Raw genomic sequence first — 57,671 nt, forward strand, 5'->3', positions numbered from 1 at the left:
CTGCCAGACCCAACGCGGCATGCTCGGGATCGGTGACACGCCCTAGACTAGGCGGATGCCCTCCCCCGCCGCCACGCTCCGCGTCGCCCTGCCCGTGCCGCTGCCGCAGGTGTTCGACTACCTGCCGCCGCCCGGGGGCACGGTCGCCGACGGCGACGTCGGCCGCCGGGTGCAGGTGCCGTTCGGCAACCGCGAACTGAGCGGGGTGGTGGCGGCGATCGGCCAGGTCGAGGACGCCGACGGCCTGCGCGCGGCGTTGGCCTGGCTGGACCCGGTGCCCCTTCTGCACGGCGAACTGGCCGAGTCGCTGCGCTGGCTGGCGCGCTACAGCCACGCGCCGCTGGGCGAGGTGCTGGCGACCGCCCTGCCGGTGCCGTTGCGCCGCGGCGAACCGCTGCCCGACACCCACGCCTGGGCCTGGCGCCTGACCGAGGCCGGCGCCAGCCACCGCGCCCGCGCCGGCACCCGCCCGCACCGCTTCGCCGCGCTGCTGGCGGACGGCGCCATGGACGAGGACCGGCTGGACCAGGCGATGGACGACTGGCGCAGCGCCGCGCGCGCGCTGGCCAAGCGCGGCCACGCCGAGCGCATCGCGGTGCCGGCCAGCGCTGCGGCGGCGCAGCCACAGCCCGGGCCGGTGCCCAACGCCGAGCAGCAGGCGGCCATCGACGCGGTGGTCGCCGCCGCCGGCTTCGCCCCGTTCCTGCTCGACGGTGTGACCGGCAGCGGCAAGACCGAGGTCTACCTGCAGGCGATCGCCGCCTGTCTGGCGCGCGGGCGCCAGGCGCTGGTGCTGGTGCCGGAGATCGGCCTGACCCCGCAGACCCTGGCCCGCTTCCGCGCCCGGCTGGGGGTGCCGGTGCACGCGCTGCATTCGGGGCTCAACGACAACGAACGCGCCCGGGTCTGGGCCGCCGCCTGGCGCGGCGAGGCGCGGGTGGTGGTCGGCACCCGCTCGGCGATATTCGTGCCGCTGCCGCGGGCAGGATTGATCGTGGTCGACGAGGAACACGACGGCAGCTACAAGCAGCAGGACGGCATCCGCTACCACGCCCGCGATTTCGCCCTGGTCCGCGGCAAGGCGCTGGACGTGCCGGTGCTGCTGGGCAGCGCGACGCCGTCGCTGGAGAGCCTGCACAACGCCACCGGCGGCCGCTACACACATCTGCGCCTGACCCGCCGCGCCGGCGACGCCAAGCCGCCGACGGTGCGCGTGCTCGACGTGCGCAAGCGCCCGCTGCAGGACGGGCTGTCGCCGGAGGTGCTGGCCGGGATCGGCACGGCACTGGCCGAAGGCGGCCAGGTGCTGGTGTTCAAGAACCGCCGCGGCTATGCGCCGGTGCTGCTGTGCCACGACTGCGGCTGGACCGCGCCGTGCCAGCGCTGCAGCACCCCGCTGCACGCCACGCCGATGACCGTGCACGCCGGCGGCCGGCGCCTGCAATGCCACCACTGCGGCGCGCGCCAGCCGGCGCCGCTGGCCTGCCCGGACTGCGGCAGCCTGGCCCTGCAGCCGCAGGGCATCGGCACCGAACGCCTGGAGGAGCGCCTGGTGCAGGCATTCCCGGACGTGCCGGTGCTGCGCATCGACCGCAGCACCACCCAGCGCCGCGATGCGCTGGAGACGCAGTTGGCCACGCTCGGCACTGCGCCCGGCATCCTGGTCGGCACCCAGATCCTGGCCAAGGGCCACGACCTGCCGCAATTGAGCCGGGTGGTGGTGGTGGGCATCGACGAAGGCCTGTTCTCGGCCGATTTCCGCGCCAGCGAGAAGCTTGCGCAGCAGCTGATCCAGGTCGCCGGGCGCGCCGGCCGCGCCGCGCGCCCGGGCGAGGTCTGGCTGCAGACCCACCACCCCGCGCATCCGCTGCTGCAGACCCTGGTGCACGGCGGCTACCACGCCTTCGCCGCCGCGGAACTGGAGCAACGCGAGGCCGCCGGCTTCCCGCCGTTCGCGCACCTGGCGCTGCTGCGCGCCGAGGCCAAGCAGGTCGAGCACGCCAACGCCTTCCTCGCCGCAGTGCGCGCGCTGCTGCCGGTGCAGGACGAGGTGCAGCGCTTCGGCCCGATGCCGGCGCCGATGCCGCGCCGCGCCGGTTTCCAGCGCACCCAGTTGCTGCTGTCGGCCAACACGCGGCGCGCGCTGCACGCGTTGCTGGACGCGGCGGTGCCGGCGATCCACGCGCTGCCGCAGGCACGGCGGGTGCGCTGGTCGCTGGATGTGGATCCGCAGGATCTGTACTGACACGGCGAGTGGTGGCAGCTCGGCAGAACCGACGCGCTGTCCAATGCCGTAGAAGCGGCTTCAGCCGCGATGAGGCGTTACCGGGAGTGCTTCGTCGCGGTTGAAGCCGCTGTTACGAGGCATGAGGCAATGGCGCGTATCGCGACACCACCCGTATTCCCCCCGGAGCCGCTCTAGAGGAACAGCGCATCCGCTTGACGCGTAGCGAGGCAGGCGGGCAACGCGCCAGCGGCCGTGACACCTCGTGCGTTGCTCAGCCCGCCAGACCCAAGGCGTCGATCACCTGCGCGCGCAGCGCGGCGCTGTCGCCGGCTTCCACGCAGCGCCACGCGCCAGCGTCCGCGGACAGGCCGCAGGCGGCGGTGGCGATCACCGGTTTGCCCAGCGCCATGGCCAGCAACAGGCCGCGCGGCTGTTGCTCGATCCACGCCGGCAGCAGCACCAGGCAAGCAGCGTGCACGCCTTCGGCCATCGACGCGACCCGCTGCACCGCGATGCCGCTCCAGAAGTCCGGCGTCTCCTGCGCACCGGGCGGCAGCAGCAACACCAGCGGCAAATCACGCACCGCCTCACGCAGTTCGTAGGCGCCCTTGCGCGCCAGCGCCGAGGCCGCCAGCAGTACCCGCGGTACGGCGTCCGCCGTGATGGCCGCATGCTCCGCCGCTGCTGCCGGGAGCGCCGGCCGTTGCCATGCCAGCACGAGGCCACGGCTGCCGGCCAGCGCCAGCAGTTCGCGGTGCGGGGTGATCCAGCGCCGCGCCTGCGCCAGTGCCGCACGCTCGGCGGCGACCAGCGCCGGATCGGCGCGGAAATCGCGCAGGGTGGGACTGTGCGGATGCCGCTGCGCGGCCACGTCCAGGCGCGCCTGCAGCAGATGCATCGGCAAGGCGGTCATGCACACGTCCCAGCGCCGGCCCTGCAACTCGCCGGCCAGCCACAGCTCCGGCAACAGGCTCTGCGGCACCACCAGGTCGACATCGCGCGCGCCCAGGCGCCGCCGCAGCGACTGCAGGCGGATGCGCTGCGCGCGCTGGCGCGCCTGCGGCAACGGCATGCCGCGCCACAACCACCAGCGCCGCAGCAGCGCCGCGCGCAAGGCCGCGACGCTGGTCCGCGGCAGCGCCAGCACGCGGTCGCCGGGTTGCTGCCGGCGTCGGCGGTCGGTGGCGAACTCCGGCCATTCCTCGTCGACCAGCCAGGTGCGGTGCAGCCCATCGGGCACCGCCGCCACATGCCGATGGCAGGCACTGCGGCCGCAGCGGGTGCAGTCGTTGGCGGCGTCGACACCGGCCGGCGCGGTGGGTCGCTGCAGCGGCGGCAACGGCAACGCCGCCGGCGCCACGGCACCGCCACGGATGCGCACGTGCAGCGCTTCGCCGTCCAGCCACACCTCCAGCCGCCACGGCGCGGCGGCGCGCAGGCGCAGGTCCACGTAGTTCCAGAACACCACCGCGTCGCGGTCGCGCTCGGCCAGGGAGCCGGCAATCACCTGGGTGTGGCGGTGCCGCTCGACGATCTCCAGGCCTTGCCGCAGCGCCGCGTCGTAGATCGCATTGGACACCTGGCACAGGCCACCGCCGATCGACGGCACCAGGCAGCCCTCGCGCAGTTCGCGGCCGGCGACGAAGCCGCGACGGCGGGTGGCGCGGCCGAGCTGGCGCCAGAAACCGAAGGTCGCCCCGGCCGGCACCTCCACGCCGTGCAGCGCACGCGCGGCCAGGCGCAGGTTGTGGATCTTGCCGGCCACCAGCTGCGGCGCGGTCTCCTCGCTGTCGGGCCACAGCGCGGTGACGGATTCGGCACAGCTGCCGTCGGCGATCGCCAGGCCGGCATCGCGGCGATGCCGGCGCGGACCGTCGCGCAGATCGTGCAGCGCGCGGCGCAGTTGCAGCGCACGGGTCTTGGCCCAGAACAGCAGGCTGCGCCAGCGCGACGGCAGCAGCGCCGGCGGCGGCGCCGATGCGCGCGGCTTCACTGTCGCTGGCATGAGCGTGCGTCCTCCATGTCGCTGACCGCGCTTGGCATCGCGCTACTATACGGACATGCAGGTCCGGCCCTCTACGAGCGCGCAGCGCCTTTTCGGCAGCGCGCGTTCCGGCGGATCGGTGCGCGCGCGACTGCGAGGCGACCGCCGCGCCGATACCGGACGCTCTCCTCTTTCTCCCGCTCCTGGAGTCCTGCATGAACGACACACCCGTGCCGCACCTGATCGTGGTCGGCGGTGGCTTCGCCGGCTTGTGGGCCACCCGCGCCCTGGCCAGGACGCCGCTGCGCATCACCCTGATCGACCGCCGCAACCATCACCTGTTCCAGCCGCTGCTGTACCAGGTCGCCACCGCCGGCTTGTCGGCGCCGGACATCGCCGCGCCGCTGCGGCAGATCCTGCGCCACCAGGACAACGTCGAAGTACGCCTGGGCGAAGTCGTCGACATCGACAAGCAGGCGCGGCAGGTGCGCCTGGCCGATGGGCAGACGCTGGACTACGACTACCTGCTGGTCGCCACCGGCGCCACCCACGCCTATTTCGGCCACGACGACTGGGCGACGCATGCGCCGGGCCTGAAGACCCTGGACGACGCGCTGCAACTGCGCCGGCACCTGCTGCTGGCGTTCGAGCGTGCCGAGGCGGAAACCGACCCGGCCGCGCGCGCGGCCTGGCTCAGCTTCGCCATCGTCGGCGGCGGCCCCACCGGGGTCGAGCTGGCCGGCACCCTGGCGGAGATCGCCCGGCACACGCTGAAGCACGAGTTCCGCCGCATCGACCCGGCCGAGGCGCGGGTGCGGCTGATCGAGGCCGGCCCGCGGGTGCTGTCCTCGTTCCCCGAACACCTCTCGGCCAAGGCGCAGAAACAGCTGGAGAAGCTCGGCGTGGACGTGCTGACCGGGGTCCCGGTCGCCGACATCGACGCCCATGGCTACCGCCTCGGCAGCACCTTCGTGCCGGCGCGCACCGTGGTCTGGGCCGCCGGCGTGGCCGCCTCGCCGCTGGCGAAGACCCTGCAGACGCCGCTGGACCGCAGCGGCCGCGTGCAGGTGCAGCCGGACCTGAGCGTGCCCGGCCATCCGGAGCTGTTCGTGGCCGGCGACCTGGCCGCGCTGCAGCAGGCCGACGGCCGCCCGGTTCCCGGGGTGGCGCCGGCCGCCAAGCAGATGGGCCGGCACGTCGCCGACACCCTGCGCCGGCGGCTGCGCGGCGACACCGCCAGCGTGCCGTTCCGCTATGCCGACTACGGCAACCTGGCCACCATCGGGCGCATGGCCGCGATCGTGCACCTGGGCCGGCTGCAGCTCTCCGGGGTGCTGGCCTGGTGGTTCTGGCTGGCCGCGCACGTGTTCTTCCTGATCGGCTTCCGCAACCGCGTGGTGGTGCTGCTCAACTGGGCCTGGGCGTACTGGAGCTACCAGCGCGCCGCGCGCATCATCCTCGGCGACCCGCCCGCGGCGGAGGACACGCAGGCGCAGCCCGCACCGCCCGTGGACAGGTGACACTGCAAGGCCGGGCTGCGATCCTAGCCGGCCTTTTTGCTGCAGCGCAGTGCCGTTTTGGCCACCTTCCTGTTCCTGCTCGACCTGCTGGGCACCTTCGTGTTCGCGATCAGCGGCGCCACCGTCGGCGTGCGCCATCGCCTGGACCTGTTCGGGGTGCTGGTGCTGTCGTGCGCGGCCGCGGTCTCCGGCGGCATCGCCCGCGACGTGCTGATCGGCGCCACCCCGCCGGCGGCGCTGGCCGACGTGCGCTATCTCGGCGTCGCCTGCCTGGCCGGGCTGCTGGCTTTCTACAGCCACCACACGGTCGAGCGCCTGCGCAATCCGGTGCAGATCTTCGACGCGATGGGTCTGGCGCTGTTCGCGGTCTACGGCACCAGCAAGGCGCTGGCGTTCGGCCTGGGTCCGCTCAGCGCGCCGCTGTTGGGCATGCTCAGCGGCATCGGCGGCGGCATCGTCCGCGACCTGCTGGTGGCGCGCACGCCGGTGGTGCTGCAGGCCGAGCTGTACGCGGTGGCGGCGCTGCTCGGCGGCGGCGTGGTGGCCGTGGCGCAGGTGCTGCACCTGCCGCAGCCCTGGGGCCTGGGGGTGGGTGCGGTGCTGTGCTTCGGCCTGCGCTTCATGGCGATCCGCTACGGCTGGCACCTGCCGGTGGCGCGTCCGCCGGAGTCGTGATCCAGCGCCGTGCGGACGGACTTCCGCAGCCGGCAGTCGCCAATCCGCGGGCAGCCCAGGACAAGAAAAAAGACCCGGCAATGCCGGGCCTTTTCGCGCGCTGCAATCGCTCGCCGCAGGCGACTCAGGCGACGAACAGCGCCTTCATCTTCTTCAGCGCGTTCGCCTCGATCTGGCGGATGCGCTCGGCCGACACGCCGTACTCGTCGGCCAGTTCCTGCAGGGTGATCTTGCTGTCGGCATCCAGCCAGCGGCGCTTGATGATGTCGCGCGAACGCGCATCCAGTTCCGCCAGGCCTTCGCGCAGCAGCTGCAGCTGGTTGTCCTCGCTGTCGGCGCGTTCGTAGGCCTGCGAGGGATCTTCCTCGTTGGCCATCAGATACGCGGCCGGCGACGGCGGCGCGTGGTCGTCGTCCTCGTCGGACGGCGCATCGAAACCGATGTCGCGACCGGACAGGCGCGACTCCATCTCCAGCACCTCGCGCTCGGACACGTTGAGGTCCTTGGCCACGGCGGTGACCTCGGCCGCGTTCATCCAGCCCAGGCGGGTCTTGGACTTGCGCAGGTTGAAGAACAGCTTGCGCTGCGCCTTGGTCGTGGCGACCTTGACGATGCGCCAGTTCTTCAGGATGTACTCGTGCATTTCGGCACGGATCCAGTGCACCGCGAAGCTGACCAGGCGCACGCCCATGTCCGGGTCGAAGCGCTTGACCGCCTTCATCAGGCCGATGTTGCCTTCCTGGACCAGGTCGCCCAGCGGCAGGCCGTAGCCGTTGTAGCCGCGGGCCACGTGGACCACGAAGCGCAGGTGGGAATGGACCAGTTCGCGGGCCGCGTCCAGGTCTTCCTGGTCGCGATATCGCACCGCCAGTGCACGTTCCTCGTCGGACGTCAGCACCGGGATCTGATGCACGGCGCCGATATAGGCATCCAGCGAACCGAGCGGACTGGGGATCGGGAGGTTGTTGGCAACCAATGCGTTGGAAGTAAGCGTCTGGCTCATAGGGCTCATCTTAGCAGTCTACTAATTGGACTGCTGGGTACAGTAAAAAGTTCCTGTGTTCTGTTTATGCAACATATGAATCAGGAATGACACTGCATCACAAGCCACTGAAACAATCGGGACGCATCGTCATCCCGTTCTCTGACCGCAAAAGTAGCAGCCGGTTCGCGAAAATGGCGTCCACGTCAGGCGACAGCGTCGCCCTGTCCAACCGCGGTTCAGGCGCCGCCCAGCGCCGCTTCCAGCTCTGCGCGCGGCGGCAGACTCCAGTCGATGGGGGCGGCGCCACGGCGCTTCAAGTACTCGTTGGCCGCGGAGAAATGCTTGCAACCGAGGAAGCCGCGGTGCGCCGACAGCGGCGAGGGGTGCGGGGCCTTGAGCACACGGTGGCGGCGGGTGTCGATGACCTTGCCCTTGGCCTGGGCGTAACTGCCCCAGAGCAGGAACACCAGGCCCTCGCGCTCGCGGTTGAGGGTCTCCACGACGTGGTCGGTGAAGCCCTCCCAGCCCTTGCCCTGGTGCGCGCCGGCGCGGCCTTCTTCCACCGTCAGCACCGCGTTGAGCAGCAGCACGCCGCGCTGCGCCCACGGCAGCAGGCAGCCGTGGTCCGGCCGGCGGATGCCCAGGTCGTCCTCGATCTCCTTGTAGATGTTCAGCAGCGACGGCGGCACCGGCACCCCCGGCAGCACCGAGAAGCACAGCCCGTGCGCCTGGCCGTCGCCGTGGTACGGGTCCTGGCCGAGGATCACCACCTCCACCTTTTCGAACGGGGTGGCGTCGAAGGCGGCGAAGATCTGCCGCCCCGGCGGGAACACCCGCGCACCGGCGGCCTTGCGCTGGCGCAGGAAGGTGGCCAACTCGCGCATCTCCGGACGCAGCAGCCAGTCGCCGACCTGCGCCTTCCACGACGGCTCCAGCTGGATCCGGCTTTCGTCTTCGTTGTTGCTCATCGCTTCCAGGCTCGGGACATCACATATCGGTCAGAAGGTCACCGCAATCTCGTCGAGCCGGGCCAGGCGCAACTGGAACAGCACCTTGGTGACCAGCAGGCGCTCTTCGATCGGTTTCTGCACCAGGTCATTGGCGCCGGCGCGCAGCAGCTCGGACTGGGTGTGCGGGTTGCTGTCGCCGGTCATCACCAGCACCGGCATGCGCCGCTTGCCGTAGGCGAAGTCGACGCGGATGCGCTGGACCACGTCGCGGCCGTTGAGCTCGCCTTTCAAGGTGACGTCGGTCAGCACCAGGTCGATGCGGCGGGTGGTGCGGCCCAGCGACTCGGCGGTCAGCAGGGCGAAGGCGTCTTCGGCGCTGAGCACGTGCACCACGTGCAGCTGCTGGCGCTCGAGCATGCGCTTGGTGGCTTCGGCCACCACCCGGCTGTCCTCGACGTAGAGCACGGTGGCGCCGGCCACCGGCTGCGGCTGCACGTAGCCACGAATGAAGGTGGCCAGCGCCTCGTGGCCGAGCGCCTTGTCGAAATAGTCGGTGACGTACTCGGTGAAGCGGCGCTCGACCAGGTGCTGCTGGGCGTCGCCGGAGACCACGATCACCGGCACGTAGGCCTGGCCGGCGGCCTCGCGCACGCTGCGGGCCAGGGTCAGGCCGTCGCCGTCGGGCAGCCCCAGCGAGGTGGTGACCAGGTCGACCGGGCCGGCCTCCAGCGCGGCGCGCGCCTCGGCGATGCTGGCGCAGCCGACCACGGTCACGTCGGGCAGTTCGCGGTGCAGCACGTCGGCGATCAGCTTGCGCACCAGCTTGGAGCCATCGACCACCATCACCCGGGGGGCGGCGCTGATCAGATGCTTGAGCTCGTGCCCGGCCATGTGCGCCTCAGGTGTCGGTGGGCCGCGTCTGGCGCAGGAAGTGGCCGGTCACCAGCCAGGCGCCGAGCCAGCCCAGCAGCAGGGTGCCGAGCAGGACGAAGCCGGCGTGCAACGCGTCCAGCCCGTGCAACACGAAGTGGCTACCGTAGCTGTCGGCCAGTGCCGCCAGCGGCTGGCCCAGGGCCATGCCGGAGGCGGCGAGCAGGCCCAGCGCCAGCACTCCGGCGCCGAAACCGTACCAGGCACCCAGGTACAGGAACGGGCGGCGGATGAAGCCGTCGCTGGCGCCCAGCAGTTGCAGCACGCCGATCTCCTCGCGCCGCGACTGGATGTCCAGGCGGACCGTGTTGCCGACCACCAGCACCGCGCCGGCGCCGAGCAGCAGCGATAGCACCTGCACCAGGCGTTCGCCGAAATGCAGCCAGCCGTCCAGGCGCTTGCGCCACAGCGCGTCGTGCTGGACCAGGTCGGCCTGCGGCAGCGCGGTCAGCGCGGTCGCCAGCGGGGTGTCGTCGGCCGCGGCGGGGGTGACGATCAGCAGCGTCGGCAGCGGGTTGTCCTGCAGCGCGTCCAGCGCTTCGCCGAGGCCGGCGCTGTCGCGCAGCTCGGCCATGCCCTCGGCCGGCGTGCGCAGCGTCACCGCGGCCACGTCGCCACGGCCGCGCAGGGTCTGCGCCAGCGCCTGCGCCGCGGCGGCGTCGACGTCGGTCTTCAGGAACACGTTGATGTCGCGCGACTGCTGCACGCTGCCGGCGAACTGCTTGAGGTTGTCCAGGGCGATCGACAGGCCCAGCGGCAGGGTCAGCGCCAGCGCCATCACCGCCATGGTCAGCAGCGTGGCCCACGGCTTGCGCATGGCGCGGCCGAGGCTGTAGACGATGCTGTGCAGGTGGTGGTCCCACCACACGCCCAGCCGCGAGGGCGCCGCGGCGCCGGCGTTGCGCGCGCTCATTCGGCCAAGTCCTGCGGCGAGATGTCGTCGACCAGGCGGCCGTGGTCCAGGATCAGCACGCGCTTGCGCATCTGCTTGAGCAGGGCCAGGTCGTGGCTGACCACCAGCACGCTGGTGCCACGCGCCGGCAGTTCGGCGAACAGCTGCATGATCTCCGCGGCCAGGGTCGGGTCGAGATTGCCGGTGGGTTCGTCGGCGACCAGCAGCCGCGGTTCGCCGACCATCGCCCGGGCGATGCCGACGCGCTGCTGCTCGCCGGCCGACAGCTGCGAGGGCAGCGCCTTCTCGCGATGGCCCAGGCCCATGCGCTCGAGCACCGAGCGCACGCGCTTGCCGATCTCGGCGCGACGGGTGCCGCGCAGGATCAGTGGCAGCGCGACGTTCTCGGCGATGCTGCGGTCGGTGAGCAAGCGGTGGTCCTGGTAGACCGCGCCGACCTCGCGCCGGTGCAGCGGCACGCGGCGGCCGCGTACCTTCAGCAGGTTGCGCTCGCCGAACAGCACGGCGCCGCGCGAGGGCCGCTCGCTCAGGTGGATCAGCTTGAGCAAGGTGCTCTTGCCGGCACCGGAATGGCCGGTGACGAACAGCATCTCGCCCTCCTCGACCTCGAAGCTGACGTCCACCAGCGCCGCGTGGCCGCCGGCGTACTGTTTGCTGACATTGTCGAACCGCAGAACGCTCATCCGGCGATTATGCCGGAGCGGCTGGGGTGTTCGTCCACCGCGCGCGTCGCACGCGGCGGACGGCCGGTCCGGCTCAGGAGCTGGACACCAGCGAGCGCAGCTTGCGGCCCAGGCGGGTCAGGAACGAATCGTTCTTCGCCGCCGCACCACGCTCGGCCTGGCGCGCGGCCTTGACCGGGGTGGCCACGACCTGCACCGGCTTGGCCGGGGCCGCGGCCGCCGGCGCGGCGCTGCCGTTGCCGGCCGGTGCACCCTCGGCACCTTCCAGCGGGCGCCCACCGCGACGGCGACGGCGCTTGCGCGGCGGACGCTCGCCTTCGACCGCGGGCGCTGCGCCCTCGGCCGACGCAGCGCGCGGCGGCTTGGGGGCAGGCGCCGGCGCGGCGGCAGCCGGCGCAGTGCCGTCGGCCGCAGCAGTGGTGGCATCGGCCGGACGCGGCGTGCGCGGACGCCGCGGCTTGCCGTCGGCGCTGCGCGACGATTCGCCACGGCCGCCCGGGCCGCTGCGGCCGCCGCCGGGCTTGCCGCGACCGCCGCCGCGACGCTGCTCGTCGGCCTCGCGCTGGGCGCGGGCCTCGCGGAAGATCTCGCCGATGCTCTCCTCGCCATCGGCCTCGGTGGCCTCGCCCTCCACCGGCGCGCGCGGGGTGCGCGGCAGCGCCACCAGCAGCTCGGCGGTGACCGGCTCGACCGGGATCTTCTGCTCGATGTAGGCCTCGATGTCCGGCAGGCTCATCGCGTAGCGCTCGCAGGCGAAGCTGATCGCGTCGCCCTCCTCGCCCAGCCGCGCGGTACGACCGATGCGGTGCACGTAGTCCTCGGCGTCGAACGGCAGGTCGTAGTTGTAGACGTACTTGACCCCGTCGATGTGCAGGCCGCGCGCGGCCACGTCGGTGGCCACCAGGATCTCCAGCTGGCCCTTCTGGAAGCGGTTGAGCAGGGTCTCGCGCTTCTTCTGCGGCACGTCGCCGGACAGCACGCCGACCCGGTAGCCGTTGCGCTCAAGCGCCCGCGCCACGCGCTCGACAAACGCCTTGGTGTTGACGAACACCATGGTGCGCGCGCCCTCGCTGCGCGACAGCAGACCCAGCAGCAGGGTCAGCTTCTCCTCGTCGGAGGGGAAGTAGATGCGCTGGCGCACGCGCGCGGCGGTGATGCTCTCGGTCTCGACGACGAGCTTTTCCGGCTCGTTCATGTGCTCGTAGGCCAGCTCCAGCACGCGGTGGCTGAGGGTGGCCGAGAACAGCAGGGTCTGGCGGGTACCGCGCTCGGGCATGCGCCGCAGCAGGAAGCGGATGTCCTTGATGAAGCCCAGGTCGAACATGCGATCGGCTTCGTCGAGCACGCAGATCTCGCAGGCGTGCAGCGACACCACCTTGTGCTGCTTGACGTAGTCGATCAGCCGGCCGGGGGTGGCGATGATCACGTCCACGCCCTGCTGCAGCAGTTCGCGCTGCTTGTCGTAGTCCACGCCGCCGTAGACCAGGGCGAAGCGCAGGCCCAGCTCGGAGCCGAACTTGACCGCGTCCTTGTGGATCTGGATCGCCAGTTCGCGGGTCGGGGCCAGGATCAGCGCGCGCGGATCCTCCGGCTTGCGATCGGCCAGCGCCGGGCGGCTGAGCAGGCGATTCATCACCGCCACCAGGAACGCCAGGGTCTTGCCGGTACCGGTCTGGGCCTGGCCGGCCACGTCGCGGCCGGGAAGGGCCACCGGCAGGGTCAGCGCCTGGATCGGGGTACAGCGGGTGAAGCCGGCGCTTTCGAGGCCTGCGAGCAGCGCGGGCTGCAGTTCGAACGCGGAAAAAGTCACATCGGTCAGCGGTTTGTCGCTCATCATTCCATCTTCGTGAGGCCACCCCGCCCGAAGCGTAAGGTCGCGGCTTGCATCGGTCCCGGCAGCGTCGCACACTGGCGTCTTCCATGCCGGGTCGCGCGACAGGGGGAATCCCTTGAGATCGCCGCGCAATGCCCCAGTTTACCGCAATGCGGCGGCCACCCGGTCCGGCCAGTCGCATTGGCCCAGGAGAACCCCCAAAGTGAGCGACAAGGTCCTTTACGTCGGCGACGCCGATTTCGATACCACGGTGCTGCAGTCCGACGAGCCGGTCCTGGTGGACTTCTGGGCCGAGTGGTGCGGCCCGTGCAAGATGATCGCGCCGGTGCTGGACGACCTCGCCGATGCCTACGACGGCCGCCTCAAGGTCGCCAAGGTCAACGTGGACGAGAACCGCGCCACCGCGATCAAGTACCACGTGCGCTCGATCCCGATGCTGCTGCTGTTCAAGAACGGCCAGATCCAGGCCACCCAGATCGGCGCGGTCGGCAAGGGTCAGCTGACCCAGATTATCGACAAGACCCTGGGCGGCAGCGCCGCCTGACGCCCGCTGCCGGCACCGCTCCGCAACCGGAGCGGCGCCGCGGCAGCCCGGCCGGCGCAGCATCGCCGGCGGCTGAATCGCCCACGAACGCCTGCTTGCCGTGCCTGCGTGGCGGTGATAGTGTCGATACATCCGGTGGCATTCGCACACCGCACCCCCTCTGGAAGATTCTCTCCCAGACCTCCTCCCAACCCCGTATGCCCCCACGCTGGGCGCTCGCACTCTTAGCGAGGAACACCACTTGTCCGATCACACCATGTCCGAACCCGGGAGCGCCGACGCCCCCGCCGAGAAGCGCGTGCGCAAGCCGCGCGTCAGCAAGGCCGCGAGCGGCGCGGAAGGCGCCGCCGAACACGGCGCGCCGGCACAGCCGACCCTGCCACTGAATCCCGCGCCCGCGCCTGCGCCCGTCCAGACCGAGGCGCCGCGCGCCGCGGCCCCGGAGTCGGCTCCGGCCCCGGCCTCAAGCGGCGGCCAGAGCCACGGCGGCGACGCGCCGGCCCAGCAGGGCGGCGGCCAGGCGTCCGAAGGCGGCGAGCCGCGCGAAGGCCGTGAGCCGCGCGACGGCGGCAACAACAACCGCTTCAACAATCAGAACCAGAACAACCAGAACAACCAGCAGGGCAACCGCCGCGACCGCTTCCGCAATCGCCGCGACCGCGACCGCAATCAGCGCGGCGGCGACCGCTTCCAGGACAACGGCCTGCCCAGCGACAACGGCGGCAACGAGCCGTTCGTGCCGCGCCCGCACGCCAGCGTGCCGGAAGGCTTCCCGATCTACTCGCTGAGCGATCTGAAGAAGATGCCGGCGCAGAAGCTGCTGGACATCGCCGAGCAGCTCAACATCCAGGACGGCGTGGCCCGCGCGCGCAAGCAGGACGTGATCTTCGCCCTGCTGAAGGTGCTGACCCGCCACGGCGAAGGCGTCGCCGCCGACGGCGTGCTGGAAATCCTGCCGGACGGCTTCGGCTTCCTGCGCGCGGCCGAGGCCAGCTACCTGGCCGGCCCGGACGACACCTATATCTCGCCCAGCCAGATCCGCCGCTTCAACCTGCGCACCGGCGACCACCTGTCCGGCCGCATCCGCTTCCCGAAGGACGGCGAGCGCTACTTCGCGCTGTCGATCGTCGACACCATCAACGGCGAACCGCTGGAAGCGAGCAAGAACAAGGTCCTGTTCGAGAACCTGACCGCGCTGTTCCCGCGCAAGCGCTTCACCCTGGAGCGCGGCAACGGTTCCTCGGAAGACATCTCCGGCCGCATCCTCGACCTGATGGCGCCGCAGGGCAAGGGTCAGCGCGCGCTGATCGTGTCCCCGCCGAAGGCCGGCAAGACCATGCTGATGCAGCAGGTGGCCACGGCGATCACCACCAACCACCCGGACGTGCACCTGATCGTGCTGCTGATCGACGAGCGCCCGGAAGAAGTGACCGAAATGCAGCGCACCGTGCGCGGCGAGGTCATCTCCTCGACCTTCGACGAGCCGGCCGCGCGCCACGTGCAGGTCGCCGAAATGGTGATCGAGCGCGCCAAGCGCCTGGTCGAACACAAGAAGGACGTGGTGATCCTGCTCGACTCGATCACCCGCCTGGCCCGCGCGTACAACAACGTGGTGCCGTCCTCCGGCAAGGTGCTCAGCGGCGGCGTCGACGCCAACGCCCTGCACCGCCCGAAGCGCTTCTTCGGCGCGGCGCGCAACGTCGAGGAAGGCGGCTCGCTGACCATCATCGCCACCGCGCTGGTCGAGACCGGCAGCAAGATGGACGAGGTGATCTACGAAGAGTTCAAGGGCACCGGCAACAGCGAAGTGCACCTGAACCGCCGTATCGCCGAGAAGCGCGTGTACCCGGCCATCGACATCAACCGCTCCGGCACCCGCCGCGAGGACCTGCTGATCGAGCCGGAACTGCTGCAGAAGATCTGGATCCTGCGCAAGCTGCTGCATCCGATGGACGAGATCGCGGCGATGGAATTCCTGCTGGACAAGATGAAGAACACCAAGTCCAACGACGAGTTCTTCGGTTCGATGAAGCGCTGAGTCCAGCGCCGGTTCGACCGCAGCGCCCCGCTTCGGCGGGGCGTTCGCGTTTGTGGCCATCGGCCGTACCCGGTAACGGGCCGATACAGGGTCCGACGGTCTTTCGACGTGAGCGCGGGTGAGATGTGCGGCATTCGCCCCGCCGCGCCCGCCGCCATGCCCGTCACCGCCAACACCGCCGTCAGCAAGGTCGCCCCGGTCACCCTCGGCTTCTGGGTGATGAAGATCTGCGCCACCACTCTGGGCGAGACCGGCGGCGATCTGTTGTCGATGACCCTGGATGTCGGCTATGCGCTGAGCAGCGTGCTGCTGCTCGGGGTCTTCCTGGTCTCGCTGTGGGCGCAACTGCGCGCGCGCCAATTCCAGCCATGGCGCTACTGGTGGGTGATCCTGACCACCAGCACCGCCGGCACCACGCTGTCGGACTACATGGACCGCAGCCTGGGCCTGGGCTACGCGCAGGGCGCGCTGCTGCTGGTGAGCCTGCTGGTCGCGGTACTGGCGACCTGGTGGCTGTGCGAACGCAGCCTGTCGGTCGCGCGGATCGGCAGAGGCCGTGCCGAGGTCTTCTACTGGCTGGCGATCCTGGTCTCCAACACCCTGGGCACCGCGCTGGGCGATTACCTGGCCGACAGTTCGGGGCTGGGTTTCGCCGGCGGCGCGCTGCTGATCGCGGCGCTGCTGGCGGCAATCGCCCTGGCCTACGCGTTCACCCGGGTCTCGCGCACGGCGCTGTTCTGGGCGGCGTTCGTGCTGACCCGCCCGTTCGGCGCGACTCTCGGCGACCTGCTCAGCAAGCCGGCCGGCAAGGGTGGCCTGGACCTGGGTACGGTCGGTGCGTCGCTGCTGCTGGCCGGACTGTTGCTGGCGGTGCTGGTCGTCTCGACGCGACGCCGCGACGACGACCGCCGCGCCGCGCGCTAACGTCGGCGGGTGGTCTACGCGGGGCAGCCCGGCCTGTAAGACCGGGCGAACACCGTCGCCGATCAACCGCCCTGCAGCGGCGTCAGCAGGCGCGGGCCGCCGTTGCCGGCCATGTACACGCCACCGGCCGGCAGCAGGTCCGGCGAGAAGCCGGCAGCATCCTCGTCGGCACTCCACGGCGCGCGCTGGCGCGGGCCAGGCACGTAGCTCATCCAGCGGCCATAAGCCGACGGCGCACCCTGGCGGGGCTGGTCGAGCAGCGCGTAATCGACTGGCACGCGCACGTTCCAGTACGGCGCATCCACGTGCTTGCCTTCGCTCGGCGGGCGGAAGGTCCACTTGCGCGCCGCGCCGAGCGCGCTCTTGCCCAGCACGTCGCGCAGTTGCTGCATCTGCCGCTCGGACGCCACCACGCGCAGGTTGACCTGCTCTACTGCGGCGTCGGCGACGCGACCATCGCGGCCCACTTTGAGCACCAGGTACGCCGAGCCCGCGGCACCGACGCTGTAGGCGGCTTCCGGATAGGCCGGCGGCTTCATCTGAATCGCGGTCACCACGCTGTGATCGCTCGGATCGTAGCGGGTAAAGTCGGCACTGCGGATCTCGATCTGATAGTCGTCGCCTTGCAGGCGTTTAGCGACCAGGCGCAGGGTCATCGGCGCGCGCGCCGGCACCGGCTTGCCATCGCGCATGCCCGGCTCGAACTTCCACTGCATCACGCTGTTGCGGACGAAGCCGACCACGCCCTCGGGCAGACGCTCCTGCTGGTCCAGCGCCAGCGCCGACACCGCGCCGCTGGGTTCGATGTCGATGGTGCCGCTCACCAGCATGCTGCTCTCGATCTGCTTGCGCACCGCGCCCGGGCCGACTCCGTCGGCGGCAACGGCAGTCGATGCCAGCAGCAGCGACAGCACGGCGCTCCAGCGCCACCACGAACGGAGAGATCGACGGTGCATCGCGCATTCCTTTGCCTGAGATGAGGCGCCGATTACAACGCACTGGCGGCCCGCCGGCAACTCAGGCCAGGCGCAGCGCATCCGGGTAAGGCGGCGCGTCCGGATAGTCGTCCTCGCGCAGCCGCGCCTGCAGGTCGCGCCACCACTGCGGATCGAACAGCTCGCCGTGCGCATGCCGCACCGCCTCCAGCGAGGCCGCGGGCAGGCCCATGAACATCGCGAAGCGCTCCGGAAACACGTCGCGCGGGGCGACGTGGAACCAGGGTTCGGCGGACATCGCCTCTTCCTCGTTGCGCGGCTGCGGCCAGTCGCGGAAGTTGCAGTCGGTGACCAGGCACAGTTCGTCGTAGTCGTAGAACACCGCCCGGCCCTGCCGCGACACGCCGAAGTTCTTCAGCAGCATGTCGCCGGGGAAGATGTTGTTGCGGGCCATGTCCTTGATCGCCTGCGCGTAGTCCAGCGCCGCCTCGCGCGCGGCCTCGGCGCCCTGCTCGCGCAGGTACAGGTTCAACGGGCGCAGGCGCCGCTGCACGTAGCACAGCTCGACGATCAGGTCGTCGCCGTCCTCGCGCAAGCTGCGCGCGCAGCCCTCCATCAACTCTTTCAGCAGCGCCGGCGCGAAACGCGTGCGCGGGAAGCGCAGCGAGCGGTACGGCTGCGCGTCGAGCAGGCGGCCGACGCGATCGAGGTTGAACACCAGCGCGTACTTCTCCTCGACCTCTTCGCGGCTCATCGTCTTCGGATAGGCGAAACGGTCGCGGATCAGCTTGAACACCAGCGGGTAGCTGGGCAGGGTGAACACCGCCATGACCATGCCCGGCGTGCCCTCGGCATGCACCAGCTGTTCGTTGGGATGCGCCTGGAAGTGGCGAAAGAAGGTGCGGAAGCGCTCGGTCTTGCCCTGCTTGGCGCGGCCGAGCATGGTGTACAGCTCGTCGATCGGCTTGTGCGGCAGCAGACTGCGCAGGAACACCACCGCATCGCCGACGGTGGCCAGGTCGGCCTGGAAATAGCTGCGCGAGATGCCAAACAGCTGCGCCACGTCGTTGCGCTTGGTCAGTACCGCTTCGGCGCGCAGGCCTTGTTCGTCGTTGACCAGGGCGATCACGCAGGGCGAGAAGCGGTGTTCGCCGAACACACGGCCGATCAGGTAAGCCCGGCGCTCGCGATAGAACACCGTCTCCAGCAGTTCGATGCCGCGCACCGGGTTCTCGCCCCAGTGGGCGAGGTCGTCCTGCAGCCGCACCGCGATGGCCGCCGCGCAGCGCGTGCGGTGCGCGTACGGCACGTCGAACCGGTAGTCGCCGAGCACACGCACGAACGCGTCCACCGGCCGCGCCTCGGACACCACGTAGTTGTGCCGCGCCACCGGGTGGGTGATGGCGTCGGTGGGCTCGATGTCCAGTGCCACGAACTCGATCTGCGCGTCCACGCCCTGGGTGCGGAAGAAGCGCCGGGTCAGGGTGTTGTAGAAGGTCTTGTACAGTTCCTGGTCGATCAGCGCGGCGATCAGCTCGGCGTAGTGGTCGCGCGCGCGGATCCACAGCGCACGATCGTGCGCCTGGCCCAGCAGCACCGCGCGCAGGCGCAGCATGCACTCGGCGATGCATTGGTCGTACAGCGCGATGCGTTCGATCGCATCCTCGCGCGCCGCGCTCCAGTCGCGCGCCTCGAAGCGCTGGCGCGCACGCGAGGAGATCTGCGCGAAGCGCGCGTGGTAGTCCTCGAACGCCTCGAAGACGATGCGGCCGATGACCAGGGCACGGCGTTCGGACGGCAGCGGCAGCGGCGTGGAGGGCATGCCCGCAGTGTACCCAGGTGGTGGCGTCGCGCGGGTGTCGGGCACCCTGCCACGCTCCGCCTCGTGCGCACATCCAGCGGCCCGCTTCGCCAGGATCGAGCCGGACGCAGGTCGGCCGTAGAAGCGGCTTCAGCCGCGACCGGCCGCACCGGGAACGCCCTGTCGCGGCTGAAGCCGCTCCTACCGAACGTTTCCTGCGCCGGAAACGCAAAGGGCCGCCCCGAGGGGCGGCCCTTGCGTCACATCGAGTTCGGGCGATCAGGCGTTCAACGTCGCCAGGGCGTCGTTGAGGGTCTTGCTCGGCCGCATCGCCTTGCTGACCAGATCCAGGTTCGGGCGGTAGTAGCCCTGGATGTCGACCGGTTGCCCCTGCACGCCGTTGAGCTCGGCGACGATGGCCGCTTCCTGCTCGGTCAGCTGCTTGGCCAGCGGGGCGAAGCGCGCCTTCAGCACGGCGTCCTCGTCCTGCGCGGCCAGCGCCTGCGCCCAGTACATGGCGAGGTAGAAGTGGCTGCCGCGGTTGTCCAGCCCGCCGACCTTGCGCGAGGGCGACTTGTCGTTGTCCAGGAACTGGCCGTTGGCCTGGTCCAGGGTGCGCGCCAGCACGCCGATGGCGGCATCGTGGTGGCGCTGGCCCAGGTGCTCCAGCGACGCGGCCAGGGCCAGGAACTCGCCCAGCGAATCCCAGCGCAGGTAGTTCTCTTCGACGAACTGCTGCACGTGCTTGGGCGCCGAACCGCCGGCACCGGTCTCGAACAGGCCGCCACCGGCCATCAGCGGCACGATCGACAGCATCTTGGCGCTGGTGCCCAGCTCCATGATCGGGAACAGGTCGGTGAGGTAATCGCGCAGCACGTTGCCGGTGACCGAGATGGTGTCCTCGCCCTTGCGGATGCGCTGCAGCGAGAACGCGGTGGCCTCCACCGGCGGCAGGATGCGGATGTCCAGGCCGTTGAGGTCGTGATCCTGCAGGTAGCGCTCCACCTTCTGGATCATCAGCGCATCGTGGGCGCGCTGCGGATCCAGCCAGAACACCGCCGGGGTGGCGCTCAGGCGCGCGCGCTCGACCGCCAGCTTGACCCAGTCCTGGATCGGTGCGTCCTTGGTCTGGCACATGCGCCAGATGTCGCCGGCTTCCACCGCATGCTCCAGCAGCACCGTGCCGCCGGCATCGGTGACGCGCACGGTGCCGTCGACCGGGATCTGGAAGGTCTTGTCGTGCGAACCGTATTCCTCGGCCTTCTGCGCCATCAGGCCGACGTTGGGCACGCTGCCCATGGTGGCCGGGTCGAACGCGCCGTGCAGCTTGCAGTCCTCGATCACCGCCTGGTACACGCCGGCGTAGCAGCGGTCCGGGATCACCGCCTTGGTGTCCTGCAGCTTGCCTTCGGCGTTCCACATCTTGCCGGAGTCGCGGATCATCGCCGGCATCGACGCATCGACGATCACGTCGCTGGGCACGTGCAGGTTGGTGATGCCCTTGTCGGAGTTGACCATCGCCAGCGCCGGACGCTGCGCGTACAGCGCCTGCAGGTCGGCCTCGATCGGCGCACGCTGCGCCTCCGGCAGGCTGGCAATGCGCGCGTACAGGTCGCCGATGCCGTTGTTGGCATCGAAGCCCACCTGCTTGAGCGTGGCGGCATGCTTGTCCAGCACGTCGCGGTAGAACGCTTCGACGACCACACCGAACATGATCGGGTCGGAGACCTTCATCATCGTCGCCTTCAGGTGCAGCGAGAACAGCACGCCCTGCTGCTTGGCATCGGCGATCTGCGCCTGCACGAAGGCGGCCAGCGCACGCTTGCTCATCACCGCCGCGTCGATCAGCTCGCCGGCCTGCACCGCGGTCTTTTCCTTCAGCACGGTCACCGCGCCGTCCTTGCCGACCAGCTCAATCTTGATGCTGCCAGCCTGTTCGATCAGCGCCGAACGCTCGCTGCCGTAGAAATCGCCGGCGTCCATGTGCGCCACGTGCGACTTGGACTCGGCGCTCCACGCGCCCATGCGGTGCGGGTGCTTGCGCGCGTAGTTCTTCACCGAGGCCGGCGCGCGGCGATCAGAATTGCCCTCGCGCAGCACCGGATTGACCGCACTGCCCTTGACCTTGTCGTAGCGCGCCTTTGCTTCTTTCTCTTTCTCGTCCTTCGGCTCGTCCACGTAGTCCGGCAGCGCATAACCCTGCTGCTGCAGTTCCTTGATCGCGGCCTTGAGCTGCGGCACCGAGGCGCTGATGTTGGGCAGCTTGATGATGTTGGCTTCCGGCGTGGTCGCCAGCTGGCCCAGCTCGGCCAGGTCGTCGGCGATGCGCTGGTCCTCGCGCAGGTAGTCGGGGAACTGCGAAATCAGGCGGCCGGCCAGCGAGATGTCGCGGGTCTCCACGGCGATGCCGGCAGTGCCGGCGAACGCGGCGACGATCGGCAGCAGCGACTGCGTCGCCAGGTACGGGGCTTCATCGGTGAGCGTGTACAGGATCTTGGGCGTATTCGACATGACGCGACGGATGACCTCTGGCAGGGGGAAATAGGCAGCACCGACAGTACGGCGGCGTATGTTTTCTTGTAGTTTCGCGATGCCGCCAACCGCCGGACATCGGCCGTCCATTGTCGCGTGTCTGCCGGCTGCGGGCAAAGCGCGGGGTCCGCCGTCCGCCAGCGCGGTTCATGCGCGCTCCATCACTGGGAGGGCGCTTCAATCCGCGGGGTGCCGATGGACGCCGTGCGTGGATCGACACCTGCGGCTCACGCCGCCGGACGAATGTCGGGAGCGGGCGTGAGCAGTGATGCGGCGCCACCCGTCTCTGCCGAATGACAGCACACCATGCGGCCGGGCTCTCTCTCGCGGCGCCCAAGATCATCTCCGCGATTAAGCGCCGCCTGTGTAGATCGGAGTCGCTCTACAGCTCGACCGCCAACCGGCGTGGCCGCGCTACGCCTTCCTGGGAGTCATCCGCCTACCTGGATAGCCGACCTCAGACGTACCCGAGCCCGCGCCAGTAGTCCAGCGGACGCCTGGCGGGCACGCCCAACGACGCCGCAATCTCGAGAATGCGCGGCACGTCGCGCCGGTAGACCACAAACAGGTGCTGGTCTTCGGTGGTCATATCGTCGATGTCCACCACGTCGTAGCCATCGCCTTCGTCCGTCCATTCGGCAAGGTGGCGATCCAGCCAGGTGAAGTACTCGGTCTGCGTCCCCACGTTCTTGGGAAAGGCAGGGAATGCGTCGCCCATCATCTGGCAGAGCTCGTGGTGGACATCGATCATCTTGTCGCCGTTGGCGGAGTAACGCTCCATCGCCGCGGTGATCGCGACTGCATACGCCTGTTCCTCGCACTCGGTCCACTCCAGCTCCGGCAGGAAGGCTTCGATGTCCCGAACGATCTCGCTTCGTTCGTCGGGTTCGGTGCTGCCGGAAGAAAGAAGCTCGACGAGTTCCAAGAGGGGTGCGTTCATTGCGCTCACTGACGGCTAAAGGATGATCGACGCCCAGCCCAGGCCGGCCATCCACCCAAGGCGAATCGGCCCGACCGCAACACTGGACACGCAGAAAAAAGCGCGCCGGAGCGCACCACGCGCGGCACTATAGCCGCTGGTGTTTGACATGCAAGTGTCCGTGGAGCGAAACACCCGGCCGCCACCCGGCACGGATGCAAGGCGTGGAGTACCGGGGCGACCGCGCTCAGTACGTGCCGTCGAACGCAAAGATCGGCGTGCGCTGGCGCCACGCGCCCGCGGTGAAATCCGGGAATGCGACGGTCTGGAAGCCGCTGGCGATCGACTGTTCGGACAGCGGGGTGATCGCGCTCCAGGTCACGGCGTCGTAGATGTCGATCGGCATCGGTGCCCTCGCCTTCAGTGCTTCGACGAAGGCGTGGATGACGAACCAGTCCATGCCGCCGTGGCCGGCGCCGGCCGCGGTGGCGGCGTAGCGCGTCCACAGCGGGTGTTCGTATTGGTCCTGGTAGGGCTTGAACGCTTCCCATTGGTGCGGCGGGCTGCGGCCTTCGAGGTGGATCGACTGGTTGAGATCCATCCACAGGCCCTTGGTGCCCTGCACGCGGAAGCCCATCGAGTAGGGACGCGGCAGCGAGGTGTCGTGCTGCAGCAGGATGGTCTCGCCGTTGGCGCAGGCCAGGGTGGTGGTGACGACGTCACCCAGCTTGAACGCCACCTTGGTGCTGGGATGGGTGTTGCCGCCGCTCTTGGCCACGGTGTAGTCGTGCAGGCCGCGGGCCTTGCTGGCGAACGCGTTGAGGTGGGTGATGCGGTTGCCGCGGTTGATGCCGGCGTACATCGCGCACGGGCCGATGCCGTGGCTGGGATACAGCTCGCCACTGCGCTGCACCGAATGCGCGGTGCGCCAGCGCGCTTCGCTCCAGCCCTTGGCGCCGAACTCCACGCCGCTGTCGTAGGGCTGGTCCGGGTCGCCGGAGTTGAACTTCACCCCGCGCAGATCGTGCTGGTAGCCGGCTTGCAGATGCACCAGTTCGCCGAACAGGCCCTGCCGCACCATCTGCAGCGCGGCCATCACGTCGCGGCGGTAGCAGACGTTCTCCAGCAGCATGTACGGGGTGCTGGTGGCGAGCTGGGCGTTGAGCACGTCCCAGTGGTCCTGCAGGGTGATGCCGGCCACCACCTCGCAGCCGACCGCCACGCCGGCCTGCATCGCCGCGATCGCCATCGGTGCATGCCACTCCCAGGGCGTGGCCACGATCACGCCATCCAGGCCCTTGTGCGCCAGTACGCGCTTCCATGCATTGGCGTCGCGGTCCTGGCCGTAGGCGGTGGGTGCGGGCTTGCCGGCCTTGGCGACCATGGCCATGGCGCGGCCGAGCATGATCGGCTCGCTATCGCACAGGGCGACCAGTTCCACGTCGTCGCGGCGCAGCAGTTCGGTCAGCAGCACCTGACCGCGCATGCCGGTACCGATCATGGCCAGGCGCAGGGTGCGCTTGCGCGCCCAGGCCGGTGTCTGCGGCAGCAGGCTGCTGGCGGCGATGGCAGCGCCGGCGGCGATGAAGTCGCGTCGTTTCATGATGTGCGGTCTCCTCTGGGATGCGCGCCGGCGTCGGCCGGCACGCATGCTGCTGCAGGTGCGCTCACTTGAAGCGGTAGCCGATGGTCACGCTGTAGCCGCGGCCGAAGATGGTGGCGTAGTCGCTGGAATCGCCCAGGAAGCTGTTCGGATCGTAGAACGGCAGGCGGTCGAACAGGTTCTTGACGGTGAAGCTCAGGTTCCAGGCGTCGTCCGGGCGCCAGGTGACGCTGAGGTTGGCGGTCCACCACGACGGCGCGCCATCGCACTTGCTCGGCTGCAGCTTGAGGTAGCCGGCGGTGCAGGTCTGCGGGTTGTTGTCCTCGGCGTCGATCCGGTCGGTGGCCCACTTGGTGCCGCCGACGTAGTTGACGAACATGCTGGTGGTGACCTGGCGGTAGGTCCAGTCGGCGTTGAGCGTGGCGCGCAGGCGCGGGTTGTTGTAGTAGCCGACCACGTCGCCGTAGTACCAGCCGCTGTCCTGGTCCATGTAGAAGCGGTTGCGGTTGGCGATGGTGGCGGCCAGGCCGATGTTCAGCCCGCCCCACTGGCCGAGCGAGAAGCGGCTGCGCGCGTCGATGTCGAAGCCGTCGACCAGGGTCTTGCCGCGGTTGCGGTACTGGCCGACCACACTGGCGACATTGCCCACGCTGTAGCCCGGCAGCGTGCCCGGGCAGGCCACGCCGCTGGACGGATCGGCGCACATCGCCGCCAACTGCGCGAGATTGGCGCGGTCGCTGTCGGTGATCGGTGAACGGGTCATGGCGGTGATGTCGCCGGCGCGGCGGTAGTCCGGGGCGACGATCTCGTTGTCGCGATAGATGAACCAGTAGTCGGCCGAGACCGACAGCCAGTTGGCCGGCTCGTAGACGAAACCGAGCGTGGCGATCTTGGCCTTCTCCGGCTTCAGGTCCGGGTTCGGCTGGGTCATGCGCGCCACGGTGCGGCTGCAGTCGGCATTGAGCAGGCTCTTGCCCAGGTCCACGTCGCCGCTGCGGCGCGACTGCAGCAGCAGGTTGGCGATGGCATTGGTCTCGCCGCAGCGCACCTCGTCGCGGTAGCCGCCCAGCTGCGCATAGACGCCGCCGCTGCCGGACTCGGCCAGGCTGGGCGCGCGGAAGCCGGTGGAATAGGTGCCGCGCAGCAACAGTTGCTCGAAGGCCTGGTACTTGAAGCCGACCTTGGGCGCGAGGTTGGTACTGAAGTTCGGGTACTTGTCGGCGCGCAACGCGGCGTCGAGTTCCAGCTTGTCGGTGATCGGCGCGACGGTCTCGGCGAACAGCGCATAGGTGTTGCGCTTGCCGTCGAACCAGGAGCCGCCCTGCTGGGTGATCAGGCCGTTGGCCGCGTCCGGGTTGCCGGGGGTGTAGAAGGTCTCGCGGCTGGCGTTGAAGCCGAACGCGGCGCGCATCTCGCCGGCCGGCAACTGGAACAACGGGCCTTCGATCTTGCCGTCGAGGGTGTGCAGGCGCGTCCACGATTCGATGTCGAAGGTGGGGAATGCTTCGCGGATCAGCGCGGCGTTGGCGGCGCTGATCTCGCCGAACCTGTACGCCGGGTGGTCGGAGATGATCACCCGGCCGGTGCCCGGGTCGATGGTGAACGGGCCGAACGCCTTCTCGAAGCCTTTCACGTTGACGTTGACGGTCTGGTAGGTGACCGAGTGGGTACCGGCGGTGGCGAAGGCGGTTTCCCAGTTCCAGTCGCCGAAGCTACCGCGCGCGCCGCCGAGCACGCGGTAGCTCTTGTCGGTGTTGCGCTGGCCGAAGTAGTCGGGGCCGGCGTCCTGCAGCAGGTACTGCAGGCCGACCACGCCGCCCATCATCGCCTTCAGCTGCGGGCTGGCATGGTTGTACTCGTTGTTGGGCCCGAGGAACGGATACAGGAACTGGTTGACGGTGTTGCCGGTGTTGCGCGAGAACCAGCTGGTGGGGTTGCCGGTGGTGGTGTTGAACGCGCGTGGGGTGCCGCCGTTGGCGCGCAGGTCGATGTCGGTGTAGGTGGCCTCGGCGAACAGTTCGGTGCTGGCGCCGACCAGGAAGGTGCCGTTGAGGTAGGCCGTGTTGCGTTCGGACTTGGCGCCGGCGTCGATCTCGTTGTTCAACCAGGTTTCCCACACGCAGCGCGGGCCGGCGGCCTCGCTGGTCAGCACGTTCTGGCAGTCCGGTGCGGCTTCCTGCACGCGGCGCCCGGTGACCGGGTCGAAGGCGAAGTAGCTGCCCGGGTTGAACTGGCCCGGCTTGCTGCCCACGCCCAGGCGCAGGTTGGTCAGGTAGTTGGGATTGTTGACGTAGTACTGCGCCGGGCGCTTGTCGTAGAAGTCGCGCAGCGGGATCGCATCGCGCCGGTACACGTTGACCGCGCCGTAGACGTTGAAGCGGTTCTCGGTGAGGTCGCCGAAGCCGGCGGTGATGCTGGCCTGGTGCTCGCCGTAGGAGTCGATGCGGCTGGAGGTGTCGTTGCTGAAATTGATCTCCGCACCCTGGAAGTTGCGCTTGGTGATCACGTTGATGACGCCGGCCACCGCGTCGGTGCCGTACACCGCCGAGGCGCCGTCGGTGAGCACTTCCATGCGCTCGATCGCCGCGGCCGGGATCGCATCGATGTTGACGAACTGGGTCTGGAAGCCGGCCGGCGCGCCGTAGTACGACAGGCGGCGGCCGTTCAACAGCACCAGCGTGCCCTGCGCGCCGAGGCCGCGCAGATTGGCCTGCGAGGCGCCATCGGAACCGGTGAACAGCGAGCGCGCGTCCTGTTGCGCCGGCCGCGCCGCGGGCAGGTTGTCGAGCACCTGCAGCAGGGTGCGCGCGCCCATCGCCTGGATGTCCTGCTTGCTGATCACCTGCACCGGCGAGGCGGTCTCCACGTCGGTGCGGCGGATGTTGGAGCCGGTGACTTCGACCCGGGCCAGGTCGGTGGCGGCCTGACTGTCCTGTGCGGCGGCGGGTTGCAGGGCGGCGAGCAGGACACCGGCGATGGCCAGGGTCAACGGAGCGAGCGGGCGACAGCGGGGATGGCGGTGACGGGCGGGCAACATCGGGGTTCTCTCCTGGCAGGGTGCGGCGCGAACGCGGAATCGGCGGGCAAAGCGCTCCCGGGCCACGGCCGGGCGGCCGCAGTCGGGAAAGGCGGGGGAGGAGCGGTGTTACGGGGCGGTCATGGGGCGACGAAGCTGGCGGTGTCGCCCTCCTGACCGATCAGCACGGCGTTGGCCCAATTGGCGCAGACCTGGGCAGGCTGCGGACCCTGCGCGCCGAGCGTGCGCAGGCTCAGCGTGGACAGGCCGCGGATGTCCAGTTCCGGCTTGACCACGCCCGGCGCGCTGACCAGACCGCTGTCGTAGAGCAGGCGGCCATCGCCCCAGACCTGGAACTGCAGGCCGCCGGCGCTGCGGCAGGCGTCGTCGATGCCCAGGTCGGCGCGCAGCAGGCGCCAGTCGCCGTGCAGGCGCAGGTCGAGGCGGCTGTCGGCGCCCACGCCCAGGCCGCGGCGGAACTGCAGCCCGTTCATGCGCATGCCGGCATCGCCGCGCAAGGCCTGGTCGGCACGCACGCGACCGGCCAGCGCCGCCGGCAACGCCAGTTCGGACAAGTAACGCTGCTGCGCCGGCCGTTCCGGCGCCGGGTGCTCGAGGATGTGGAAGGTGGACAGCGCGATCGGGCCGACGTCGCGCGGCTGCAGCGCGTCGAAGGCGCGCGGGCGGCGCTGCGCGGCGACGACCATCGGATCGTTGCTGTCGGCGCCGTCGCCCTCGGGGTTCTGCACGCTCAGCACGCGGAAGCGCAGCAGGCGGCCGGCATGCGCGGGGAAGTCGATGCGCTGCATGCCTTCCTGCAGGCGCAGATGGCCGCGCGCCACCGGCTCGCCCCACTCGCCGTTGCTGTCGCCCAGGTAGACCTCGTAGTCGCGCACCTGGCCGTGCTTCCAGTTCTTGTCGTTGCGCGGCGCCAGCTCGATGCCGTCGATCATCTTGCGCTCGCCGAAACCGATCACCCATTCGTGCGCGCCGGTGCGCACGGCCTGGTTGCGCACGCTGCGGAACCAGGTGCCCGGGTCGTCGTCGAAGGCGTTCTCCAGCGGGTGCCCGGGCTCCTCGGCCGGGCGGTTGACCACCAGCAGGCTGTCGGCGGGCAGCGCGCGGCCCAGCTCCGGCGCCGGCGGATAGGCGTCGTCGGCCGCAGCGGCGGCGACCGGGAAGTCCAGCCGCAGTTGCAACGGCTGACGGATGTCCTGCACGGCGGTGCGCACGTGCACGGTGCCGCGGCGCTCCTTGGCGTCGAAGTACCAGCCTTCGCTGGCCTGGGCGAGGGCCGCGGCGTCGGCGAGCGCGGGCAGCGCGCGTTCGCCGACCTGCACCGACCGCGGCGCCTGCCGCGCGAGCACGCGCAAGGCATAGCGGCGCTGCGGCAGCTGTCCGGCGTAACGGCCTTGCACCGGATCGATCCATACCTGCACCGGGCCGCTGCCCTGCGCCGGCGCCTGCATGCGCACCACCTGCGTGCTGGACTCGCCCTGCTGGTAGCGGCGGGTGTTGCCGTCGTCCTCGTACAGCGTGTACTGCGAGGCCCCCTGCGGATACAGGTCGAAGGTCACCTCGTCCAGCGGCTTCTCGCCGTCGTACAGCATCGCCGGGTACATCGGCAGGATCGCGCCGGCACGCACGAACAGCGGCAGCGTGGCCAGGTCGACCTGGCGATCGAGCTGACGGCCATCGGCGCCGGCCTGCACGCGGCGGCCGTCCCAGTAGTCGATCCAGCCGCCGGCCGGCAGATGGATGTCGCGCCGCCAGCCGCGGCTGGCCGCCTGGCTGCGGTATACCGGCGCCACCAGCAGGTCGCGGCCGAGCAGGAACTGGGTCTTGTAGGTCTCGTCCTGTGCGTGCGGATCGCGTGGGTCCTCCCACATCAATCCGCGCACCGGCGGCGCGCCGGTCTGCGCGGCGTCGTGCACCAGGCCGTACATGTACGGGGTCAGGCGCATTTTCAGCTTCAGGTAATCGCGGTTGATGCTGCGGTACGGCTCGTCGTACCACCACGGATGCTTGCGCGCGTTCGACGACCAGCCGCTCATGCCCATCAGCACCGGGGTGAAGGCCTTCCACTGCAGGTCGCGGGTGAAGGTCTCGGCACTGCCGCCGAAGATCGCATCCACGTCGCCGGCGGCGTAGGCCATGCCCGACAGGCCGGAGCCGATCAGGGTCGGCACGTGCCAGCGGATGTAGTCCCAACTGCTGCTCTGGTCGCCGGTCCAGGCCACCGCGTAGCGCTGGATGCCGGCCCAGCCCATCACCGTCCACAGGAACGGGCGCGCATCGGAGTTGGCGAGGATGCCGTCGTAGGCCTGGTGGTTGGCGTCCATCGCGAACTGGTAGCCCTTGCCCGTCCAGGCCACGTCCAGCTTCTGCACGCGGCTGCCGGCCTTGCCGACTTCCCAGGCGATCTTGTCCACGCCGTTCTCGGTCCACAGGCCGGTGCGGAAGCCATAGCGGGCCAGGCCCTGCACGGTCTCCGGCAGCCTGGTGTAGCCGCAGCCGTAGCCGTCGTTGGGCAGGATCCAGCCGCCGGGCATGTCGTGCTCGCGGTATTGCCGCGCCACGCTGTCGACCACGTCCGGGGTGGTGCCGGTGGGGCCGTCGTGCCAGCCGTCGGGCACGGTGCCGGGCTTCTTGGCGTTGTCGCCGTCGTTGTAGCAATCGGCATCGCCGTAGGACAGCGACCAGCGCGCCAGCATGCTCGGGCGGCCGGTCAGCCGGGTATAGCGCTCGATCAGGGCCGGCAGGTCGGCGCCGACGAAGTAGTAGGCGTCGAAGCGGTCTTCGCGGTGCAGCAGCGTGGCCTGGTCGGGCTGGCGCAGGTCGTAGCTGCCGTCGCTCCAGGTATTGCGCAGCATGCCCCAGCCGCGGCTGCTGAGCAGCATCGGCGCCGGGCTCGGGCGATCGCCCTCCTCCCAGCCGCCGGAATACGACACCTCCAGTTCGCGGCCCTTGAACTCGAAGCGCCCGTTCTGCTGGCCGCCGCCGTAATAGGCTTCGTCGGCCTGCGAGGACAGCACCTGCACGCTCTGCGTGGCGTCCAGGTCCAGCGGCTGCAGTTCCTGCCACAGCGCGACGGCGCGGCCCTGTTCCAGCCGCTCCAGGCGCAGTCGCAGCGGTTGCCGCTGCACGTGCAGCACCAGCGCGTCGGTGCGCACGCGCAGCTCCTGCGCATCGTCTTCCAGCTGCGCCTGCACCGCGGCCTTGGGCTGCGGCAGCACGATCGGCGTGGCCTTGTCGCCGGCACCGGTGAGCGTGCCGTGGCGCCCGGCCTGCACGCGCACGATGTCGGCCGCCGGCAGTTCGATGCGCAGGCGCACGCCGCGGTCGGTCTGCAGGTCCCAGCCCTGCACGCCGTCGCGGCTGGTGCCGGCGGCGACCGTGCGCAGGTTGCCGACCGGCTCGGCGACGACGGTGGCCGCCGCCAGCAGCAGGGCCGGCAGCGCGATCGCCGGCAACAGCGGCGAACGACGAACGCGGTTCTCCACACGACCCCCAAACCCGTTTCCCCGGGCGTTTCGAAAGCGTTGCGCCGACTCTAGGCCAGGAATTTGAAAGATGTCAATAAATTGAAAGCAAAAAACAAGATTTATTTTGGCAAAGCGAAAGATATTGCCTCGCATGACTTTGCTTTCAGCTCGGCAGAATCGGCTGATCCGGCTTGCGATAACGGCATCCACTTGCAACTTTCGTTTTAGGGCGGGCCATCCGCAAGCACATTGGGCACAGGTAAATACTTTCTTTTTTCTTTCGATGTTTGACATTTCGAAAGAAAAGCCGGATGGTGCGATGGCCCAACAGGAACCACCGCATGGACCTCCTTCAGCTTTCCGATGCATCCGCCTGGCAGCGCCTGGGCGGGGCCGATACCGCCCGCGAGATCGCCCAGCAGCCGGCGCTGTGGCGGACCCTGGCGCAGGATCTGGCGCAGGCCGGCGACCGCCTGCAGGCCTTCCTCGGCGACCGCCTCGCCGATCCGAACCAGCGCGTGCTGTTCACCGGCGCCGGCAGTTCCGGCTTCATCGCCGAGATGGTGGCCGACGCGATCAATGCGCAGTGGCCGGCCGAGGTGCGCGCGGTGCACACCACCAGCCTGCTGACCCATCCGGCGCTGTACCTGCAGCGCGCGCGGGCGACCCTGCTGGTGTCGTTCGGGCGCAGCGGCTCCAGCCCGGAAAGCGTGGCCGCGGTGGAGCGCGTGCGCAGCGACGTGGACGACGCGCGCTTCCTCGACATCACCTGCAACGCCGACGGCGAACTGGCCCGCCGCGGCGCCGGCCGCGCCGACACCTGCACCCTGCTGATGCCGCCGGCCAGCTGCGACCGCGCCTTCGCCATGACTAGCAGCCTGACCTGCATGCTGCTGGCGGCGCTGAGCGTGTTCGAGCGTGCGCCGTGGGAAACGCGCAGCGCGCGCCTGCAGCGGCTGGCCGAACTGGCCGACCGCGGCCTGACGCAATGGGATGGCGCGGTGGCGGCGCTGGCGCAGCGCCCGTTCGCACGGGTGATCTATCTCGGCAGCGGCCCGCTGGAAGCGCTGGCGCGCGAGGCCGCGCTGAAGGTGCTGGAACTCACCGCCGGCCGCGTGCTGGCGCTGGCCAACACGCCGCTGGGCTTCCGCCACGGCCCCAAGTCCACGCTCGACCGCAGCACCCTGGTGGTGATGCTGCGCAGCGTGCAGCCGCTGGCGCGCCGCTACGAGCAGGACCTGCTCGACGAACTGCGTCGCGATGGCGTGGCCGGCCAGGTGCTGGCGATCGGCCCGCATGCGGACATCGGGGCCGGCGACGACCACACGCTCGCCGTCGCCGGCCTGGACGATCCGTGGCTGGCGCCGCTGTGGCTGGGCTTCGCGCAACTGTTCGCGCTGCAGCGCTCGGCCGCGCTCGGCCTGACCCCGGACAATCCGTTCCCCGACGGCACCGTCAACCGCGTGGTCCAGGGCGTCACCATCCACCATGGCTGAGACCGGCGCGCCCACCTGCTACGGCCTCGACGTCGGCGGCACCAAGATCGAGCTGGTGGCCTGCGACGCCGCGCTGCAGGTGCTGTGGCGGCGCCGCGTGGCCACGCCGCAGGGCGATTACGCCGGCTTCCTGCAGGCGGTGGTGGCGCTGGTGGCCGCGGCCGATGCCGCGCTCGGCCACCACGACAGCCCGCTCGGCATCGCCCTGCCCGGTGTACGCGACCGCCGCAACGGCCGCCAGTTGAGCGCGAACGTGCCGGCGCTGACCGGCCAGTGCGTGGCGCATGACCTGCAGGCGCGGCTGCCGCGTCCGCTGCGCATCGGCAACGACCTGCAATGTTTCGCACTGTCCGAGGCGCACGGCGGTGCCGCCGACGGCTACCCCAGCATGTTCGGCGCCATCCTCGGCACCGGCGCCGGCGGCGGCTTCTGCGTGCAAGGCCGCCTGCTCGCGGGCTGCAACGGTATCGCCGGCGAATGGGGCCACTGGAGCGTGCCCGGGCACCTGCTGCAGCGCCATCGCCTGCCGCTGCTGGACTGCGGCTGCGGCCTGCAGGGCTGCGTGGAGCGCTACGTGTCCGGCAGCGGCGTGGCGGCGATCGCGCGCCATCTCGGCAGCGACGCCGCCGACGCCAGCGCGGTGATCGCCCTGGCCGAGGCCGGCGATGCGCGCGCGCATCAGGCGCTGGACATCCACCGCGACCTGCTCGGCCACAGCCTGGCCGCCGTGGTGCTGGCACTGGACCCGCACGTGATCGTGCTCGGCGGCGGGCTGTCGCAATACCCGCCGCTGTACCGGCAACTGCCCGACGCCATCGCCGCGCACCTGTTCGCCGGCGTGCAGGTGCCGCCGATCGTGCCGCCGCGCTTCGGCGATGCCGGCGGCGCCCGCGGTGCCGCGCTGCTGGCCTGCCATCCCGCTTATTCCTGATCCGCCGGAGTGTCCATGTCGCCCTTGCAGACCCTGCTCGCCTCCCACCGCGCCGGCGCCAACGTCGGCCTGTACAGCGTCTGCTGCAGCAACGAACAGGTGCTGCGCGCGGCGATGCAGGTCGCGCTGGCCCACGACACGCTGCTGCTGGTGGAGGCCACCTCCAACCAGGTCGACCAGTTCGGCGGCTACACCGGCATGACCCCGGCGCAATACCGCGACTACGTCGGCGCACTGGCCGACACGGAAGGCTTCCCGCGCGCGCGGCTGATCCTGGGCGGCGATCACCTGGGCCCGAACGCCTGGCAGAAGGGGCCGGCCGCCGAGGCCATGGCGCATGCGCGCGTGCTGATCGAACAGTACGTCGCCGCGGGCTTCCACAAGATCCACCTGGACTGCAGCATGGCCTGCGCCGACGACCCGGTGCCGCTGCCCGATGCCATCGTCGCCGCGCGGTCGGCCGAACTGGCCGAGATCGCCGAGCGCACCGCCGCCGCACATGGACTGCCGCCACCGGTGTACGTGATCGGCACCGAGGTGCCGATTCCCGGCGGCGAAGCCTCGCTGGCCGGCGGCCTGCAGGTGACCACGCCGGCCGCGGCCGCGCAGACCCTGGCCATCCACCGGCAGGCCTTCGACACGCCGTCGCTGCGCGCGGCGTGGCAGCGGGTGATCGCGCTGGTGGTGCAGCCGGGCGTGGATTTCGACCACAGTAGCGTGCACGACTACGACCCGGCCGCCGCCGCCGCGCTGGCCGATTTCCTCGAGCAGCAGCCGCGCATCGTGTTCGAGGCGCATTCCACCGATTACCAGCGCGAGGACGCGCTGCACGCGCTGGTGCGCGACCACTTCGCCATCCTCAAGGTCGGCCCGGCCGCCACCTTCGCCTACCGCGAAGCGCTGTGCGCGCTGGCCGCGATCGAAGCCGAACTGCTGCCGGCGGCACAGTGCTCGCAACTGCCGCAGGTGCTGGACGCGGCGATGCAGGCGCAACCCGGATATTGGCAGTCCTACTATCCGGGCGACGCCGCCGCGCAACGCCTGCTGCGCCGCCATTCCTTCAGCGACCGCTGCCGCTACTACTGGGGCGCGCCGGCGGTGCGCGCAGCGGTGGACACCTTGTTCGCCAACCTGGAACGGCATGCGCCGCCGCTGGTGCTGCTCAGCCAGTTCCTGCCCGAGCAGTACCGCGCGGTGCGCGCAGGCCAGCTCGCCACTACCCCGGCGGCGCTGATCCAGCACCGCATCGGCCTGTGCCTGGGCGAATACGCCCGCGCCTGCAGCGCCAACCGCGCCGGCGCGCGCCGGCCACACGCCGAAGCGGCTGCCGGCGTCGCGGCGAACGGCTAATCTTCCCGGTCGCCCGCGAATCCGAGAATGGCCATGCGCAACACCCGCTCCCGCCGCCAGCAGATCCTGCAGTCGCTGCTCGAACATGGCACGGTGCAGGTTGCCGATCTGGTGGAACGCTTCGACGTGTCGGCGGTGACCATTCGCGCCGATCTCAACCATTTCGAGGCGCAGGGCCTGGCCACCCGCACCCACGGCGGCGCCACGCTGGTGCGCACGCCGCCGCAGGAGCAGGACATCCACGAAAAGGACGCGCTGAACCTGCCGCTGAAAGAATCGATCGGCGCCTGTGCCGCGCGCATGGTGCAGCCCGGCGCCAACATCATCATCGACTCCGGTTCGACCACGATGACCCTGGCCCGGCACCTGCGCGCGCACCGCGACGTCACGGTGATGACCAACGGCCTCAACATCGCCTGGGAACTGGCCAACGCGCCGGGCATCAACGTGCTGCTCACCGGCGGCCAGCTGCGCCAGCAGTCGCTGTCGCTGCAGGGCAGCCAGGCCGAGGCCAGCCTCAACGCCTACGGTTTCGACACGCTGTTCCTGGGCGTGGACGGCCTGGACCTGCAGTTCGGCCTGACCACTCACGACGAGGCCGAAGCGCGACTCAACCACCGCATGGTCGAGCGCGCGCGGCGCATCGTGGTGCTGACCGACGCCTCCAAGTTCGGCCGGGTCAGCCTGCACCGCATCGCCCGCCTGGACCAGATCCACGCCATCATCACCGACGCAGGCATCGACGAGGCCACCCGCGAGGGGCTGCAGCGGTTGGGCATCGAAGTGATCGTCGCCGAGCCCGCGCCATGACCGACACCAATTCCCTGCACGGCCGCCTGCTCACCCCGCTGGGCTGGCGCCGCGGCCACGTCCACTTCGACACCCACGTGCGCCGGCTGCAGGTGGACGACCACAGTGGCGGCGACGATCCGCAGCTGCCGCTGATCCTGCCGGGCTTCGTCGACCTGCACGTGCACGGCGCCGCCGGCGTGGACCTGATGCAGGGCGGCGACGCGGCGCGGCGCATCGCCCGCGCCCACCTGCGCTTCGGTACCACCACCCTGCTGGCGACCACCATGACCGCCGGCGTCGAGGAGATCGCGCACGCACTGCGCGGCGTCGCCGCGACCATGGCCGCGCCCGATGCCGACGCGGCCTGCATCGCCGGCGTGCACCTGGAAGGCCCCTTCATCAGCCCGCAGCGGCTGGGCGCGCAGCCCGACCGCACGATCGAGGCCAGCCTCGCCCTGGTCCAGCAGTGGCAGGCGCTGGCGCCGATCCGGGTGCTGACCCTGGCGCCGGAGATCGGCGCGCACACCGCGCTGATTCCGGCGCTGACCGCACTGGGCATCCGCGTGCAGCTCGGCCACAGCGCCGGCAGCTACGAGGACGGCGTGGCGGCGCTGCAGGCCGGCGCGGCCGGCTTCACCCACCTGTTCAACGGCATGACCGGCGTGGACCACTATCGCCCCGGCATCGCCGCCGCGGCGCTGGCGCATGCGCAGTACGCCGAACTGATTCCCGACCTGCAGCATGTGCATCCCGGCGTGATTCGCCTTGCCACGCGCGCGATCCCGCGCCTGTACGCGGTGACCGACGCCACCGCCGCCACCGGCATGCCCGACGGCGAATACGCACTGGGCGAGCAGCGCGTGCACAAGTGCGGCGGCTGCGTGCGCCTGGCCAGCGGCTCGCTGGCCGGCAGCGCACTGACCATGGACCAGGCGTTGCGCAACCTGGTGCAGGCGGGCCTGGAGCTGGCCGACGCCGCACAGCGCGTGTCCACCTTCCCGGCCGACTACCTGAGCCTCGGCGACCGCGGCCGCATCGCCCCCGACGCCCGCGCCGACCTGGTGGTGCTGGACAGCGACCTGCGCCTGCGCCAGGTGGTGGTGGGTGGGCGCATGCTGGATCTGCACGCGCATCACTGATCGCCGTGCGCGGCTGCGCGGTGCTGGCCAGCGGTGGTGCGCGCAGACGCCGCCGAGTGGACGGCAAGGCATCGTCCAGGACGTGCGTCGGGATGGAAGAGCGCCGCTGATCCCCCGGATGCAACTTGCGCCTCCGTGGCAGGAGCGGCGTCAGCCGCGACGGGTGCACCCGCTAAGGCCGGTCGCGGCCGAAGCCGCTCCTATGACGGGTTTCCGGGCGATGGGAGTGTCCTGAAGTCCCCACACACCTTCTTCCTCCAGCGCATCGGCAGTGCTGTCGGAGCATCGAGCCACGCATAAAAAAGGCGCAGCCTCGCGGCTGCGCCAGCGTGTCGCACGTGCCGGGAGAGAGGCGGCGCGTGCGACCCGTGACCGGGCCTCAGCCCTGGATCACTTCACCTCGAACGTCTGCGGCGTGCCCGCCGCCTGACCGTTCACGGTGACCTCGGCCTTGTACTGGCCGGCCGGCCAGCCCTTGGGATTGGTGAACTCGAAGTTGGTGGTGTCGGCACCGCTGGTATTGAGCGTCTCGGTGCGCTCGCCGGCGGTCTGGCCGTCCTGGAACACCAGCTTGGCGCCGACGTTGGCGTTGGTCGCCGAGCCCTCGGTCTTCACCGAAACGATGATCTTGTCCTTGCTGGCGAGCGTGGTCATCGGCGCGACGGACTTGTCCGCCGCGGCCGTGTTGCCGACAGCGACGGCGGCCACGTTCACCGCATTGGCGCCTGCGGCGGCCGGCGCCGGCTGCTCCGCCGGGGCTGCGGCCGGACCCGGCATCTGCTCGGTCGGCGCGGATGAGGTGGGATCGGGCGACACGGTCTGTTGCTGCTCCTGCTTCTTGCAGCCGGCCAGCGCCAACGCGCCGACCAGGGCGATCATCAGGGGCGAAAATGCGGAGATCGAGCGGGTCTTCATCGGTGGGGACTCCTGTCGGAATAACGAAAGGGGGTGGTGGCGACGCCTCAGGCGCCGGCGGGCAGCTTGAGGGTCTGGCCGGGATAGATCTTGTCGGGGTCGGCCAGCACGTCGCGGTTGGCCTCGAAGATGCGCGTCCAGGCGTTGCCATCGCCGTAATGCAGCTTGGCGATCTTGGATAACGAATCGCCAGGCTTGACCACGTACACCTGCTGCACCTGCTCGGCGGTGCTGTCGACCTTGCTCTGCACGGCGGAAAAATCCGCTTTCTGTACGACGTCGGCGGTGGTGTCCACCTTGGCGGTGACCGCCGAGAAATCGGCGCGCTTGTCGCTGTTCATCGCGTGGCTTCCTGCGTGATGGGACGCTGCCACGGTGTCACAGGATTTGTTAAAAAAGGATCGCGCGACCGTGAACCGCGCGGCTGCGGTTCAGGCGCGCCGCGCGTATGCCAACGCGGCGAAATGTGTCGCTCGCATGCTCGGGACCGTGCATGCCGGCAGAACCGCGAACACACGCCACCATCGCCATGTGGGCGCATCGTCCAGGCGACGACTGCGCGAACCACGGTCTGCCGCAGAGAAGCTGACGACAGCGCTCCCCGCAGGGCGCTTCTTGTGGGAGGGACTTCAGTCCCGACTGCAGCACGCTCGGCCGCGTCGATGAAATCGCGCGTCGCGGCCGATGGCGCAATCGCGGTGTCAGCGCCGCTCTACTGACGCAGATCGCGCAGGAAGCTCAGCGGCTCGGCCACGTCCGCGGTGGCGCGCCAGGGATTGATGTCCAGCCCGCCGCGGCGGGTGTAGCGCGCCTCCACCTGCAGCGACTGCGGCCGGCAGCGGGTCATCAGGTCGTGGAAGATGCGCTCCACGCACTGCTCGTGGAAGCCGGCGTGCTCGCGGAAACTGATCAGGTAGCGCAGCAGGCCTTCGCGGTCGATGCGGCCGCCGCGATAGCGCACATGCAGCGAGGCCCAGTCCGGCTGGCCGGTGACCGGGCAGTTGGACTTGAGCAATTCGCTGGTGAGGGTTTCCTCGACCACATCGCCGTCGGCAGCGGACAGGAAGTCCGGACGCGGCGGACCGTAGCAGTCGATGGCGATGTCCAACGCATCGAGCGACTCGCCCTCGCCCAGCGTGTCCATCGGCGGCAGGCCGAACTCCATCGCCACGTCGGCACCGGCGCGCGCCGACAGGTCGGTGACGATGCAACTGCGCAGCGCTTCAGCGCTGTTGAAGCGCATCGCGTTGAGCGAGTTGAGATAGAGCTTGAGCGATTTGGATTCGATCAGGTTGGGCGAGGCGCACGGCACGTGCAGGGTCGCGGTGGCGACACAGGGCTTGCCCTGCGCATCGAGCCAGCTCAGTTCGTAGGCGTGCCAGCGGTCCACGCCGAAGAACGGCAGCGCCGCGGGGTCGAGACCGATCTCGGTGCGCGCCGCAGCGCGCGGGATGGGAAACAGCAGCGCGGGATCGTACTGCGACGGGTAGGCGACCTCGCGGCCGAGACTGGAATCCTGGGGGGTGTTCATGCCGTGCAGTGTAGCGGGCGCGTTCTGGCTGGGAGGTGTATGGGGCGGGGATTCGGGAGTGGCGGAAGCAAAAACGGGGCTTGCTTGCATCGACGCGCCTGCGTCGATGCGAGGCGTCGCGCGTCGCGGCCGAAGCCGCTCCCACAGGGGCTTGCGGCAAGCCCGATAGGTGCACAGTGGGAGGGACTTCAGTCCCGACGCATTGCGCCATCGGAAAGCACACGAGTTTGCGCTTCCCGGCTGCATGGCAGTTGACTCCCACAGGGGCGATCGGGGCTCCTACGGATATCCATCGGGGCCGGACCCATGACGATTCCGCCTAAGCCGCCGCACCCACGCGCTTGCGAATCCCCAATCCCGACTCCCCAATCACTGCTTCAAGTAATCCAACGTCACCTGCAGCATGGCGCGCAGACCGACGTCCAAGGCGGTCTCGTCGAGCAGGAACTGCGGCGAGTGGTTGCTGGGCGCAGTCGCCGGGTCGATGCCGGGGCCGGTGGCGCCGACGAAGAAGAACATCGACGGCACCTGCTGCGCGTAGAACGAGAAATCCTCCGCGCCCATCTGCAGCGGCGGTTCGTAGACGTTGCCGGCGCCGACCACCGCTTGCAGGCTGGGCAGCATGCGCGCAGTCAGCGCCGGGTCGTTGACCGTGGCCGGGTTGCCGTCCTGGTCGGGCACGTGCGCTTCGGCCTTGGCGCCGTGCGCGGCGGCGGTGTGCTCGGCCACGGTCCTGAGGTCGGCGAAGATCTGCTGGCGCATGCCCTCGTCGAAGGTGCGGATGGTGCCGACCATCTCCACGTCGTCGGGGATGATGTTGTAGCGGATGCCGCCCTTGATCGCGCCGAAGCTGAGCACCGCCGGCTGTCTGGACAGGTTGGCGCGGCGACTGATCACCGTCTGCGCCGCGCCGATCAGGTCGGCGCTGGCCACGATCGGGTCGATGCCGTTCCACGGCGCCGAGCCGTGGGTCTGGCGGCCGATCACCTTGATGCTGAAACGGTCCGAGGCGGCCATCAGCGGGCCGCCGCGCACCGCGATCTTGCCGGCCTGGACGCTGGAGAACACGTGCAGGCCGAACATCGCCTGCGGCTTGAAGTCGCGGAACAGGCCTTCCTTGAGCATCAGCGAGGCGCCGCCCTCCTCGTTGCCCGGGGCGCCCTCCTCCGACGGCTGGAACACCAGCATGACCTCGCCCGGCAGTTGCGCGCGCATCGCCACCAGCGCCTCGGCGACGCCGAGCAGGATCGCGGTGTGCGCGTCGTGGCCACAGGCGTGCATCACCCCCACGGTCTCGCCGCGGTACTCGCTGGTGGCCTTGGAGGCGAACGGCAGGCCGGTCTGCTCGGTCACCGGCAACGCGTCCATGTCCGCGCGCAGGGCGATCTTCTGCCCCGGCAGCGCGCCTTTGACGATCGCCACCACGCCGTGGTGGGCGATGCCGGTCTGCGGCTTCAGGCCCAGCGCGCGCAACCGCTCGGCGACCTTGGCGGCGGTGCGCTCCTCGCGGTTGGACAGCTCCGGGTGCTGGTGGAAGTCGCGCCGCCACTCCACCACCTTGGCCTGCAGCCTGGCCGCGGCGGCCGTCACCTCCGGGCGCTCGGCGCTCTGCGCCCAGGCCAGGGCGGGGACGGCGAACAGCATCGCGGACAGCAGGCGGGACAGGCGCGGCATGGCAAGGCTCCAGATCGGGACGCAACGGGCGTTCAGTCACTGTAGTGCATCGGCTGCCGGCGAGGGGCGGCCACGGATCCCGCTGCGGACAAAAAACCCTTGCGAATCCGTGTCAACCGATGCGCCGCCTGCGCGTTGCGAGAGCGGACGACCGGCCTTGCCCGCCCGCAGGGTCTGTCCCTTCAGTCATGGTCCAATCGCAACGCGCCGGCGATATGCTTTCTCGCTCGTCACCAGCCACTGCGGGAGGGCCCTCCACCCCGCCTCGCCACAGGAGTTTCCCCGGATGTCGCGTTTCTGGAAGATTGCGCTGCTGATCCTCGCAGCGGTGGCCGTGGTGGTGGTGGGCATGCGCGTCATGCGCGGCGGACATCACAAGGGCGGCGGCCCCGGTGACGGCATGGGCGACGACAGCGACAACACGCCGGTCCCGGTGACGGTCGTCGCCGCCACCCACCAGGCGGTGCCGATCTACGCCACCGCCACCGGCACGGTGACCGCGCTGAGCACCGTCACCGTCAGCCCGCAGGTCGGCGGCCAGCTGATGAGCCTGAACTTCCGCGAAGGCAAGGAAGTGAAGAAGGGCGAGCTGCTGGCGCAGATCGACCCGCGCTCGCTGCAGGCCAGCTACGACCAGGCCGCGGCGAGCAAGCGCCAGAACCAGGCGCTGCTGGCCACCGCGCGTTCCACCTTCCAGCGCTCCGACTCGCCGGCCTACCGCCAGTACGTGGCCAAGACCGACCTGGACACCCAGCGCAACCAGGTGGCGCAGTACGAAGCGGCGGTCGCCGCCAACGACGCGCAGATGCGTGCGGCGCAGGTGCAGCTGCAGTACACCCGCATCCTCGCCCCCAGCGACGGCATCGCCGGCATCCGCGGCGTGGACGTGGGCAACATCGTCAGCACCAGCAGCACCATCGTCACCATCACCCAGGTGCACCCGATCTACGTGACCTTCAACCTGCCGGAGATCCAGCTGCAGGACGTGCGCCAGGCGCAGGCGGCGGCGCCGCTGCCGGTGACCGCGCTGGACCGCACCGATGCGCATCCGATCGCCAGCGACGGCCAGGTCGACGTGATCGACAACCAGATCAGCGCCGACACCGGCACCTTCAAGGTCCGCGCGGTGTTCCCGAACGACGACCGCGCGCTGTGGCCGGGCCAGTTCGTCAACGTGCGCCTGACCCTGCGCACCGTGGCCGACGGCGTGGTGGTGCCGACCCAGGCGGTGCAGCGCGGCCCCAACGGCGACTACGTGTACGTGGTGCAGGCCGACAACACGGTCAAGATGCAGACGGTGAAGCAGGGCGCGGAAGTGGGCGACAGCCACGTGCAGCTGACCGAAGGCCTGAAGGCCGGAGAGCGGGTGGTCACCGAAGGCCAGTTCCGGCTCAAGCCCGGCACCAAGGTGAACGCGCTGAAGCCGGGCGAAGCGCCGCCGGAGCCGACCGAGGCCGAACTGAAGGCGGCCGAGGGCAAGCAGCAGCAGCGCGGCGGCGGACGCCGCGGCGGCGGGCCGCGCTGAGCGTGCCGCGCACGCGGCGCGCGGCGGCAACGGCCCTGCCGCGCCTGCGTGGCGGGCGTCGGCCGGATCGCGCGCAGGCGGCGGCGTTCCCGCCCCACGTCGCGATCGCGGCACGGGGCCACGGCCCCCGCTGATTCCGCCGTCTTTCCCGGCGCCGGCCTGGCCGCGCCGGACTCTCACCAGCAAGGATCTTCCCCGTGGGCTTTTCGACGATCTTCATCCGCCGCCCGATCGCCACCACCTTGCTGATGGCAGGCGTGCTGTTGCTCGGCATCCTCGGCTACCGGCAGTTGCCGGTGTCGGCGCTGCCGGAAATCGACGCGCCCAGCCTGGTGGTGACCACGCAATATCCCGGCGCCAACGCCAGCACCATGGCCTCGCTGGTGACCACGCCGCTGGAGCGCCAGCTCGGGCAGATCTCCGGGCTGCAGATGATGACCTCCGACTCGTCGGCCGGCCTGTCCACGATCGTGCTGCAGTTCGCGATGGACCGCGACATCGACATCGCCGCGCAGGACGTGCAGGCGGCGATCCGCCAGTCCACCCTGCCCTCCTCGCTGCCCTACCAGCCGGTCTACAACCGGGTGAACCCGGCCGACGCGGCGATCCTCACCCTCAAGCTCAGCTCCGACACGCTGCCGCTGCGCGAGGTCAACAACTACGCCGACTCGATCCTGGCCCAGCGCCTGTCGCAGGTGCCGGGCGTGGGCCTGGTGTCGATCGCCGGCAACGTGCGCCCGGCGGTGCGCATCCAGGTCAATCCGGCGCAGCTGTCGAACATGGGCCTGACCCTGGAGGCGCTGCGCAGCGCGCTGACCCAGACCAACGTCAACGCGCCGAAGGGCTCGCTCAACGGCAAGACCCAGTCCTACAGCATCGGCACCAACGACCAGCTGTCCAGCGCCGCCGAGTACCGCGACACCGTGATCAGCTACCGCAACGGCGCGCCGGTGCGGCTGTCGGACGTGGCCAAGGTGGTGGACGGGGTGGAGAACGACCAGCTCGCCGCCTGGGCCGACGGCAAGCCGGCGGTGCTGCTGGAAGTGCGCCGCCAGCCCGGCGCCAACATCGTGCAGACGGTGGAGCAGATCCGCGCGATCCTGCCGCAGTTGCAGGGCGTGCTGCCGGCCGGCGTGCACCTGGACGTGTTCTCCGACCGCACCGAGACCATCCGCGCCTCGGTGCACGAGGTCAAGTTCACCCTGATCCTGACCATCGGCCTGGTGGTGGCGGTGATCTTCGTGTTCCTGCGCCGGCTGTGGGCCACCGTGATCCCGTCGGTGGCGGTGCCGCTGTCGCTGGCCGGCACCTTCGCGGTGATGGCCTTCGCCGGCATGTCGCTGGACAACCTGTCGCTGATGGCGCTGGTGGTGGCCACCGGCTTCGTGGTCGACGATGCGATCGTGATGATCGAGAACATCGTGCGCTACATCGAACAGGGCAAGAGCGGCCGCGAGGCCGCGGAGATCGGCGCGCGCCAGATCGGCTTCACCGTGCTGTCGCTGACCGTGTCGCTGGTGGCGGTGTTCCTGCCGCTGATCCTGATGCCCGGCGTCACCGGCCGCCTGTTCCACGAGTTCGCCTGGGTGCTGAGCATCGCCGTGGTGATCTCGATGCTGGTGTCGCTGACGCTGACGCCGATGATGTGCGCCTACCTGCTCAAGCCCGACGCCCTGCCCGAGGGCGAGGACGCGCACGAGCGCACCGCGGCGGCCGGCAAGACCACGCTGTGGTCGCGCACCGTGGGCGTGTACGAGCGCAGCCTGGACTGGGTGCTGGGCCACCAGAAGCTGACCCTGCTGGTGGCGCTGGCGACGATGGTGCTGACCGTGCTGCTTTATGTGGTGATCCCCAAGGGCCTGCTTCCCGAGCAGGACACCGGGCTGATCACCGGCGTGGTCCAGGCCGACCAGAACGTGGCGTTCCCGCAGATGGAGCAGCGCACCCAGGCGGTGGCCGAGGCGCTGCGGCGCGACCCGGCGGTGACCGGCGTGGCCGCCTTCATCGGCGCCGGCTCGATGAACCCCACCCTCAACCAGGGCCAGCTCAGCATCGTGCTGAAGCCGCGCAGCGACCGCGACAGCCTGGAAGACCTGCTGCCGCGGCTGCAGAAGGCGGTGGCCGGGCTGCCCGGCGTCGCCCTGTACCTGAAGCCGGTGCAGGACGTGACCCTGGACACCCGCGTGGCCGCCACCGAATACCAGTACTCGCTCTCGGACGTGGACAGCGCCGAGCTGGCGATCCAGGCCACGCGCCTGACCGAGGCGCTGCGCAAGCGCCCGGAACTGGCCGACGTGGACAACAACCTGGCCAACCAGGGCCTTGCGCTGGAACTGCACGTGGACCGCGAGAAGGCCAGCACCCTCGGCGTGCCGATGCAGACCATCGACGACACGCTGTACGATGCGTTCGGCCAGCGCCAGATCTCCACCATCTTCACCCAGCTCAACCAGTACCGCGTGGTGCTGGAAGTGGCGCCGGAGTTCCGCACCAGCACCGCGCTGCTCAACCAGCTGGCGGTGGCCAGCAACGGCAGCGGCGCGCTGACCGCCAGCAATGCCACCAGCTTCGGCCAGACCACCTCCAGCAACTCCTCCACCGCCACCGGCATCGGCGCGCAGAACACCGGCATCACCGTCGGCAGCGGCGGCACCGTGCCGCTGGCGGCGGTGGCCGAGGCCAAGCAGTCGACCACGCCGCTGGTGGTCAGCCACCAGCAGCAGCTGCCGGCGGTGACCGTGTCTTTCAACCTGGCGCAGGGCTACTCGCTGTCGCAGGCGGTGGCGGCGATCGAGGAAACCCGCGCGCAGCTGCAGCTGCCGCCGCAGCTGCATGCCGAGTTCATCGGCAAGGCCGCCGAATTCACCGGCAGCCAGACCGACGTGGTGTGGCTGCTGCTGGCCTCGGTGGTGCTGATCTACATCGTGCTGGGCGTGCTCTACGAGAGCTACATCCACCCGCTGACGATCATCTCCACGCTGCCGCCGGCCGGCGTCGGCGCGCTGCTGGCGCTGATGCTGTGCGGACTGAGCCTGTCGGTGGACGGCATCGTCGGCATCGTGCTGCTCATCGGTATCGTCAAGAAGAACGCGATCATGATGATCGACTTCGCGATCGACGCACGCCGCGAGGGCGCCAACGCCCACGACGCGATCCGCCGCGCCTGCCTGCTGCGCTTCCGCCCGATCATGATGACCACCGCCGCGGCGATGCTCGGCGCGCTGCCGCTGGCGCTGGGCGACGGCATCGGCTCGGAACTGCGCCGCCCGCTCGGCATCTCCATCGTCGGCGGCCTGCTGCTGTCGCAGCTGGTCACCCTGTACACCACCCCGGTGATCTACCTGTACATGGAACGCGCCTCCGAGCGCGTGCGTCGCTGGCGCGAGCGGCGTGCGGCGCGGCAGGCGACGGCGGCGGAGGGAAGGGCGTGAGGGGCCGGGAATCGGGAATCGGGAATCGGGAATCGGAAAGCGCCGAGTCCGCGCGCTGCCGACTCGTTCACTCCATGCCGGATCCTCGAAAGACTGACACCGGGCGCGTACTGCGATTCCCGATTCCCCATTCCCCATTCCCTGCCCCATGAACATCTCCGCGCCCTTCATCCGCCGTCCCATCGGCACCGCGCTGCTGGCCATCGGCCTGTTCGTGATCGGCATGATGTGCTACCTGCGCCTGGGCGTGGCGGCGCTGCCGAACATCTCGATCCCGGTGATCTTCGTGCAGGCCAGCCAGGCCGGCGCCGATGCCTCGACCATGGCCGCCACGGTCACCGCGCCGCTGGAGCGGCACCTGGGCCAGGTGCCGGGCATCGACACCATGCGCTCCTCCAGCTCGGAGGGGAACAGCCAGGTGTTCATGGTGTTCCAGAGCAGCCGCAACATCGATTCGGCGGCGCAGGACGTGCAGACCGCGATCAACGCCGCGCAGGCCGACCTGCCCTCCGGCCTGGCCACGCCGCGCTACCAGAAGGCCAATCCCAACGACGACCCGGTCATCGCCATCGCCCTGACCTCGGACACGCAGTCGGCCGACGAGCTGTACAACGTCGCCGATTCGCTGCTGGCGCAGCGCCTGCGCCAGATCACCGGCGTGGCCTCGGTGGACATCGGCGGCGCCTCCACGCCGGCGGTGCGGGTGGACGTGAACCTGCGCGCGCTCAACGCCATGGGCCTGACCCCGGACGACCTGCGCAATGCGGTGCGCGCGGCCAACGTCACCTCGCCCACCGGCTTCCTCAGCGACGGCGCCACCACCACGGCCATCGTCGCCAACGACGCGGTGGCCAAGGCCGCCGACTTCGGCCAGGTGGTGATCAGCCAGCAACAGGGCCGCGCGGTGCGCCTGCGCGACATCGCCAACGTCTACGACGGCCAGCAGGACGCTTACCAGGCGGCCTGGTTCGGCGGCAAGCCGGCGGTGGTGATGTATGTGTTCACCCGCGCCGGCGCCAACATCGTGGAGACGGTGGACCGGGTCAAGGCCGAGATCCCGATGCTGCGCACCTACCTGCAGCCGGGCACGAAGATGACGGCGTACTTCGACCGCACGCCGACCATCCGCGCCTCGCTCAACGAGGTGCAGGCCACGCTGATGATCAGCCTGGCGATGGTGGTGCTGACCATGGCGCTGTTCCTGCGCCGGCTGGCGCCCACGCTGATCGCCGCGGCCACCGTGCCGCTGTCGTTGGCCGGCGCGGCGCTGGCGATGTACGTCATGGGGTTCACCCTCAACAACCTGAGCCTGCTGGCGCTGGTGATCGCGATCGGCTTCGTCGTCGACGATGCGATCGTGGTCATCGAGAACATCATGCGCCACCTCGACGAGGGCATGTCGCGGCTGGACGCGGCGCTGGCCGGCGCGCGCGAGATCGGCTTCACCATCGTCTCGATCACCGCCTCGCTGGTGGCGGTGTTCATTCCGATCCTGTTCGCCAGCGGCATGATCGGGGTGTTCTTCCGCGAGTTCACCGTCACCCTGGTCGCGGCGATCTGCGTCTCGGCGGTGGTCTCGCTGACGCTGACCCCGGCGCTGTGCAGCCGCTTCCTGTCCGCGCACGCCGAGCCGGAGCAACCCGGCCGCTTCGGCGCCTGGCTGGAGCGCACGCACGATCGCATGCTGCGCGTGTACACCGTGGCCCTGGACTTCTCGCTGCGCCACGCGCTGCTGCTGGCGCTGACCCCGCTGCTGCTGATCGCGGCCACGGTGTTCCTGGCCGGCGCGGTCAAGAAGGGCTCGTTCCCGGCGCAGGACACCGGCCTGATCTGGGGCCGCGCCACCTCCAGCGCCACCGTGTCCTTCGCCGACATGGTCAACCGCCAGCGCCGCATCACCGACATGCTGATGTCCGACCCTGCGGTGAAGATCGTCGGTGCGCGCCTGGGCAGCAGCCGCCAGGGCTCCAGCGCCAGCTTCAACATCGAGCTCAAGCGCCGCGACGAAGGCCGCACCGATACCACCGCGCAGGTGCTGGCGCGGCTCAGCGCCAAGGCCGACCGCTACCCCGACCTGCAGTTGCGCCTGCGCGCGATCCAGGACCTGCCCAGCGACGGTGGCGGCGGCACCAGCCAGGGCGCGCAGTACCGCGTCTCGCTGCAGGGCAACGACAACGCGCAGTTGCAGGAGTGGCTGCCCAAGCTGCAGGCCGCCCTGAAGCAGAACCCCAAGCTGCGCGACGTCGGCACCGACGTGGACAACGCCGGCCTGCGCCAGAACATCGTGATCGACCGCGCCCTGGCCGCGCGCCTGGGCGTGTCGATCGGCGCCATCGACGGCGCGCTGTACGGCGCGTTCGGCCAGCGCCAGATCTCCACCATCTACTCCGACCTCAACCAGTACAGCGTGGTGGTCAACGCGCTGCCGGACCAGACCGCCACGCCGGCGGCGCTGAACCGCATCTACGTGCCCACCCGCAACGGCACGATGATCCCGCTGACCGCGGTGGCGCATCAGGTGCCGGGGCTGGCGCCGTCGCAGATCACGCACATGAACCAGTACACGACCATGGACCTGAGCTACAACCTGGCGCCAGGCGTGAGCACCGGCGAGGGCGATGCGATCATCGCCGCCACCGTGGCCGGGCTGCGCATGCCCGGCGACATCCGTATCGCCGACGGCGGCGGCTTCGGCGTGCAGCTGCAGCCGAACTCGATGCTGGTACTGGTGCTGGCCGCGATCGTGGTGGTCTACATCGTGCTGGGCATGCTCTACGAGAGCCTGGTGCACCCGGTGACCATTCTCTCCACGCTGCCGGCCGCCGGCATGGGCGCGCTGCTGGCGCTGTGGGTCACCGGCACCGAGCTGTCGGTGATCTCGATGATCGCGCTGGTGCTGCTGATCGGCATCGTCAAGAAGAACGCGATCATGATGATCGACTTCGCCCTGGTCGCCGAGCGCGAGCACGGCAAGACCCCGCTGGAGGCCGCGCGCGAAGCCTGCATCGTGCGCTTCCGCCCGATCATGATGACCACGATGGTGGCGATCCTGGCCGCGGTGCCGCTGGCGGTGGGCCTGGGCGAAGGCTCGGAGCTGCGCCGCCCGCTCGGCATCGCGATGATCGGCGGCCTGCTGATCTCGCAGAGCCTGACCCTGCTCAGCACCCCGGCGCTGTACGTGATCTTCTCCTGCCTGCGCGAACGCTGGTACGCCCGTCGCGCGCGCCGGCGCGAGCGGCGGCAGCTGCGGTTGGCCTGAAGGCCGGGAATCGGGAATAGAGAATGGGGAATCGGAAAAGCGAGGAGCAAAGAGCGGTCATGCGCCACTGAGGCGAAAGCGGCACCAGCTGCCTCAGTCACTCGACCCTCATGCTCTTCCCATTCCCCACTCCCGATTCCCTATTCCCGGCTTCTCAGCCACATCCTTCCACATAATCCACCTGCGGCGGCAGGCCCACGCGCCAGGCGACGGCCTTGCCGGCTGCGTCGGTCTCGAACACCAGCACGCCAGGCTGGCCGGACTCGCCGCGCACGCGCAGCATCTTGGCGCCTTCGACGTACTTGTGCGGCTGCTCTTCCACGCGACCGGCGTACAGCGCGCGCAGTTGCGCCAGGTCCATGCCGACCTTGCCGCCGCCGGGCGCGGTCTCCTTGGGGGTGCGCACGTCGTAGCGCACCAACTTGTCGTCTTCGATCATCAGGCCGAACCGGTTGTTGCCCTTGGCCCAGCGCGGACGCAGCACGTAGCAGCTGCTGCCGGCGCTGGGCTGGCCGTCGAGCTCGCCGCCCCAGGCGGCGCGTGCCTGCGCCGCCGACATGCCCAGGCGCAGGTCGCCATAGCCATCGATGCGGGCCAGTTGCCGGTCGTCCGCGGCCAGTTCCGGCGGCAGCGCCGAGGCCGGCGCCTGTGCCGGCGGCACGTCGCTATCGGGCTGGTCGATGTCCGGCGGCGGCAAGGCGCCGTCGTCGGCCGTGGCGGGTGCCGCGGTCGGCGCCTGCGCCGGCGCAGACGGTGCGGGAGGCGCGGCTGGCGGCGCGGGCGGCTGCCGGTCGCAGGCGGCGAGCGCGAGCAGCAACACCGCCACGCCTGGTTGAATCGGCTTCATCGCACTTCCTCGCTGGACCAGCGCATAGGCTAGCGTGCATGCCCTCGCCCTGCACGGCAGCGGCGACCCACTGCCAGGCATGCCGCGTCCCGGACCAGGCGTTCGACCACGTCGACGGCGTGCCGCTTGCCGGCACTGACACGCCGACGCATCGCCCCTGTCATCGGCATTTCACCGCGCTGCGCCACGCTGCGCGCCTACCGACCCCGCCGCCATGCACCCGCGCAAGACCGCCCTCGCCCTTGCGGCACTGCAATCGCACGATGCGCCGCTGGACATGCGCCAGCGACGCGTGCTGATCCTGGCCGACGGCCAGCGCAGCGTCGAGGAACTGGCCACGCTGGGCGGCCGCGGCGCCGATGCGATCGTGCAGGGGCTGCTGGAGCAGGGCTACCTGGACGATGGGCGCAGCGTCGCCGCCGCAACGGTGGTCGCGAGCGCGCCACCACCACCGGCCGACCCGCGTCGCGCCCTGCTCAATGCACGCATGTATCTGCTGGACCTGCTGCAACTGCAGCGGCATCCGGCCTCGCCTGCCCTGCAGCTGCAGTTGCGCGCCGCGCGCGAGGAGCAGGACACCCTGCGCGCGATCGCGCTGGCGCTGCGCACCATGCCGGAGATGACCTCCGAGCGCTACGCGCAGCGCATCCGCGAGCGCGTGCTGGAGATCCTGCCGGCATCGCTGCACGGCGCGCTGACGGCCGCGGCGGAGGCCGCCTGACGGGCAGCGCCGCCGTGCGTCGCAGCGGCAGTCCCGGCAGCAGCCTGAGCGACGCGGCCGCGCCGGCGCCCGCTCAGGGCGCGCGGAAGTGCCGGCGCAGGCCCTGCCAGCACTGCTGGTAGTCGCGCTGGCGATGCGCGGCGTCCAGCGCCTGTGCGGTCGGGCGCAGCACCGCACGGGTCTCGAACATGAAGGCCATGGTGTCGGCGATGACGTCCGGCCGCGACAGGTCGGCCTGCGAGGCCTTGTCGAAGGTGGCCGCATCCGGGCCGTGCCCGCTCATGCAGTTGTGCAGCGACGCGCCGCCCGGGGCGAAGCCGTCGGCCTTGGCATCGTAGACGCCGTGCACCAGGCCCATGAACTCGCTGGCCACGTTGCGGTGGAACCACGGCGGCCGGAAGGTGTGCTGCGCCACCAACCAGCGCGGCGGGAAGATCGCGAAATCCATGTTGGCGGTGCCGGGCGTGTCACTGGGCGCGGTCAGCACGGTGAAGATGCTGGGATCGGGATGGTCGAAACTGATCGAGCCGATGGTGTTGAAGCGGCGCAGGTCGTACTTGTACGGCGCGTAGTTGCCGTGCCAGGCAACCACGTCCAGCGGCGAATGCCCGATCGGCGCGCGCCACAGATGGCCCTGGAACTTGGCGATCAGTGCGAAGTCGCCCTCGTCTTCCTGGTAGGCGGCGACCGGCGTGAGGAAATCGCGTGGGTTGGCCAGGCCGTTGGCGCCGATCGGCCCCAGGTCGGGCAGCCGCAGCAGGCCGCCGAAGTTCTCGCACACGTAGCCGCGCGCGGGGCCGTCGGGCAGTTCCACGCGGAAGCGCACGCCGCGCGGGATCACCGCGATTTCCTGCGGCGCCACTTCCAGCGTGCCCAGTTCGGTGCACAGGCGCAGTCGGCCGAGCTGCGGGACCAACAGCAGTTCCGCATCGGCGTTGTAGAAGAACCGGCCCTGCATCGACGCGTTGGCCGCATACAGGTGCACCGCCACGCCATGCTGCGCCTCGGCCGAGCCGTTGCCGGCCATGGTGTACAGGCCGTCGACGAAGTCCACCGGCGTCTCCGGCAGCGGCAACGGGCTCCAGCGCAACTGGTCCGGCGGCACCTGACCGCGCTGGAAGTCGTTGTGGAACGCGCCGGCACGGTCGTAAGCGACGAAGCCGCCGTGCATCACCGCCGGCCGAATGCGATACAGCCAGCTGCGCCGGTTGGCGCCGCGCGGCGCGGTGAACGCGGTGCCCGACAACTGCTCGGCGTACAGGCCGTGGGCCACGCGCTGCGGCGAGTTCTGCCCGACCGGCAACGCGCCGGGCACCGCCTCGGTGGCGAATTCGTTGCCGAAGCCGGACATGTAGCGATGATGGTCATGCATATGCTTGAGCCTTGGATATCAAGCCCCTCTCCCACCGGGAGAGGGGTTGGGGTGAGGGTACGGCGACCCAGTGGCGTCGCAAATCACCTGGATCACGGCATCGATCGAAAGCAGTACGTCATTGTTCCAGAAGCGCATGACCCGCCAGCCTTGCGATGCCAGCCAACGCGTTCTTGTGGCATCGCATGGTTCGGTATGTTGCGCGCCGTCGATTTCGACAATCAGCTTTGCCGCCACACAACAGAAATCTGCGACATACGGTGGGATCGGGTACTGACGCCGGAACTTGGCACCTTGCAACTGTCCGCTTCTCAGACAACGCCATAGTGCGCGCTCGGCGTCGGTCATGGTGCGACGTAGGTGGCGTGCGTGTGCCAGTGTCGATGTGGGTAGTGGCGGTTTGATCGTCATGACCCCACCGTACCCTCACCCCAACCCCTCTCCCGGTGGGAGAGGGGCTAAAGCTGCTGTCGGAAGTCTCCGCGATGCGCCGTCAGGACCTGTCCTGGCCGCGCGCGTCCACTCGCGTCGAGCATCCGCTGTCTGCCAGCCTCCGCGCGCCGCCCGCGTTCCGCCCTCAGAGCACGCCGCGCTTCATCTGGTCGCGCTCGATGCTCTCGAACAGCGCCTGGAAGTTGCCTTCGCCGAAGCCCTCGTTGCCCTTGCGCTGGATGATCTCGAAGAAGATCGGGCCGATGCAGTTCTGGGTGAAGATCTGCAGCAGCTTGCGCTGCTTGGTTTCCAGGTCGGCGTCGATCAGGATCTTGTTGCGCGCCAGCCGCGCCACGTCCTCGCCGTGATTGGGGATGCGCTGGTCGATCACCTCGAAATAGGTGTCCGGCGTGTCCAGGAACTCGACACCGGCCGCGCGCATGCGCTCGACGGTCTCGTAGATGTCGTCGGTGAAGCAGGCGATGTGCTGGATGCCTTCGCCGCGGTAGGCGTCCAGGTACTCGTTGATCTGGCTCTTCGGATCGGACGATTCGTTGAGCGGGATGCGCACCACGCCGTCCGGCGCGGTCATCGCCTTGGACACCAGCCCGGTCTTGGCGCCCTTGATGTCGAAGTAGCGGATCTCGCGGAAGTTGAACAGCCGCTCGTAGTAGTCCGACCAGCGCTGCATGTTGCCGAAGTACAGGTTGTGGGTAAGGTGGTCGATGAAGGTCAGGCCGAAACCGGCCGGATGCTGCTCGGCACCGGGCACCGGCTCGAACTCGGTGTACACCGAGCCCTTCTCGCCGTACTGGTCGACCAGGTACAGCATGCAGTCGCCGATGCCCTTGACCACCGGCGCCGGCACCGCGCGGGTGTCGGCCTTGTCGGCGATCGCTTCGCCGCCGTTCTCCAGCACCTTGGCGAACACCTCGTCGGCCGGGTGCCGGAAGCGGATCGCGAAGCCGCAGGCGCAGGGGCCGTGCGCGGCAGCGAAATCGGCGGCGAAGGAGTCCGGTTCCTCGTTGACCAGGAAGTTGACCCCGCCCTGGCGGTACACGGTGATCGCGCGCTGGCGATGGCGCAGCACCGCGGTGAAGCCCATGCTGCGGAAGTACGCGTGCAACTGCTCGCCCTGCCCGGTCGGCGCGGCGAATTCCACGAACTCGAAACCGTCGATGCCCATCGGGTTCTCGAAGGTGGTGACCTGCATGCCAAGGTTGGTCGGCTGCGACGGATGCTGCGCTTGTGCATTCATGACGCGTCTCCTGGAGGGGGGAGTCGCGGCGGCCGGGCCGAAATTTCGGATGCGGACGGGCGCCAGACTCGCGAGAATGGACCGTAGTATCCTCCGTTATAGTTACAAGTGAAACCACCAGCAAGGTGCAATGCAGCATGACGATCGCCACGCCCGCTCCCACGCCCGACTCGCCTTCCCTGGATCTGGAACGGTTCCTGCCGTACCGGATCAGCGTGCTGTCCAACCGTATCAGCAGCAACATCGCCCGCGTCTACGGCGAGCGCTACGGCATGGCGGTGACCGAGTGGCGGGTGATGGCGGTGCTGGCGCTGTATCCGGGGCTGTCGGCCGGCGAGGTCTCCGAGCGCACCGCGATGGACAAGGTGGCGGTGAGCCGGGCGGTGGCGCGGCAGCTGGAGCGTGGCTTCATCCAGCGCGAGACCCACGGCGACGACCGCCGCCGCTCGGTGCTGCACCTGACCGCGGCCGGGGTGGAGGTATACCAGGTGGTGGCGCCGATGGTGCTGGAATGCGAGCGGCGCCTGCTGGCGCCCTTCAGCGAGGACGAGCAGCGGCTGCTGAACCGGCTGATCGACCGCCTGGCAGCCGAGGGCCTACCGAGCATGACCGGGCGCTGAGGCGCCGGGGCCCGTGACACCGGGGCCTCAAACACCGGAGGAGCGGCTTCATCCGCGACCGGGCATTCCTTGGAAGCCCGGTCGCGGCTGATCCCACAAAAGGAGACAAGAGCCGCTCCTACGAGAATTGCGCTTCGCCGCCGCTCAGGCCTTGGGCGGCGCCCATTCCTTGAGGAAGTCCGAGAACTTCCTGCGGTCGTAGTCCTTGCCCTTCTGCAGGTCGGCGAGTATCTGCGAGTGCAGCAGCTTGCCGTCGGCGTCGAGCACCAGCAGGTGCGGGAAGTCGACGATCTTCGGGTACTGCGCCATGAACGCCTCGTTCTTGTTGGCGTCGCTGACGTTGACCTTGACCCAGACGAAGTTGGCGTCGCGGAAGCTGCGCAGTTCCGCATCGCCCTCGATGAAGGTGTCCAGGGTGTGGCACCAGTCGCACGCCTCGTTGCCCACGTCGAGCAGGATGCGCTTGCCGCCGCGCTTGGCCTCGACCATGGCGGTGTCCAGGTCGTCGGCCGGATTGCGCTGCGGATCGAACTGCGCGCCCAGGGCCTTGGCCGCGGCCACGTCGGCGGCGGCCGGGGTATTGCCCGAGGCCACCGGCTGGCTGGGGTCGGCCACCGGCGGCTTCTGCACCGAGGTGTCCAGCGGCTTGGCCGGCGCCTGCGCGTCGGGCGGCGCCGCGGTCTGCCCGCACGCGCTCAGCGCCAGCATCGCCGCCAGGGCAGCGCAGATCGTCTTGTTCATCGCCATTGCGTCGTCCTCAGGTTACTTCACACCGTGCATCAGCTTGCTGATCAGCGGCGCGATCAGGAACAGCACCACGCCGGCGCCCAGCAGCGCCCAGAAGCCGAAGGTATACCCGCCCAGCGCGGACGACACGGTCATGCCGCCTTCGCCGCTGACATGGCTGGCGAAGATGCCGGACAGGTTGTTGCCGATGCCGGTGGACAGGAACCAGCCGCCCATGCCGAAGCCGACCAGCCGCACCGGTGCCAGCTTGGTCACCATCGACAGCCCGATCGGCGACAGGCACAGCTCGCCCACCGACTGGATGACGTAGACCATGAACAGGGTCCAGAACGGGATCTTGCCGGCGTCGTTGACCAGGCTCGACAGCGCGAACATCAGCAGCAGGAAGGCCAGGCCGTTGAACACCAGGCCGAGCGCGAACTTGCGCGAGATCGAGGGATTGAAGCGGCCGGCCTTGACCCAGATCCAGGCGATGACCGGCGCCAGGGTGATGATCGCCAGCGAGTTGACCGACTGGAACCACGCGGTCGGGAAGGTCCAGTCGCCGAACTGGCGGTTGACGATCTCGTCGGCGAGGAAGGTGAAGGAACTGCCGGCCTGCTCGAAGAACATCCAGAACAGCACGTTGAAGGCGAAGATGATCAGCATCGCGATGACCTTGTCGCGCGCCACCTTGCCGTTGCGGATGCCCTCCACCAGCAACATGATCGCCAGCGCCACGAACATGGTGCTGAGGATCCACTGCAGCACTTCGGCGCCGGCGGCCAGCGCCAGGTACACCGCCGGGACCGCCACCAGCATGCCCAGCAGCACGTAGACCACGCGCATGCCGCCGGCACCGCCCGGCAACGGCGCACCGATGCCCTTGAGCTGGCGGCGGCCGAACCAGAACCACACCAGGCTGATCAGCATGCCGATGCCCGAGGCGATGAACACCATCTTGTAGGACGGCATCGCTTCGGTGCCGAACACCTTCTCGGCCAGCTGCTGGGTCAGCCACGGCGCGATCATCGCGCCCAGGTTGATGCCCATGTAGAAGATGGTGAAGCCGCTGTCGCGGCGCGGATCGGCGGCGCTGTACAGCTTGCCGACCATGGTCGAAATGTTGGGTTTGAACAGGCCGTTGCCGACCACCACGGTGGCCAGGCCCAGTTCGAAGATCTGCGGGTTGGGCACGGAGATCAGGAACAGGCCGGTGGACATCACCGCCGCACCGACCAGGATCGAGCGCTGGTAGCCGAGCACCCGGTCGGCGATGTAGCCGCCGAAGATCGCCGCCGCGTACACCAGTGCCAGGTAGGCGCCGTAGGTGGCGCTGGCCGCGGCCTGGCCCGAACCCTGGCCGCCATGGAACTGCGCCACGATGTACAGCACCAGCGCCCAGCGAATGCCGTAGAACGCGAAGCGCTCCCAGAACTCGGTCATGAACAGCATCCACAGCGGACGCGGATGCCCCAGCAGGGTCTTGAATTCGGGCGGTTGCGCTGACGGCGGCTGCGGTGAGGCGGGGTGGTTCGACGCGACGACGTCAACGCTCATGCGGTGTTCCCTTGCGTATTCAGGATGGGCTGGGGCGGTGCGTCCGGCCAGGCCGGGCAACGGGCGAGGATCACCGAGCGACGGCGTGGCGTCAAATGCGTGGTGGGGCCGGGACTCGGGACCCGGAGCCCGGGACCCGGAAAGGCGGGCGCTCGAAGGCCAGGGATTCCGGGCGAGAAGGCGATGTGCGCATGCGGTACGCCAGCCTCCGCGCGGCGCGCCACGCGGAAAGACCAACGCCTCCGACCACGACGCAGCGCAGCAAGGCCGAGCGGCGCCTGCCCGCGCGCTCCACTACGGCGCTTGCGACGCCCCACCCGGGTCCCGGGTCCCGAGTCCCGGGTCCCGGCTCTCCAGCCCCACCGAGGTCCGCACCTCGAACAGCTCCGGAAAGAAGGTCAGCGCCAGCGCCTGCTGCAGGAAGCCGACGCCGCTGGAGCCGCCGGTGCCGCGCTTGAAGCCGATCACCCGCATCACCGTGCGCATGTGGCGGAAGCGCCACAGCTGGAACTGGGTCTCCAGGTCCACCAGGTCCTCGCACAGCGCGTACTCGCGCCAGTAGCGGTCGGTGTTCTCGTAGATGCGCTCGAACACCGGGCGCAGCAGCGGGTCGCTGACGTGCGGCTGGCGCCAGTCGCGGGCGTGGTACGGCGCCGGCACCGCGTGGCCGAAGCGGGCCAGGTAGCGCAGGAACTCCTCGTACAGGCTGGGCGCCTCCAGCACCGCCTGCAGCGCCGCCTGGCCCTGCGGGTCGTGGTCGAACACCGGCAGCATCTGCGCGTTCTTGTTGCCGAGCATGAATTCGATGGTGCGGTACTGCAGCGACTGGAAGCCGGAGGACGGACCCAGCACGTCGCGGAAGCCCATGTACTCGGACGGGGTCAGGGTCTCCAGCACCGACCACTGCTCGGTCAGCAGGCGCAGCACCTGCTTGCTGCGCGCCAGCACCTTGCGGCACTGCCACACCTGGTCGCGCTGCAGGTGCGCGATCGCCGCGCCCAGCTCATGCGCCAGCAGCTTGAGCCACAGCTCGGAGGTCTGGTGCTGGACGATGAACAGCAGTTCGTCGTGGTGCGGCGGGTTCGACAGCGGCTGCTGCGCCGACAGCAGCCGGTCCAGGCGCAGATAGCCGCCGTAGGTCAGGCGGCCTTCCAGGTCGGTGTGGATGCCGGCTTCGAGCGGGCGCTGGTTCTGTTCGACGGGCATGGGCGGCGTGGGCGTTCCGGGCCGGCAAGGGTACCGCAGCGACGAATGTCACACATTCGTCAGCACCGGCTGACAAACTCCGGCACAATCGTCGGCGGCGCCTGGGGGGCGCCGTCACGTTATCTGCGTAAGAGCGGCAAACCAAACTACTGCGCAGCCACCAGGCGGGCGCGGACGGTGCTCGGAATCCTCATGTACCACTCGTACACTGCGGTTCCTCCGCGCCGTCCGCACCCACCTGGCGACTGCTCGCTACGTTTCGTTCGCCACTCTTAAGTCCACGTCTTCAAGGATTGGGGAGATCTTGTTCATGCGAACCATGCTGCTTCGAGCTGCAGTGTTGTCATGCGCGCTGGGTTGTGCCGGGTACGCCCAGGCCCAGGTGGTC

General features: G+C 69.8%; 42 protein-coding genes and 1 other RNA gene (1 of these 43 running past the window's edge). 18 read left to right on the plus strand and 25 right to left on the minus strand.

Annotated features, from left to right (window positions below; all coding sequences use genetic code 11):
- Positions 1-55: 55 nt before the first annotated feature.
- The gene (locus CEK66_RS09355; RefSeq protein ID WP_152236732.1) at positions 56-2,245 is read left to right on the plus strand and encodes a primosomal protein N'; all 2,190 of its coding nucleotides are present in this window, start codon (positions 56-58) and stop codon (positions 2,243-2,245) included.
- Positions 2,246-2,498: 253 nt separating this feature from the next.
- On the opposite strand, the gene CEK66_RS09360 is transcribed toward CEK66_RS09355, so the two are convergent.
- Positions 2,499-4,232 (minus strand): VanW family protein, encoded by a 1,734-nt coding sequence (locus CEK66_RS09360; RefSeq protein WP_226978554.1) that lies wholly within the window; start codon positions 4,230-4,232, stop codon positions 2,499-2,501.
- Between the two features lie 194 nt (positions 4,233-4,426).
- On the opposite strand from CEK66_RS09360, the gene CEK66_RS09365 reads away from it, so the two are divergent.
- Both CEK66_RS09365 and CEK66_RS09370 read left to right on the plus strand, forming a co-directional pair.
- A complete protein-coding gene (locus CEK66_RS09365) occupies positions 4,427-5,731 on the plus strand; it encodes an NAD(P)/FAD-dependent oxidoreductase (RefSeq protein ID WP_152236733.1) in 1,305 nt (434 codons plus the stop codon).
- Positions 5,732-5,788: 57 nt separating this feature from the next.
- Positions 5,789-6,406, plus strand: coding sequence for a trimeric intracellular cation channel family protein (locus CEK66_RS09370; protein WP_026144447.1), 618 nt, complete (start codon positions 5,789-5,791; stop codon positions 6,404-6,406).
- A 124-nt stretch (positions 6,407-6,530) separates the two neighbouring features.
- Here CEK66_RS09370 and rpoH read toward each other — a convergent pair whose 3' ends face one another.
- From rpoH to rhlB, 6 genes are all read right to left on the minus strand, one after another.
- Positions 6,531-7,409, minus strand: a complete 879-nt coding sequence (rpoH, locus tag CEK66_RS09375) for an RNA polymerase sigma factor RpoH (RefSeq protein WP_026143641.1) — start codon at positions 7,407-7,409, stop codon at positions 6,531-6,533.
- Positions 7,410-7,627: 218 nt separating this feature from the next.
- Positions 7,628-8,359, minus strand: a complete 732-nt coding sequence (gene ung, locus CEK66_RS09380) for a uracil-DNA glycosylase (RefSeq protein WP_152236734.1) — start codon at positions 8,357-8,359, stop codon at positions 7,628-7,630.
- Positions 8,360-8,389: 30 nt separating this feature from the next.
- Positions 8,390-9,232, minus strand: coding sequence for a response regulator (locus CEK66_RS09385; RefSeq protein WP_017909425.1), 843 nt, complete (start codon positions 9,230-9,232; stop codon positions 8,390-8,392).
- 7 nt (positions 9,233-9,239) lie between these two features.
- The gene (ftsX, locus tag CEK66_RS09390) at positions 9,240-10,184 is read right to left on the minus strand and encodes a permease-like cell division protein FtsX (RefSeq protein WP_017909424.1); all 945 of its coding nucleotides are present in this window, start codon (positions 10,182-10,184) and stop codon (positions 9,240-9,242) included.
- Positions 10,181-10,867 (minus strand): cell division ATP-binding protein FtsE, encoded by a 687-nt coding sequence (gene ftsE / locus CEK66_RS09395; RefSeq protein ID WP_043094534.1) that lies wholly within the window; start codon positions 10,865-10,867, stop codon positions 10,181-10,183. Before ftsE ends, ftsX begins: the two co-directional genes overlap by 4 nt.
- Before the next feature lie 73 nt (positions 10,868-10,940).
- Positions 10,941-12,701 carry an ATP-dependent RNA helicase RhlB gene (gene rhlB, locus CEK66_RS09400; RefSeq protein ID WP_152236735.1) on the minus strand — a complete coding sequence of 587 codons (1,761 nt, stop codon included), beginning with the start codon at positions 12,699-12,701 and terminating at the stop codon, positions 10,941-10,943.
- Positions 12,702-12,903: 202 nt separating this feature from the next.
- Here rhlB and trxA point away from each other — a divergent pair, with 202 nt between their 5' ends.
- The 3 genes from trxA (at position 12,904) to CEK66_RS09415 (ending at position 16,207) form a co-directional block, all read left to right on the plus strand.
- Positions 12,904-13,245, plus strand: coding sequence for a thioredoxin TrxA (gene trxA / locus CEK66_RS09405; protein ID WP_152236736.1), 342 nt, complete (start codon positions 12,904-12,906; stop codon positions 13,243-13,245).
- A 241-nt stretch (positions 13,246-13,486) separates the two neighbouring features.
- Positions 13,487-15,283 carry a transcription termination factor Rho gene (gene rho, locus CEK66_RS09410; protein WP_152236737.1) on the plus strand — a complete coding sequence of 599 codons (1,797 nt, stop codon included), beginning with the start codon at positions 13,487-13,489 and terminating at the stop codon, positions 15,281-15,283.
- Positions 15,284-15,406: 123 nt separating this feature from the next.
- The gene (locus CEK66_RS09415; RefSeq protein WP_152236774.1) at positions 15,407-16,207 is read left to right on the plus strand and encodes a hypothetical protein; all 801 of its coding nucleotides are present in this window, start codon (positions 15,407-15,409) and stop codon (positions 16,205-16,207) included.
- Positions 16,208-16,269: 62 nt separating this feature from the next.
- On the opposite strand, the gene CEK66_RS09420 is transcribed toward CEK66_RS09415, so the two are convergent.
- The 7 genes from CEK66_RS09420 to CEK66_RS09450 all read right to left on the minus strand — a co-directional run bounded on the left by CEK66_RS09420 (position 16,270) and on the right by CEK66_RS09450 (position 30,516).
- Positions 16,270-17,163: an energy transducer TonB gene (locus tag CEK66_RS09420; RefSeq protein WP_226978555.1), complete on the minus strand. Its 894-nt coding sequence runs from the start codon at positions 17,161-17,163 to the stop codon at positions 16,270-16,272.
- A 61-nt stretch (positions 17,164-17,224) separates the two neighbouring features.
- Positions 17,225-18,964 carry a bifunctional isocitrate dehydrogenase kinase/phosphatase gene (gene aceK, locus CEK66_RS09425; RefSeq protein WP_148828665.1) on the minus strand — a complete coding sequence of 580 codons (1,740 nt, stop codon included), beginning with the start codon at positions 18,962-18,964 and terminating at the stop codon, positions 17,225-17,227.
- Between the two features lie 258 nt (positions 18,965-19,222).
- A complete protein-coding gene (locus CEK66_RS09430) occupies positions 19,223-21,454 on the minus strand; it encodes an NADP-dependent isocitrate dehydrogenase (protein ID WP_152236738.1) in 2,232 nt (743 codons plus the stop codon).
- A gap of 478 nt (positions 21,455-21,932) precedes the next feature.
- The gene (locus CEK66_RS09435) at positions 21,933-22,415 is read right to left on the minus strand and encodes a hypothetical protein (protein ID WP_152236739.1); all 483 of its coding nucleotides are present in this window, start codon (positions 22,413-22,415) and stop codon (positions 21,933-21,935) included.
- Positions 22,416-22,641: 226 nt separating this feature from the next.
- A complete protein-coding gene (locus tag CEK66_RS09440; protein ID WP_152236740.1) occupies positions 22,642-23,997 on the minus strand; it encodes a Gfo/Idh/MocA family oxidoreductase in 1,356 nt (451 codons plus the stop codon).
- A gap of 64 nt (positions 23,998-24,061) precedes the next feature.
- Positions 24,062-27,034, minus strand: a complete 2,973-nt coding sequence (locus tag CEK66_RS09445; RefSeq protein ID WP_152236741.1) for a TonB-dependent receptor — start codon at positions 27,032-27,034, stop codon at positions 24,062-24,064.
- 119 nt (positions 27,035-27,153) lie between these two features.
- Positions 27,154-30,516 (minus strand): TIM-barrel domain-containing protein, encoded by a 3,363-nt coding sequence (locus tag CEK66_RS09450; RefSeq protein ID WP_152236742.1) that lies wholly within the window; start codon positions 30,514-30,516, stop codon positions 27,154-27,156.
- 323 nt (positions 30,517-30,839) lie between these two features.
- On the opposite strand from CEK66_RS09450, the gene CEK66_RS09455 reads away from it, so the two are divergent.
- Genes CEK66_RS09455 through CEK66_RS09475 form a run of 5 tightly spaced genes read left to right on the plus strand, consistent with a single transcriptional unit; the run spans position 30,840 to position 36,206 of the window.
- Positions 30,840-31,994 (plus strand): SIS domain-containing protein, encoded by a 1,155-nt coding sequence (locus CEK66_RS09455; protein ID WP_152236743.1) that lies wholly within the window; start codon positions 30,840-30,842, stop codon positions 31,992-31,994.
- Complete coding sequence (locus CEK66_RS09460; protein WP_152236744.1) at positions 31,987-32,925, plus strand: ROK family protein; 939 nt, start codon at positions 31,987-31,989, stop codon at positions 32,923-32,925. The genes CEK66_RS09455 and CEK66_RS09460 overlap by 8 nt, the downstream gene beginning before the upstream one ends.
- A 15-nt stretch (positions 32,926-32,940) precedes the next feature.
- Complete coding sequence (locus CEK66_RS09465; protein WP_152236745.1) at positions 32,941-34,275, plus strand: D-tagatose-bisphosphate aldolase, class II, non-catalytic subunit; 1,335 nt, start codon at positions 32,941-32,943, stop codon at positions 34,273-34,275.
- 33 nt (positions 34,276-34,308) lie between these two features.
- Positions 34,309-35,085 (plus strand): DeoR family transcriptional regulator, encoded by a 777-nt coding sequence (locus CEK66_RS09470; RefSeq protein ID WP_026143390.1) that lies wholly within the window; start codon positions 34,309-34,311, stop codon positions 35,083-35,085.
- A complete protein-coding gene (locus tag CEK66_RS09475; RefSeq protein ID WP_152236746.1) occupies positions 35,082-36,206 on the plus strand; it encodes an amidohydrolase family protein in 1,125 nt (374 codons plus the stop codon). The genes CEK66_RS09470 and CEK66_RS09475 overlap by 4 nt, the downstream gene beginning before the upstream one ends.
- Positions 36,207-36,596: 390 nt before the next feature.
- Here CEK66_RS09475 and CEK66_RS09480 read toward each other — a convergent pair whose 3' ends face one another.
- The 4 genes from CEK66_RS09480 to CEK66_RS09495 all read right to left on the minus strand — a co-directional run bounded on the left by CEK66_RS09480 (position 36,597) and on the right by CEK66_RS09495 (position 40,326).
- Positions 36,597-37,121, minus strand: a complete 525-nt coding sequence (locus CEK66_RS09480; RefSeq protein ID WP_017912389.1) for a hypothetical protein — start codon at positions 37,119-37,121, stop codon at positions 36,597-36,599.
- A 47-nt stretch (positions 37,122-37,168) separates the two neighbouring features.
- Positions 37,169-37,462 (minus strand): LysM peptidoglycan-binding domain-containing protein, encoded by a 294-nt coding sequence (locus tag CEK66_RS09485; protein ID WP_017911040.1) that lies wholly within the window; start codon positions 37,460-37,462, stop codon positions 37,169-37,171.
- A 371-nt stretch (positions 37,463-37,833) separates the two neighbouring features.
- A complete protein-coding gene (gene queF, locus CEK66_RS09490) occupies positions 37,834-38,652 on the minus strand; it encodes an NADPH-dependent 7-cyano-7-deazaguanine reductase QueF (protein ID WP_043094508.1) in 819 nt (272 codons plus the stop codon).
- A gap of 369 nt (positions 38,653-39,021) precedes the next feature.
- A complete protein-coding gene (locus CEK66_RS09495) occupies positions 39,022-40,326 on the minus strand; it encodes a M20 family metallopeptidase (RefSeq protein WP_152236747.1) in 1,305 nt (434 codons plus the stop codon).
- 286 nt (positions 40,327-40,612) lie between these two features.
- Here CEK66_RS09495 and CEK66_RS09500 point away from each other — a divergent pair, with 286 nt between their 5' ends.
- The 3 genes from CEK66_RS09500 (at position 40,613) to CEK66_RS09510 (ending at position 48,541) form a co-directional block, all read left to right on the plus strand.
- Positions 40,613-41,851, plus strand: coding sequence for an efflux RND transporter periplasmic adaptor subunit (locus CEK66_RS09500; RefSeq protein WP_152236748.1), 1,239 nt, complete (start codon positions 40,613-40,615; stop codon positions 41,849-41,851).
- A 197-nt stretch (positions 41,852-42,048) separates the two neighbouring features.
- Positions 42,049-45,282, plus strand: a complete 3,234-nt coding sequence (locus tag CEK66_RS09505; protein WP_152236749.1) for an efflux RND transporter permease subunit — start codon at positions 42,049-42,051, stop codon at positions 45,280-45,282.
- A 148-nt stretch (positions 45,283-45,430) separates the two neighbouring features.
- Complete coding sequence (locus tag CEK66_RS09510; RefSeq protein WP_152236750.1) at positions 45,431-48,541, plus strand: efflux RND transporter permease subunit; 3,111 nt, start codon at positions 45,431-45,433, stop codon at positions 48,539-48,541.
- Between the two features lie 154 nt (positions 48,542-48,695).
- Here CEK66_RS09510 and CEK66_RS09515 read toward each other — a convergent pair whose 3' ends face one another.
- Positions 48,696-49,388 (minus strand): lectin, encoded by a 693-nt coding sequence (locus tag CEK66_RS09515; RefSeq protein ID WP_226978556.1) that lies wholly within the window; start codon positions 49,386-49,388, stop codon positions 48,696-48,698.
- 214 nt (positions 49,389-49,602) lie between these two features.
- Here CEK66_RS09515 and CEK66_RS09520 point away from each other — a divergent pair, with 214 nt between their 5' ends.
- Entirely contained in the window at positions 49,603-50,109 is a 507-nt protein-coding gene (locus CEK66_RS09520; protein ID WP_152236751.1) for a hypothetical protein, read from the plus strand.
- Between the two features lie 73 nt (positions 50,110-50,182).
- Here the strand turns inward: CEK66_RS09520 and hmgA are convergent, their stop codons facing one another.
- From hmgA to hppD, 3 genes are all read right to left on the minus strand, one after another.
- Complete coding sequence (gene hmgA / locus CEK66_RS09525; protein WP_152236752.1) at positions 50,183-51,481, minus strand: homogentisate 1,2-dioxygenase; 1,299 nt, start codon at positions 51,479-51,481, stop codon at positions 50,183-50,185.
- Positions 51,482-51,499: 18 nt separating this feature from the next.
- Positions 51,500-51,829 (minus strand): endonuclease domain-containing protein, encoded by a 330-nt coding sequence (locus tag CEK66_RS09530; protein WP_242004418.1) that lies wholly within the window; start codon positions 51,827-51,829, stop codon positions 51,500-51,502.
- A gap of 229 nt (positions 51,830-52,058) precedes the next feature.
- The gene (gene hppD, locus CEK66_RS09535) at positions 52,059-53,126 is read right to left on the minus strand and encodes a 4-hydroxyphenylpyruvate dioxygenase (RefSeq protein WP_152236777.1); all 1,068 of its coding nucleotides are present in this window, start codon (positions 53,124-53,126) and stop codon (positions 52,059-52,061) included.
- Between the two features lie 182 nt (positions 53,127-53,308).
- Here hppD and CEK66_RS09540 point away from each other — a divergent pair, with 182 nt between their 5' ends.
- Entirely contained in the window at positions 53,309-53,791 is a 483-nt protein-coding gene (locus CEK66_RS09540; protein ID WP_010341302.1) for a MarR family winged helix-turn-helix transcriptional regulator, read from the plus strand.
- Between the two features lie 144 nt (positions 53,792-53,935).
- Here CEK66_RS09540 and CEK66_RS09545 read toward each other — a convergent pair whose 3' ends face one another.
- The 3 genes from CEK66_RS09545 to CEK66_RS09555 all read right to left on the minus strand — a co-directional run bounded on the left by CEK66_RS09545 (position 53,936) and on the right by CEK66_RS09555 (position 57,283).
- The gene (locus tag CEK66_RS09545) at positions 53,936-54,538 is read right to left on the minus strand and encodes a thioredoxin family protein (protein WP_152236754.1); all 603 of its coding nucleotides are present in this window, start codon (positions 54,536-54,538) and stop codon (positions 53,936-53,938) included.
- A gap of 15 nt (positions 54,539-54,553) precedes the next feature.
- Entirely contained in the window at positions 54,554-56,077 is a 1,524-nt protein-coding gene (locus tag CEK66_RS09550) for an oligopeptide:H+ symporter (RefSeq protein WP_152236755.1), read from the minus strand.
- Between the two features lie 294 nt (positions 56,078-56,371).
- Complete coding sequence (locus CEK66_RS09555) at positions 56,372-57,283, minus strand: tryptophan 2,3-dioxygenase family protein (protein WP_152236756.1); 912 nt, start codon at positions 57,281-57,283, stop codon at positions 56,372-56,374.
- A gap of 192 nt (positions 57,284-57,475) precedes the next feature.
- Between CEK66_RS09555 and CEK66_RS09560 the strand changes: the two genes are divergently transcribed.
- Positions 57,476-57,551, plus strand: a non-coding RNA gene (locus CEK66_RS09560) — sX9 sRNA.
- A 42-nt stretch (positions 57,552-57,593) separates the two neighbouring features.
- On the plus strand, positions 57,594-57,671 hold the start of the coding sequence (locus CEK66_RS09565; protein ID WP_152236757.1) for a lamin tail domain-containing protein. The gene runs 3,504 nt beyond the window's last position; 78 of the gene's 3,582 nt are visible here — the first part of the coding sequence; it begins with the start codon at positions 57,594-57,596; the stop codon falls past the right edge of the window.

Source organism: Xanthomonas sp. LMG 12460, assembly GCF_009192895.1.
Lineage (GTDB): Bacteria > Pseudomonadota > Gammaproteobacteria > Xanthomonadales > Xanthomonadaceae > Xanthomonas_A > Xanthomonas_A sontii.

What these genes read in the sequence shown, in the direction of transcription:
- CEK66_RS09355 (WP_152236732.1), top strand. Translation starts at nt 56, where the DNA reads ATGCCCTCCCCCGCCGCCACGCTCCGCGTCGCCCTGCCCGTGCCGCTG.
- CEK66_RS09360 (WP_226978554.1), bottom strand. Translation starts at nt 4,232, where the DNA reads ATGCCAGCGACAGTGAAGCCGCGCGCATCGGCGCCGCCGCCGGCGCTG.
- CEK66_RS09365 (WP_152236733.1), top strand. Translation starts at nt 4,427, where the DNA reads ATGAACGACACACCCGTGCCGCACCTGATCGTGGTCGGCGGTGGCTTC.
- rpoH (WP_026143641.1), bottom strand. Translation starts at nt 7,409, where the DNA reads ATGAGCCAGACGCTTACTTCCAACGCATTGGTTGCCAACAACCTCCCG.
- ung (WP_152236734.1), bottom strand. Translation starts at nt 8,359, where the DNA reads ATGAGCAACAACGAAGACGAAAGCCGGATCCAGCTGGAGCCGTCGTGG.
- CEK66_RS09385 (WP_017909425.1), bottom strand. Translation starts at nt 9,232, where the DNA reads ATGGCCGGGCACGAGCTCAAGCATCTGATCAGCGCCGCCCCCCGGGTG.
- ftsX (WP_017909424.1), bottom strand. Translation starts at nt 10,184, where the DNA reads ATGAGCGCGCGCAACGCCGGCGCCGCGGCGCCCTCGCGGCTGGGCGTG.
- ftsE (WP_043094534.1), bottom strand. Translation starts at nt 10,867, where the DNA reads ATGAGCGTTCTGCGGTTCGACAATGTCAGCAAACAGTACGCCGGCGGC.
- rhlB (WP_152236735.1), bottom strand. Translation starts at nt 12,701, where the DNA reads ATGAGCGACAAACCGCTGACCGATGTGACTTTTTCCGCGTTCGAACTG.
- CEK66_RS09415 (WP_152236774.1), top strand. Translation starts at nt 15,407, where the DNA reads ATGTGCGGCATTCGCCCCGCCGCGCCCGCCGCCATGCCCGTCACCGCC.
- CEK66_RS09420 (WP_226978555.1), bottom strand. Translation starts at nt 17,163, where the DNA reads ATGCACCGTCGATCTCTCCGTTCGTGGTGGCGCTGGAGCGCCGTGCTG.
- aceK (WP_148828665.1), bottom strand. Translation starts at nt 18,964, where the DNA reads ATGCCCTCCACGCCGCTGCCGCTGCCGTCCGAACGCCGTGCCCTGGTC.
- CEK66_RS09430 (WP_152236738.1), bottom strand. Translation starts at nt 21,454, where the DNA reads ATGTCGAATACGCCCAAGATCCTGTACACGCTCACCGATGAAGCCCCG.
- CEK66_RS09435 (WP_152236739.1), bottom strand. Translation starts at nt 22,415, where the DNA reads ATGAACGCACCCCTCTTGGAACTCGTCGAGCTTCTTTCTTCCGGCAGC.
- CEK66_RS09440 (WP_152236740.1), bottom strand. Translation starts at nt 23,997, where the DNA reads ATGAAACGACGCGACTTCATCGCCGCCGGCGCTGCCATCGCCGCCAGC.
- CEK66_RS09445 (WP_152236741.1), bottom strand. Translation starts at nt 27,034, where the DNA reads ATGTTGCCCGCCCGTCACCGCCATCCCCGCTGTCGCCCGCTCGCTCCG.
- CEK66_RS09455 (WP_152236743.1), top strand. Translation starts at nt 30,840, where the DNA reads ATGGACCTCCTTCAGCTTTCCGATGCATCCGCCTGGCAGCGCCTGGGC.
- CEK66_RS09460 (WP_152236744.1), top strand. Translation starts at nt 31,987, where the DNA reads ATGGCTGAGACCGGCGCGCCCACCTGCTACGGCCTCGACGTCGGCGGC.
- CEK66_RS09465 (WP_152236745.1), top strand. Translation starts at nt 32,941, where the DNA reads ATGTCGCCCTTGCAGACCCTGCTCGCCTCCCACCGCGCCGGCGCCAAC.
- CEK66_RS09470 (WP_026143390.1), top strand. Translation starts at nt 34,309, where the DNA reads ATGCGCAACACCCGCTCCCGCCGCCAGCAGATCCTGCAGTCGCTGCTC.
- CEK66_RS09475 (WP_152236746.1), top strand. Translation starts at nt 35,082, where the DNA reads ATGACCGACACCAATTCCCTGCACGGCCGCCTGCTCACCCCGCTGGGC.
- CEK66_RS09480 (WP_017912389.1), bottom strand. Translation starts at nt 37,121, where the DNA reads ATGAAGACCCGCTCGATCTCCGCATTTTCGCCCCTGATGATCGCCCTG.
- CEK66_RS09485 (WP_017911040.1), bottom strand. Translation starts at nt 37,462, where the DNA reads ATGAACAGCGACAAGCGCGCCGATTTCTCGGCGGTCACCGCCAAGGTG.
- queF (WP_043094508.1), bottom strand. Translation starts at nt 38,652, where the DNA reads ATGAACACCCCCCAGGATTCCAGTCTCGGCCGCGAGGTCGCCTACCCG.
- CEK66_RS09495 (WP_152236747.1), bottom strand. Translation starts at nt 40,326, where the DNA reads ATGCCGCGCCTGTCCCGCCTGCTGTCCGCGATGCTGTTCGCCGTCCCC.
- CEK66_RS09500 (WP_152236748.1), top strand. Translation starts at nt 40,613, where the DNA reads ATGTCGCGTTTCTGGAAGATTGCGCTGCTGATCCTCGCAGCGGTGGCC.
- CEK66_RS09510 (WP_152236750.1), top strand. Translation starts at nt 45,431, where the DNA reads ATGAACATCTCCGCGCCCTTCATCCGCCGTCCCATCGGCACCGCGCTG.
- CEK66_RS09515 (WP_226978556.1), bottom strand. Translation starts at nt 49,388, where the DNA reads ATGAAGCCGATTCAACCAGGCGTGGCGGTGTTGCTGCTCGCGCTCGCC.
- CEK66_RS09520 (WP_152236751.1), top strand. Translation starts at nt 49,603, where the DNA reads ATGCACCCGCGCAAGACCGCCCTCGCCCTTGCGGCACTGCAATCGCAC.
- hmgA (WP_152236752.1), bottom strand. Translation starts at nt 51,481, where the DNA reads ATGCATGACCATCATCGCTACATGTCCGGCTTCGGCAACGAATTCGCC.
- CEK66_RS09530 (WP_242004418.1), bottom strand. Translation starts at nt 51,829, where the DNA reads ATGACCGACGCCGAGCGCGCACTATGGCGTTGTCTGAGAAGCGGACAG.
- hppD (WP_152236777.1), bottom strand. Translation starts at nt 53,126, where the DNA reads ATGCAGGTCACCACCTTCGAGAACCCGATGGGCATCGACGGTTTCGAG.
- CEK66_RS09540 (WP_010341302.1), top strand. Translation starts at nt 53,309, where the DNA reads ATGACGATCGCCACGCCCGCTCCCACGCCCGACTCGCCTTCCCTGGAT.
- CEK66_RS09545 (WP_152236754.1), bottom strand. Translation starts at nt 54,538, where the DNA reads ATGGCGATGAACAAGACGATCTGCGCTGCCCTGGCGGCGATGCTGGCG.
- CEK66_RS09550 (WP_152236755.1), bottom strand. Translation starts at nt 56,077, where the DNA reads ATGAGCGTTGACGTCGTCGCGTCGAACCACCCCGCCTCACCGCAGCCG.
- CEK66_RS09555 (WP_152236756.1), bottom strand. Translation starts at nt 57,283, where the DNA reads ATGCCCGTCGAACAGAACCAGCGCCCGCTCGAAGCCGGCATCCACACC.